This is a genomic window from Kaistella sp. PBT33-4 (assembly GCF_029194425.1).
Taxonomy (GTDB): Bacteria; Bacteroidota; Bacteroidia; order Flavobacteriales; family Weeksellaceae; genus Marnyiella.
This window is the reverse complement of the sequence record NZ_JARFYL010000003.1, coordinates 230,687-287,502: the sequence shown is the minus strand read 5'-3', so window position 1 is coordinate 287,502 and position 56,816 is coordinate 230,687. Positions and strand designations below refer to the sequence as shown.

Sequence of the window (56,816 nt, the reverse complement as noted above, 5' to 3'; positions counted from 1 at the left end):
ATTTATTGTGTGTTTCCGGTGTAGTAAAACCTTCAAAGCCCCTTTCAACAATAAGTCCCTGAACTTTTCCGTCTTCATTTTTAGCCCAAACCACTGCGAGGTCACAAAGTGGCGCGTTGGTAATCCACATTTTGGCACCGTTCAGCAAATAATGGTCACCGTTGTCTTTAAAATAGGTTTCCATGGAGCCCGGATCTGATCCGTGGTTAGGTTCTGTAAGTCCAAAAGCACCGATTAATTCTCCCTTGGCCAATCCGGGCAGGAATTTTTTCTTTTGCTCTTCGGAACCGAATTCATTAATCGGAAACATAACTAACGAACTCTGAACAGAAGCTGCGGAGCGTACCGCGGAGTCACCACGTTCCAGCTCCTGCATAATTATACCATAGGAAATCTGGTCCAGACCGGAACCGCCATATTCTTCCGGAATATAAGGCCCCAGTGCGCCAATGGCTCCCAATTCCTTCATCAGGTTGGGGATATCAGTATGGTTTTGTGCCGCATCATCAATTTTTGGCATTACGAAACTCTCCACCCAATCGCGAACCGACTGTCTTATCAGTTTATGCTCATCAGTGAGCATGCTGTCCATTAAGAAATAGTCCGGAATAGTGGTAAGCGGGTAGTATGACATAATTTTTTTTGATTTTGCTAAAATTAAGATTTTTCGTCTACGTGAGGAAATATTTCAGGTTGAATAATTTCTCTACGGCCTCGCCAAAGTTTTCGCCATTTTCAGGAATCCATTCAGCAGCTGTGCTAATTTTGTTTACTTTTATCAGATGCACCGTGCACCGGCATTTCTAAACACATGCTTATGAAAGGTATACTCATTACCTGTACAATCCTGGTGTCATTCACACTTAAATCCCAGAAAACCGGTACTGATCCCGAGGTTAATCTTCTTGTAAACTCAGTAAGCAGTGACTCCCTCAGATCATATGTAGAAAAACTTGTGCGTTTTGGTACACGCCATACCATGAGTTCCACATCCGATCCTGTAAAGGGTATTGGTGCTTCCAAATCCTGGGTGCTGTCCAAATTCAGGACCTATGCCGCAAATTCAGATGGACGTATGCATGTATATCTCCAAAATCAGGATGTGCGGCCGGACGGTAAACGCATCAGCAGAAGGACCAGTCTGGGGAATCCTGTGGCATTACTGAAAGGTACAGACCCATCCGACAAAAGAATCTTCGTTATTGGCGCACATCTGGACTCAAGAGCCTCGGATGTGATGGACTGGCAGACAGCGGCGCCCGGCGCCAATGATGACGGCAGTGGAGTAGCCGCAGTTATTGAGAGTGCCAGGATATATTTACCAGTGAAACATCGGCAACTATACCATTTTCCAAAGACAATTTCCTGTTTGCTGTTCAGAGCGTTTCTGAATCAGGCAATCTTAGCCTGCCGGTAATTCCGAAGGTTTCCAGATAAAAAAAATCCGTTCGGTGAGGAACGGATTCATTTCTGTATTCTGAATAATTATTCTGGAGCGTTCATGTCATATTTGTTGACTACCTTCTGCGATACTCCTGTATTGCTGAAGCCTCCGTCGTGGAAGAGGTTCTGCATCGTAACCATTTTTGTAAGGTCACTGAACATGGATACACAGTAGTTGGCACACTGTTCCGCTGATGCGTTGCCAAGCGGCGACATATCATCAGCATATCCAAAGAAGCCACCGAAACCTTTCACACCACTGCCGGCGGTAGTCATGGTAGGCGACTGTGAAATGGTATTTACCCGCACTTTTGCCTTTTCGCCCCAATAATAACCGAATGTTCTGGCGATACTTTCCAGATAGGCTTTGTTATCGGACATGTCATTATAGTCAGGGAAAGTTCTTTGCGCAGCGATATAGCTAAGGGCTAAAATGGAACCCCACTCGTTCATACAGTCTTTTTCCCAGGCCACGCGCATTACTTTGTGGAAGGAAACAGCGGAAATGTCCCAGCCTTTTTCCAGCCAGTCGTAGTTCATTTCCGTATAATGCTTGCCTTTTCTTACGTTCACGGACATACCAATGGAATGCAGAATAAAGTCGATCTTACCGAACTTTTCAACGGCTGCATCAAAGAGTTTTCCAAGGTCCTCTACTGAAGTTGCATCGGCACCAATTACTTCGGAACCGGTTTTTTCAGCAAGTTCGTTCAGCTCACCCATGCGCAGGGCTATAGGAGCGTTGGACAGAATAAATTCAGCACCTTCTTCATGACATTTTTCAGCAACCTTCCAGGCAATGGACTGGCTATTCAGTGCGCCGAAAATAATCCCCTTTTTTCCTTTTAATAATCCGTATGACATAATTTATTTTTTGAATAACAAAAGTAAGAAATTAATTGTTCGGGGCATAAAAAAGAGAGCCGAATTACTTCGACCCTCTGTTTAACTGATTATCTTGTTGTATCCCTCCAAGTATCTCTGGTAGTATCTGCAGCGTCATCGGCTGCATCTTTAGTGTCTTCCCAAGCCTCCTCTGTCCAGTCTTTTGTTTTCTCCCATGCGCTGGAAACTGCATCTTTAGTATCTTCCCAGGCATCCTGAACATTATCTTTGGCTCTCTCCATCCAGCCTTCAGCAGTAGCTTCCCTGTTGTTACGCTTTTGCTCGCGGATGTAGTCCTTAGCTCTGTCTGCATAATCATTTACGGTCCACTTTGCACTGTTTACTGCGTGTTCTGCTTTGTTGTAATCTTGATTGTCCATTTTTTGATTTTTTTAAATTAATAATTGTGATTTGGTAGTTCTGATACAACAATTAATATTCCGAATTTCGTTAATATTATGTTAAACCTATTTAACCTTAGCATTTCTTCATTTGCAGATTAAAATCATTTTGGGGGATCAGCATTTTAAATGGATATAATGCCTACATTTACCCTTACGGCCGAATTAATTTCTGCACGCCTGTTACTTAGTGAGTAAAAGAACAATATGGAGTTAAAAAGATGTCCCTGGTCTGAGAAGGATGAGCTTTACAGATCGTACCATGATGAGGAATGGGGAAAGCCGGTGTATGAAGACAATATTATTTTTGAGTTCCTGGTGCTCGAAAGTTTCCAGGCGGGACTTTCATGGTACACCATTCTGAAGAAGCGTGAAAATTTCCGTAAAGCTTTTGATGATTTTGATTATAGCAAAATCGCACTTTATGAAGAAACAAAAGTTGCCGCTCTCATGTCGGATGCCGGCATCGTACGTAACAGGCTAAAAATTCTGGCTACCGTCAATAATGCCCGGCGTTTTCTGGAAGTACAGCAGGAATTCGGAAGCTTTTCGGAATACATCTGGGATTTTGTAGACGGCACGCCGCTCATCAACAGGCCCGTTACAACGGGTGATGTGCCCGCTACGAGTGCCGTTTCAGATGCTCTTGCCAAAGATTTAATGAAACGTGGATTTAAGTTCTTAGGTTCCACAGTGATGTATGCACATATGCAGGCTACCGGAATGGTGGATGATCATCTGGTGGACTGTCATTGCAAAAAATAAGTTGCACCGTACCTTTTTATTGTTAGTTTTGTTGATATAACAAAAATATGAAGAGAATTTTACTGGGTTTCGTCCTTATCGGGACACAGTCGTCACTGTCTGCACAAGAAAGTGACAGGGAAATTTACTCGCGGGCCGTATTTACAATGAATGATGGATCTGAAAAACCGGTATTGTTCTATAGGTATACTTATCCCACGCAAAGCCTCTATACTTATATTGAAGGTTCGGATATTCATAATTTCGAATATAAGCTTGAAGCAGAAAGTAAAATACTGAAGATAAATGCTGAAGAAGTTAAGAAGGTGAGGTTCATGGATGAATACGAGGATGAAATACTGGGATTGGAGCGTTTGCAGCTGAAGGCGGTGAATATTAAAGGCGAAATTGTGGATAAGGCTTATGATTCCTGGCAGCCACTGCTGTATGACGGGAAAATAAAGATCTATGGCTCTACCTCATATAACTGTACCAACAATGCATGTTCCTATGCAAATACAAGAATTTACATCAGAAATGCTAAGGATGATTTTGCCATCATGCCTATAGATTATGATCGCCTGAACCTCTTCAATATGGGAAAAGTTGATGAAAAAATGGTTGAAGCCTTCCGAATGGTAGGTGGAGGCTGTGCCGACTTTAATATTTATCTGGACTCTTTACAAAATAAGCTTCGGGATCGCGAGTTTCGTAAACAGTACAGTCAGGAATGGCTGGCCATTTTTAGAAAGAGCATCAAGGAAGGCCGCGCAAGAAGGAAGGGGAAGGCCACAACAAATAACACCATTGCCGAAAATATGATGGAGTTTTATATGAAAATGTATACGGGAATCGTATTCGAGTATGAGAAAAACTGCAAGCATTAATTTAATTTAGAAAAATAACCAGATATCAGATAAAACATGAAGAAAATTTTACTCGTTAGTTCCATGCTTTTGGTTTCCTCCAACTTCTTTGCGCAATATGCGGACAAGAAGGATTATATTGCCGAGTTCGCCATGGAGGACGGAAGTACAGTACGCGGTCATTTTATAGCAGAAGTAACCCGCTCCACATCAATGGGAGGTTTTATTTTGAGCAACAGAATTGCTGCCTTTCAGTACGCCGACACGGAAACAAAAAAAAGGAACAGGCTGAATTCCCGTGATGTAAAGAGAATCGTTTATTACAACGGCGCAGATATCGCTAAAATTCAGGAAAAGATTCAGGTGAAGCAGGTTACCAATAACTTTAAACTAAGCGCTGAAACCGATGAAGAGTTTGAGTTCCTCCTGCGTGACGGCAAGATTCAGCTTTATGGTTCCAATGTCTTCCGGTGCGAAGGTATGTCTTGCTACTACACGCACAGTAACTTTTACCTAAAGAAAAGCGCTGATCCGTATGCTGTGCTCGCTGTAAAACCTAAAAGTCAGATCAGTTTCAAATTGGGTTCGTCCATTGAAAATACCGTTGATGCATTCAGAATGGTAGGAGGCAAGTGTGCTCCCTTCAATGACTACCTGGATTTCTTTGATAAGACAGTAATAAAAGAGCAGCAGCTGGATAAGAAACTTCAAAAGGACTATCAGGTGATATTCAAGGAAACGATGAAAGAATTGGCCGCCAGGAAACAAACCCGTAATCTGTTTGATGAAGTTGCAGCCAGGGTGCAGGCACGTCAGATGGAGGTGTTTCTCGGAATTTTAGGTGAATACGAAAAATCATGTCCCTAAATAGAAAGAGGATTTCAGTTTTGAAATCCTCTCTTTTTTATTTAATGATCCGTTCCAATACCCATTCTATCATATTTGCTTCCGATTTCTGGTGGTCAGCACTGAACTCTCCTCGGCGTCTGTTGGCAATAACACAGTTCACGGTGAGGGCTTTGTGTCCCAGAAGTTTTGCAAGTCCGTAAATTGCAGATGTTTCCATTTCAAAATTGCTTACTCCAAGTTCATTCAGGGTTTCCAGGAACTGATCGTCTAAGGCTTTAAGCCGGAGCTGCCTGCCCTGAGGCGCATAGAATCCCGGAAAAGTTGCGGTATTCCCGTGATATTTTGCATCGGCATAATAGCCCGAAATATCCTCTGCCCAGTCTGCGAAATAAAGCATCGGTTTTATCTGATCATAAGGGAATTTAGCCAGGAAATTCCGCGAAAATTCGTTTTCAAAGGAATAATCCTGATAGAAATGCAGCAAACCGTCCAGACCAACCACATTTTGGGTAACAAGCATATTGTCCACCTCAATGTCCGGATTTACGCTGCCGCAGGTTCCTAAACGGAAAAGCTCCAGTGACAGATGTTCACTGCGGAATTCTTTCGCCTTCAGGTCAATATTTACCAGGGCATCCAACTCGTTCATTACGATGTCTATGTTCTCCGTACCAATGCCGGTTGACATCACCGTGATCCGCTCGCCCCGCAGCGTTCCGGTATGGGTGTAGAACTCACGTTTGTTTTTCCTGACCTCAATGTTGTCGAAATACTTTGAAACTTTAGGCACTCTGTTCGGGTCTCCCACCAGGATCACCTTTGGCGCCAGATCTTTCGGCAAAAGATTCAGATGGTATACACTGCCGTCCTCATTAAGTACAAGTTCCGAAGCTGCAAGTTTATTGATCATGATTTTTCGTTTTAAATTAAAGAGATAACAGAAGATGTGATAGTTTCTGCATCAGCCGCCCACACGTTTTGTTTTATATCCCATGTCCTGCAGCATCTTCATAATTTTGTCACGGTTGTCGCCCTGGATCACTATGGTGCCGTCTTTTTCGGAGCCGCCAATACCCAAAGTGGTCTTAATTTTTTTTGATATTGTCTTAAGGTCCGAATCTGAACCTTCAAATCCCTCTATAACCGTCACCGGCTTTCCGTTGCGGCCTTTTTTTTCGAATTTGCAGAGCAAAGGCTCGCGCTGTACAAATTTCTCTTCAGGCATTGTAAAATCCTGTTCTACGTGTTCCGGAAAAAGATTTTTCAGTTGATCCCGTATGTCCATCTTTATTTATGTTTTTACGTCTGGAAGCAACAATTCGCTCCCGTTTCAATGTCAAATCTACATAAAATAAGTAGATTTGTAGGATATTAAAAATCAAATAATGTCAAAAAAAGCATTGTTAGCCATACTTGACGGCTGGGGTCTGGGCACAGATCCGGCAGTATCGGCATTGGCTCAGGCAAATACTCCTTTCATTGACCGCTGCCTGCGCGAATTTCCAAATACCACCCTTGAAGCCAGCGGAATCGCCGTGGGACTGCCTTTTGGTCAAATGGGCAACTCAGAAGTGGGACACATGAACCTGGGTGCGGGCCGGGTTGTTTATCAGAATCTGGTGCGCCTTAATATGGCCGTTGAAAATGCCACGCTGGGTAAGGAAAATGTGATAACTGAAGCATTCCAGTATGCCAATGATAATAATAAGAACGTTCATTTTATCGGACTCTGTTCAGACGGTGGGGTGCATTCTCATATCAACCATCTGAAAGGACTGCTTACTGCCGCATTTGAAAATGGAATCGCAGACAAGACCTTTGTCCACGCTTTTACAGACGGACGGGACTGTGATCCTTATTCAGGTGTTGGATTTATAGAAGAACTGCTGGCTCATATGAAGGTTACCGGCGGGCACCTGGCGTCGGTCACAGGCAGATATTACGCCATGGACCGCGACCGCAGATGGGAGCGTGTTAAACAGGCCTATGACGCACTGGTGAAAGGTGTGGGCATCCGGACGCGTGACGTACTGCAAACAATGAAAGAGTCCTACGCGGCGGGCATTACAGATGAATTTATGAAACCCATCATTTGCCTGAAGGAGAGCCATCTGCCGATGACTAAGATTGAGAATGGAGATGTGGTGATCTGCTTCAACTTCCGTACAGACCGTGGCAGGGAAATTACTGAAGCGCTGTCTCAGAAGGATTTCCCGGACTTTGGGATGCATAAACAGAACCTTTATTATGTAACCCTTACCAACTATGATAAGGATTTCAAGGATGTAAAGGTGGTGTTCAACGAAGAGGTACTTCAGGATACAATGGGCGAAGTGCTGGAAAAACACGGTAAAACACAGATCCGCGTGGCCGAGACCGAGAAATATCCGCATGTTACCTTTTTCTTCTCGGGTGGACGCGAAGAGCCGTTTGAAAATGAGAAACGAATCCTGTGTCCCAGCCCGAAGGATGTCCCTACTTATGATTTCAAACCCGAAATGTCGGCGTATGATATTGTGGAAAACATACTGCCGGAAATAAATGATACAACTGCCGATTTCATCTGTCTGAATTTTGCAAATGCGGATATGGTGGGTCATACAGGCGTTTTCGAAGCAGCCGTGAAAGCGGCGGAGACCGTAGACCGGTGCATTGAAAAAGTAGCGACGGCAGCCTACGAAAAGGGATATGCCGTTTTCATCCTGGCAGATCACGGTAATTCAGATTATATGATCAATCCGGATGGCTCGCCCAATACACAGCATTCTACCAACCTGGTACCCCTGATTGTAATGGATCCGGATAAAACATGGCAGCTAACCCCGGGAAAACTGGGCGATATAGCACCCACCATCCTGAAAGTGATGGGTATTCAGCCGCCGCCGGCAATGACGGGTGAAATCCTGGTGGAATAGTAATTGCTGAAATGACACGCTGGACTGGTCGCATATACTGAAAACGTCCGGAGCGAAACATGGTTTTTTGTACATAGTAAGCGCTATAATCAAAGGACTTATGCATAAAATAAGAGTATTTTGACCTATATTTGCACTCTATAAAAAAGTTAAGATGTACAACAAACTGGTAAGACTGGAGGTGATGAAGAATTTGGGTAAGGAGGTAGACGATTTTATTGCCTCGTACCTTACTCCTGTTGAAAAAATATGGCAGCCTACCGACTTTCTGCCGGACCCTTCTGCGGAAAGCTTCAGATATGATGTGGAAGAACTGCAGACTTACGCTCAGGAAATGGGCTATGACCTTTTCGTAACACTGATCGGCGACTGTATCACCGAAGAAGCACTTCCAAGTTATGAATCCTGGATTATGGGGATTGACGGCGTAGATCAGGAGCAGAAGAGTGGCTGGTCTCAGTGGGTAAGGAGCTGGACGGCCGAAGAGAACCGTCATGGAGATTTGCTGAACAAGTACCTTTACCTTTGTGGCCGTGTGAATATGCGTGAAGTGGAGATTACTACTCAATATTTAATTCAGGATGGATTTGATCTGGGAACCTCCATGGACCCATACAGAAACTTCGTCTATACGAGTTTTCAGGAAACTGCAACCAATATCTCCCACCGCAGGGTAGGATCACTGGCCAAGCAGTCCGGTAATACCAAACTTTCCAGGATGTGCGGCGTCATTGCTGCAGATGAGGCCCGGCATGCAAAAGCCTATAAGCATTTTGTAACCCGGATCTTTGAATTGGATCCTTCAGAAATGATGCTGGCCTTTGAAGATATGATGCGCAAAAAAATTGTGATGCCGGCGCATCTGATGCGTGAATCGGGTCAGAAAGCAGGTGAACTTTGGGAACATTTTTCAGATGCTGCGCAGCGTGCTATGGTGTACACCGGACAGGATTATATTAACATCCTTAGTGAACTGCTGAAGGACTGGAAAATTGAGCATATTGACGGCCTGAATGAACAGGCACAGAAAGCCCAGGAGTACCTGATGAAACTACCTGCCAGACTGCAGAGAATTACCGACAGACTGGCTACTCCCGACCAGGAGTATCAGTTTAAATGGGTAAAGAGCTGATGCAGGTCTGACTGTATATATGAGCTGGAGATTCTCCGGCTCTTTTTGTATCTTTGCGCACTTTAATATTGAATGTTTTAGAATGCTTAACAATAAAAAACTTGCAATAGATTTTGACGGCACCGTCGTAGATGATGCTTATCCCGGAATAGGAAAACCAAAAACTTTTGCTTTCGAAACGCTTAAAAAACTGCAGTCTGAAGGCTACCGACTGATCCTATGGACTTACAGGCACGGCAAATCTCTGGAGGAAGCCGTGGAGTTCTGCAAAAAGAACGGCGTGGAGTTCTACGCTGTGAATTCCAGCTTTGAGGGAGAGATTTATGACAGTGAGAATGCCTCACGTAAAATTGACGCAGACCTCTTTATAGACGACCGTAACCTGGGCGGATTTCCGGGTTGGGGCGAGATTTACAATATCATCAACCAGCGGATTGAATTCCGTGTGGACGGTGGTGAGGTGCTGGCCTATTCAAAAATAAAAAAAGACAAAAAAAAGGGACTTTTCTGGTAAGCTTATGATTCATCTGAAAACACTGCCCGAACTTAGATTGATGCGTGATAGCGCCCAACTGGTTTCTAAAACCCTCGGTTTGCTGGCAAAAGAAATACAACCCGGTGTAACGACCAATCATCTTGATAAACTGGGTGGGGAATATATACGTGACCATGGTGGTGAACCCGCTTTCCTGGGAATGTACGGCTTCCCTAAAAACCTGTGTATCTCGCCAAATGCTGAGGTCGTACACGGAATCCCTAACGATACGCCACTGAAGGAGGGCGATATCCTGTCCGTGGACTGTGGTGTCTATATGAACGGTTTCTACGGCGATCATGCCTATAGCTTTGAGGTAGGTGAGGTAGCTCCCGAAACCAAAAAACTCCTTGAAGTTACAAAGCAATCGCTGTACAAAGGCATTGAGCAGTGTGTTCGCGGTAAAAGAATAGGCGATATTTCCTATGCCATACAGCAGCACTGTGAGAAGCATGGTTACGGTGTGGTGCGTGAACTCGTAGGTCATGGACTCGGACGGAAGATGCATGAAGATCCCCAGGTGCCGAATTATGGCCGGAAAGGTAGCGGCAAGGTCATTAAGGACGGCATTGCGCTCGCCATTGAACCCATGGTGAATATGGGAACTGAAAAGGTGAAATTTCACGATGACGGCTGGACGGTTACTTCACTGGATATGTCGCCTTCAGCTCATTTCGAGCATGATGTATGTGTCATTGGCGGTAAACCTGTATTGCTTTCTACTTACAGATACATTTACGAGGCGCTGGGCATTGTAAGTGATGAAGAGGACCCTTTTACGCTGGATTTTTAATGAAGAAACTTTTTAAATTTCTTCTGAACCGAATTCCCCGGCCGGTGCTTATTAATTTAAGCATTTTTTTCCGCCCGTTCATTTATCTCTTTTTCAAAGGTTCCCGCTTTACCGATCCCATAGACGGAAGGTCCTACCGGAAGTTCCTGCCTTATGGCTACGGTACCCAGCGCGAAAATGCCCTGTCGCCGGGTACCCTGAGTCTGGAACGCCACCGTCAGATGTGGCTTTATCTACAGAATGAGACCGATTTTTTCAGCAAAAAATATAAAGTGCTTCACATTGCTCCCGAACAGGAATTTCTTAGAAGGTTCAGAAAAATGAAAAACCTGGACTATACTTCCGCAGACCTTTTTTCGCCGATTGTGGATGTGAAGGCCGATATTCTGGATTTGCCGTTTGATGATGAAAGCTTTGATGTGGTTTTCTGTAACCATGTGCTGGAACATATTCAGGACGACCGAAAGGCCATGAGTGAACTTTACCGTGTGCTGAAGAGGGGTGGCTGGGGAATACTGCAGGTACCGATGAAGAACTCGCTTCCGGAAACCTATGAGGATTTTTCGGTAACTGACCCTAAAGAAAGACAGAGGCTTTTCGGACAGTACGACCATGTACGCTGGTATGGGATGGACTATTTTGCCCGCCTGGAAAGCGTAGGTTTCCAGGTTGATGTTAATTTCTACTCCAGGACATTTTCAGAAGCCGAGCGTAAGAAATACGGACTTATGGAAAATGAAATCCTGCCCGTAGTATATAAAAAGTAGTCAATTGTTATCATTACCTTTGTAGTCGGGACATTCCGTTCCGGTTAATTTTTAATTTTTGTTTGAATGCATAAAGCAGGATTTGTAAATATTGTTGGCAAGCCTAATGCCGGAAAGTCTACGCTGCTCAATCAATTGATGGGCGAAAAGCTGGCCATTGTGACCCAGAAAGCGCAGACTACACGTCACCGGATATTTGGAATTTATAATGAAGAGGATCTTCAGATAGTATTTTCAGATACGCCCGGTGTACTGGATCCCAAATATGGTCTTCAGGAGAAGATGATGGATTTTGTGAAAGATTCCCTGCAGGATGCGGATGTTTTCCTCTTCATCGTGGATATTCTGGATAAATCGGAGCCCTTTGAATTTCTGGTAGAGAAACTCAATAAGATTCCTGTGCCGGTACTTATTCTCATCAATAAGATAGACCAGTCCAATCAGGAGGATCTGGAACGAATCATGGAGGAGTGGCATGAACGTATTCCCAAGGCGGAAATTCTGCCGATCTCCGCACTCAAGGCTTTCAACACCGATGTAATTCTGCCGAAACTTAAATCGATGTTGCCGGAAAATCCACCTTATTATGACAAGGACCAGTATACCGACAAGTCTGAACGCTTTTTCGTGAATGAAGCTATCCGCGAGAAAATCCTGTTGAACTACGAAAAGGAAATCCCATATTCGGTGGAGGTGGTTACTGAAATGTTTAAGGAGAAGGAAGGTATTATCTTCATTGATTCCATTATTTATGTGGAACGTGATACGCAGAAGGGCATCATTATCGGTCACAAAGGCGAAGCCATCAAAAAAGTGGGTACAGAGGCCAGGCTGGACCTGGAAAAGTTCTTCGGCAAGAAGATTCATCTTAATCTCTTCGTGAAAGTGAAGAAGGACTGGCGTAAGAACGACCGTGACCTGAAGAACTTTGGTTACCGCTAGGCGGGGTAAGGTTTAACGGGTTTTTTTCGTTACATTTGAACGTAAATTTATTTTATATGAATTATTTCGGTTCAGTAAAAGTAAACCCGCTTATTGCAGATATCGTACTTTTGGTGGTACGAATATTTATTGGTTTTGCCATGATTTCGCATGGTTTTCCTAAACTCATGCAGCTTACCTCCGGTGAGGAGGTTCAGTTTTTCAATTTTCTGGGCCTGGGCGAAAGGTTCTCACTGATCCTCGCTGTCATTGCGGAGTTTGTAGGTTCTATATTCATCATTCTGGGGCTCTTCAGCCGTCCTGCGGTTTTTCTCCTCATCATTACCATGGCCGTGGCAGGTCTTATTGTACACAGTTCCGATTCTTTTCCCAAGCGTGAAGCCAGCCTGATCTATCTCTCGGTTCACCTGATGCTTTTTGCTTTCGGCCCCGGTAGATATTCGATAGACAGTATGCTGGAAAAGCGCCGCGACAGTAGTTGGTAGCCCCAAGCTTATCTTTGAGTTTATAAGTGATTTTGCTTATATTGATGTTTATAAGCAAATGAATTTATATTTGTCCTCTTGTATAATTATGGTATCTTTGCACACATGAAAGCGGTTATCACCGGAGACATTATCAATTCTCAAAGTATCCCTTCCGAAACATGGCATCACGCACTGCGCGGTATTTTTGGGCCGGAAAACAGCGAAATTTGGGAAATCTACCGTGGTGATGAGTTCCAGCTTTTGCTGCCGCATGCCTCTGAATCCTTCAGCAAGGCCATTGAAATAAAATCCAGGATTAAATGCATTTCAGGATTGGATGTTCGTCTGTCTATCGGTATTGGTGACCAGGATTTCAAAGCGCCGAAAATTACACAGTCTACAGGAAGTGCCTTTGTGCATTCCGGACGTAACTTTGAGAAAATAAAAGCGGAGAAACTGACACTCAGCATCGCTTCAGACTTTCCCGATTTTGATGAAGTAATGAATATTACTTTCAAATGGATGAACACCAGCCTGGACAACTGGTCCTCTGTTTCGGCAGATATCGTTCAGATTTTCATAAAAGACAATAACCTGAACCAGGAGGAAGTTGCCCGCCAGCTTAATATATCCCAGTCTTCAGTAAGCCAGCGCCTGAAGCGCGCAAATTATGACCTTATAATGCAGACAGACAGGATTTTCCGCAAACGAATTTCGGAACTTAAGGCATGATTCTAACTAAACTCATACTGGCTCACCTCATCGGAGATTTTATTTTACAGCCTAACAAATGGGTTGCCCATAAAGAAGCAAAGAAAACCGCAAGTCCTTACCTCTATCTTCATACCCTGATCCATACAGCACTTTGCATGGTTTTCCTTTGGGATCTGGATCTCTGGTGGATCGCGGCACTTGTGGGTATAAGTCACTTCATCATTGATGCACTGAAACTCCACCTTCAAAAGACAAATAACAAAAAGACCTGGTTCATTACCGACCAGCTGTTGCACGCACTGGTAATCGCAGGTGTGGGATTCGCCACAGATCAGTTTGATTTGAAAGTCCTTCTAAGTCCTCAGACGCTGATATTCCTCACCGGTGCGGTATTTCTCACCACCCCCGTTTCTATCCTGATCAAGACGCTGCTCTCCGCCTGGACTCCCGTGGCAATAGAGCACAGCAAAGTACAGACGGAAAGTCTTACACACGCCGGAAAATATATAGGTATACTGGAGCGTTTATTGGTTTTCACCTTCATTATCGTAAATCACTGGGAAGGTGTAGGTTTTATGATTGCCGCCAAATCTGTGTTCCGCTTCAGTGATCTGGCGGAAGCCAAACAGCGTAAGCTCACCGAATATGTATTGGTAGGAACCCTGCTCAGTTTTGGTATTGCAGTTATGACCGGTATTCTGGTGCGAATGTAAAAAGAAAGATAAGTTGAATTAATAAAGAGTAAAAGAAAGATGACAAAAGGAGCAATGTTATACGAAGGAAAAGCCAAGCAGGTTTTTGCCACCGACCATCCGGAACAGGTAGTCGTGAGGTTTAAGGACGATGCTACAGCTTTTAATGCCCAGAAACGCGGAAATGTGGACCTGAAGGGCGAAATGAACAATGCCATTACAACCCTGATCTTTGAATATCTGAATGAAAAAGGGATTAAAACCCACTTCATAAAGAAACTGGATGAGCGCGAGCAACTTGTCGTGAAGGTTGATATTATTCCGCTGGAAATGGTGGTCAGAAACTATTCTGCGGGAAGCATGGCGCAGCGCCTGGGTGTGGAAGAAGGCATCAAGTCTCCGGTAACCATATTTGATATCTGCTATAAGAAAGATGAGTTGGGAGATCCGCTGATCAATGACCACCACGCTGTATTCCTGGGAGCGGCCACTTATGAGGAGCTTAAGGATATGTACAGTCTTACGGCACGCATCAATGAAATCCTTAAAGAACTTTTTGACAAAATGAACATCATTTTGGTAGACTTCAAGATTGAACTTGGGAAAACCTCCGACGGAACCATTATCCTGGCTGACGAAATTTCACCTGATACCTGCAGGCTGTGGGATAAGGACACCATGAAGAAACTGGACAAAGACCGTTTCCGCCGCGATTTGGGCGAAGTGACCGAAGCGTACGTAGAAATTTATGAACGACTGAAAAAAGTGCTGGATAAATAATCCGGCTTATAAAAATGACACAATTACAACAGTTTAAGGAAGATTACTTAGCGCAGTTTAAGGAAAGGACCTATGGCAGGAACCTTTTTAAGGCCGAAGATCCTTTTGATGCGCCATCAGAAGAGTGCGGCATTTTCGGCATCTATTCCGATACCGATCTCGATACTTTTTCCCTGTCGCAGTTCGGGCTTTTTGCCCTGCAGCACAGAGGACAGGAGGCCTGCGGTATCTCTGTAATGAAGGACGGGAAGATCGTAAACATCAAGGACGAAGGTCTTGTACTGGATGTGTACAAAGAAATCCGCGATCCGGAAATGTTTATGGGCAATGCGGCAATCGGTCATAACCGATATACAACAGCCGGCGACAAGAAAAAATACAATTACCAGCCGTTTTTCGCCAAGAATGAATACGACCAGATTGTACTGTCGATTGCTCATAACGGAAACCTTACCAATGCGATTACCCTCAAGAAGGAACTGGAGGCGGAAGGGGTGGTTTTCCGTGCTACATCGGATTCAGAAGTTATTTTGAGGCTTATTCAGAAGAACCTGGACTTGGGCCTTCGTGGAGCCATTAAGGCCACCATGGAAAAGATAGAAGGTGCCTACTCTGTAGTCGGGATGACACGTAATAAATTCTTCGCTTTCCGCGATTTCAATGGGATCCGTCCCCTGGTTTTGGGTGCGATAGACGAAAAAACTTTCGTGGCGGCCTCAGAATCAGTGGCTCTTGATGCTGTAGGTGCACAGTATGTACGCGATATCCTGCCAGGTGAGATTGTTTACACCAGCGAAAACGAAACCGGTTTGAAATCCTTTCTTGTGAAGGAAAACTGCGAGAACAGGATTTGTGCCTTTGAATATATTTATTTTGCCAGACCCGACTCCCTGCTGGAGAACATCAATGTTCATGAAATCCGTGAACGCTCCGGTGAGAAAATATGGGAGCAGGCACCTGTAGAGGCAGATATCGTTATTGGAGTGCCGGACTCCGGTGTACCGGCAGCTATTGGTTTTTCCAAAGCGTCCGGAATACCTTTCCGTCCTGTACTGATTAAGAACAGATATATTGGCCGCAGCTTTATTGTGCCTACACAGGAAATGCGCGAAAGGATCGTAAACCTGAAACTGAATCCGATCATTTCTGAAATCATGGGCAAGAGGGTAGTGATCATTGACGATTCCATCGTACGGGGCACTACTTCCAAGCGTCTGGTAAAGATTATGAAAGATGCCGGTGTAAAGGAAATCCACTTCAGAAGTGTTTCGCCACCGATTATTGCGCCCTGTTATCTGGGAATCGATACACCTTCTAAGGACGATCTTATTTCGGCGAACATGACTAAGGACGAATTGCGTGATTATCTGGGTGTGGATTCACTGGAGTTCCTGAGTATGGAAAATCTGAAAATACTTTTAGGCAGTACTAATCACTGTTTTGGCTGCTTTACAGAAGTATATCCCGTGCCGCCCGGACCAAGTTCCGATTACACTGACGAATAAAAAAAAGGTTGAGAATTTTCTCAACCTTTCTTTTTTTATGTGGTGTGCTTAGAATTTATAAGCTAAACCAGCCTGGAATACGTTGTTCTTAACAGCGTCACCTGAGTTCTGGCCATCTTTGTAGATGTCTGTAAAACCGGCTACATATCTTGCAGTAATTCCGATGTTTGGCGTAAAGAAGTAACCAGCTCCGATACCAGCTCCAAAGTTAAATCCGTTCAGACTGTCCTTATAGTTATCAGATTCTGCTAAAGTCTCACCAGTAGTTTCGTTCTTGGCTTTATCTTTTGCTGATACCAAAAGTCCGAATTCAGGTCCTGCTTCCAAGTAAAAAGACGGTGTAACGTTGTACTGCAGCATCACTGGAAGTGCTACATAATCAAGATGCGTAGCTCCTGAATATCTCATTTCATCACTTACTGGTGTTGAGGGAACCGTATAATCGTACTTCTCACCATACTGTGTATAGATAAGTTCCGGCTGGATAGAAAAATCAGCTGAAATTGGCGCATTCATAAAAAGACCTGCGTTAAATCCAATTTTTGATCCCTGATCGCTTAAGTTTGCATCTTTAGATAATGAAGATACGTTCATACCTGCTTTAACACCAAACTGCTGTGCAAATGTAAGTGTACTCACTGCTACGGCTGCACTTAAAAATAACTTTTTCATAACTTTTAATTTTAATTGTCTTAATTTTTCTTAATTTTTTGCCAAATTTATAATGGTGTTTGTTTCTGTTTGGGTTCACGTTATACAATTAACGCCATTTCTTATACAATTATCACAAACACCCATTATAACTGGACTTGTTGTTAGTTGTTCACGGTAACCAAGTACACAAACCGTGTGCCAAAACCGAAACAGTAACTGTTAAATTAAACAATAGTTTAAAAATTATAAAATATAAGTGCTTACAAATCAGGATATTACGCTCGATGCGCGCGCCGTATTTTTATAATATCACTCGGTTGTAAAATCTTATAAAATGGAGAAAAATCAGGACAAATTTTGATAATAATGCAACGCATTGTAAATATTTTCCTCACTAACATTGTGGTTAAATCCGCAGGCTCCGATTCCAGTGAGCAGGGAAAAATTAATCTGCCCGCTGGAGTTCTTCTTATCAGATTTCATCAGCTCCGGCAGCGTTTGTAAGGCAGACTGCTCAATCTCAATTTGCGGGAAGAACTTTTGTATATTACGGATGACGCTTTCGGCCTCATCGTGGGTAATCAATCCCTCAAGGGCCGAGAGGTAAGTTTCGCATATCATTCCCATCGCTACCGCTTCACCGTGGAGAATGGGTTTTCCGCCGGCAAGAAAACAGCTTTCCACCGCGTGACCTATCGTATGTCCGAAATTCAGGGTTTTTCTGATGTTTTTCTCGTGAAAATCGGCTTTTACGACCTCTCTCTTGATTTCATACGACCGTTTGATGTGGGGAAGGAGCATATCTGCGTTTAATTCTGGTAAAGAAGTCAAGTTACTCCAATGATGCCTGTCGGCAATAAGACCGTGTTTCAGCATCTCAGCAAATCCGCTTCTCAGCTGTTCGAAGGGTAAGGTCCTCAGGAAATCCGGGTTAATCAGTGTAAGTTTTGGTTCCGCGAAAGTCCCGATGATGTTTTTGATGAATCCGTGGTCTATGCCGGTCTTGCCTCCAATTGACGCGTCGCACATGCCAAGGAGGGTAGTGGGAATGTTGATGAAAGGGATCCCGCGTTTGTAGGTGGAAGCTATAAAGCCACCCAGATCTGTGATGACGCCGCCGCCCAGATTGATCAATACGGCATTCCGGTCGGCTTCAAATTCTGCCAGGATCTCCCAAAGCTGCGCTGCGGTGTTCAGTGTCTTCATTTCTTCGCCGGGTTCTATCTCCAGGATTTCGTAAGGAACTGAGGTTTCCAGACTACCCAGCAGGGTGGGCAGGCAGTACTCATGCGTATTTTCATCAACCAAAATAAATAGTTTAGAGGGCTGCAGTTCCTGGAGTGTAGAGTTGAGTTGTGAGAAGTCAGTATCAGCGAAGGTGAACATGTTTTTTTGGCAAATTTAGGGATTAGAGTCTAGATGTGAGATGTTAGATTTCAGATGTTAGATATCAGATGTTAGATATCAGATGTCAGATGTCAGATTTCAGATTTCAGATGTCAGACTTCAGATTGAAGATAAAGGCAAAAGTAAAAAGTAAAAAGTTTGGAAGAAAGAAGAAAGAGGAAAGAAAAAAGATAGCGCGGCGGAGATTTTCTGCGGCTTTCTTTGTGTTCCTTGAGAAAGACTTTGTGAACTTTGTGGTAAGATGAAAGTTGAAAGCAGGGAGCTTAAAGCATAGTGCGTATAGCCAGAACGAAAGCAAAATAAAAAGAAAAAATTAAAAAATTTGGAAGAAAGAGGAAAGAAAAAAGATAGCGCGGCGGAGATTTTCTTCGGCTTTCTTTGTGTTCCTTGAGAAAGACTTTGTGAACTTTGTGGTAAGATGAAAGTTGAAAGCAGGGAGCTTAAAGCATAGTGCGTATAGCCAGAACGAAAGCAAAATAAAAAGAAAAAAGTAAAAAATTTGGAAGAAGGAGGCAAGAAAAAAGATAGGACCCAGGAGATCTTCTGCGGCTTTCTTTGTGTTCCTTGAGAAAGACTTTGTGAACTTTGTGGTAAGTTGAAAGTTGAAAGATGAAAGATGAAAGATGAAAGCTGAGAGCAGAGAGCTGAATGCAGACCCATACCCGCTCCCATAACACCTGCCTCTCCATTAACCAATGACCAACCACCACCCACCAATCACCAGTCACCACCCACTAGCAATCACCTCAACCCAAAAAACCGTATCTTTGCCTAAATTTTTTAGTAATATGAGCCGCGAAAACAGCAAATCAGGAAAATCCCAAAGACCGGGAGCTTCCAAATCATCATCCGGTGCAGGTAAATCTCGCGCGCCCCAGTCCGATAAACCAAGAGCTTCAAGACCGTCTTCAGGTGCCGACAGACCCCGCAGCCCGAAGGCCGATATATTGGGAGCCAAATCCCAGCCGCGTGCCGGCAAATCCAGAACATCAAAACTGGAGCAGCCGCGCGAACCCCGACTTTACACCCAGGGCGAAATCCGCAGTTTTGAACGCATGCCGGCTGCCAAACGGGGTGGCAACACAGCAGGAAAAGAGTTGGGCCGTAAGATCATCAACAGAAATGATGATGCCGATAGAACGCGCAACTTTGTACAGAAAAGAAGACTTGAAAAGATAACCAAGGAAGTTCCGAAAGAGAGCATCCGTCTTAATAAATATATCGCCAACAGTGGGATCTGCAGCCGCAGGGAAGCTGATGAGCTGATTGAACAGGGTCTCGTGCAGGTGAATGGCCAGGTAGTGACCGAAATGGGCTACCAGGTGCAGAAAACCGATAAAGTAGTCTTCGACGGTCAGGGCATTACACCGGAAAAGCCGGTCTATGTACTGCTGAACAAACCTAAAGGATATATCTCCACCACCAAAGACGAGAAGGCCAGGAAAACCGTAATGGACCTTGTGGCCAATGCCTCGCCTTATAAAGTGCATCCTGTAGGCCGTCTGGACCGCTCAACAACAGGAGTGATCCTCCTGACCAACGACGGGCACATGACGAAGAAACTAACGCATCCTTCCTTCAATGCCAAAAAGATCTATCATGTAACACTGGACAGGAAGCTGGACCGTGCAGATATGAATGCAATCGCCGACGGTATCCGCCTGGAAGAAGGCATCGCCGAAATAGACAGTATATCCTATATTGAAGGCAAGCCGAAAAATGAAATCGGTATCGAGCTGCACACTGGCTGGAACCGTGTGGTGCGACGGATTTTCCACAAGCTCGGTTATGAGGTGGAAGCTTTGGACCGTGTGATGTTTGCCGGCCTGACTAAGAAAAACATTAAGCGTGGTCACTGGCGCATCCTTACAGACCTGGAGGTGAATAACCTGAAAATGCTGTAAAACACTTTTTGTAGAAATAATAAAATCCGTCCCTTCAGGCGGATTTTTTTGTGCACTGAAGGCCTGGACAGGATCAGTTTGTTTAATAATTTGCCAATGGATGACTCCTTACCCGACTCATCAATCTGTTGCAGGTATATTTTTTGTTTCCGACTATTCCTTAAGCAGTATCTACACGGTTTTCATTGTGACGCTCACCATGGTTTGGGGTGCCGCTGCACTTTATATTTTAGTGCGAAGATGGAAATCAATTTGAATTTAAAAAACGTATTATGAGCAGAGGTTTTGTAAAGGAAAGCGATCAGGAAGATTTGCCAATTGTACCGCCGCGTGCCGACTTACCCGCCGGGACGGTGAATTACGTTACTGAGGTAGGTTACGCGGAGTTACTTGCAGAACGCGATCAGCTAATTCATGAGCGCGACACACTTGCAGTTTCAGATGAAAACGAAAAGCGCATCGCTGTAAATTTCATCAATGCCAAGTTAGACTTGCTCAATGACCGCATCTCCAGCACGAAAATAGTACACCCTTCAAAACAGCCAAAAGACAAAGTCCGTTTTGGTGCTGAAGTATTTTTTATAGTAGATTCTGATCCAAAGATTCAGAACTATCAGATCGTGGGTGTTGACGAGGCCAATATCGCTAAAGGAAAAATTGCATTTACCTCACCCATTGCCAAAATATTTATGAACAGAAAAGTGGGCGAAACTGCAACCTTGAAGCTGGAAAGAGGTGAGAAGGAGTTTAAGATTGTGGAGGTGAGGTATTTAGATATAAATCGTGCGTGTCCTCACTCCTCCTTCGGATAATCTCAATCCGTGAGCTGCTGGCGAATCTTCGGATTAGTATCTTTCAGACAAAACGAGCAGAGGTGTAGCCGAACGGAGCGTAGCTTAAACTTGGTTTTATTACCAACAACTTTAAATAAGCTCATCTTTATAAAACTCTACCACTTTATCAATATATCGGGCCAAATTGTTCTTTTCTTCATCATTAGCCTTGGTTTTTGCGACTTCTGAAAAGTAAGTTTCAGCTATTTTTCTGACATCAGCACCTTCATCATAATATTGCTTTGCAAAGCTGTAAGCAAGATTTTTTACCAATTCCTCATATTCCTTTGCTCGTTCAAAAGCATTCTTATTTCCATTTATCAGTCGCCATCTTTCAATTGCTGATAAGTGACAATGTAGATAAGATAAACCTTCAGGAATTTGATTGATCACGGCTTCATAGGTTTTTCCCTTCCCATTACAGAATGCACATTTTCCAGGTTGCCAAAATAATTGCTTCCGTAGTCGTGCAATATCTTGATCGTCAACATTTCCCTTTCCTAAGCATCTAGGACATTGAATGTTTGGTTTCTGAAATATAAGTTCTAATAGAAGCATTTTATAAAATTGTTAATAATGACCGCCTACCAGTCATCGTTTCGGTGAAGAGCTCTTAGCTCAAAACGGCTATTTGGTATAGCCTTCTTAGTCAGCGCCATTTGTTTACGTGCTCTACTTTGTCCTCAAATTGAGTTGCTAATGATTTAACTCTTGATTTCAAAAGTAACTTTCTTCCGTCAATTGTCCTTGTAAAAATCAAGTCGCAAGATCCTACAAGTCTTTCCCATTGGCTTTGGAAATATTCTGCTGAATTCTTGTTTTTTCCCAGTAACTGTGGTACAGAATGATAGTCTTTTTGCTTAACGAATAGCATAAATCTATTTTTTCGTATAATAACATATCGTGGGTTGTCAATTGGAGCAATGATTTCCTGGAGTGCATTGATAAATGTTGATTTGTCGAAAGTCGTACCACCTTCCAAGTGGCAAAAAACAGCCCCCCAGTTATCAACTGATGTTTCAACCTTCAGTTTTGAAAAATCTGTCGTAATAACTCCTGCATTAATCAAGGAATGTAAAAGTGTATTTCCAATTTGTTGGATATCTTTTGAAATATCACGGTATTTTAAATAAAGTCTTAACGTTTTAAAGGTCAACCTTCCAAAAATTACCATTCCTACAACTCCGATAATTGCTAGGAAAAAATATAGATCTTCTATACTTTTTATATATCTAGCTGCTCTGGCAAGAATTTCTATACTTTCGAATCCAAAACCTACTAATCCAGAAGCTAAGGTGGCCAAAAGGTTACGGATAGTCTTATGTAAGTACATAGACTTCACCGCTTTATATTCTTTTTCTTCAGGGAATGGGATTTTGATTTCTTCTACAAGGTTTATTCCTGTTGCCAATGCCTCTTTCCAACGCAGTTTCAGGCTTTCTCTGTCTCCTGCGTGGGTAAACATTTCAAGGTTTTTCTTTTCAGCTTCTTCTTTATGGTGAATGTTTTCGGGTAAATTCAATCTGCCAATTCCGTTTTCAATTCCGGGTTCTTCTTTGAATGAAACACCTACAAAACTTCTGAAACGTCTTTTAAGTAAATCAAAATCGTCTCCGCCTGTGGGTGAAGTGGGATCAATACAGACCAGATGCCAAATGTTTCCTGTCTTGTCACTATTTCCGTTTTGTGTTCTAATGGCTCTGCCACGCATTTGATTTGAAAGAACAAACGAACCTACAAAGCTTGCCAGGATTAAAGAATTGATTGCTGGTGCGTCCCAACCTTCTCCAAGCAAAGATTTTGTACCTATCAGTACCTCAATTTCTCCTCCTTGAAAGATTTGAGTTACTATGTGAACAATGTTGTGTTTGAGTTGCTCGTTTTGGCTGATTAAAATGTAGTTACTGTCAAATGGAACTGGATAAGAACTGATTTGAGTAATACCATATTTTGCCGCTTTTGCTTCAAATGCGGGATAGGCACTAACAGGAATGATTATCATTGAACCTGTTAAAACAGCAATTTTCTTGTTCTCCTTATTTTCCCGTCTTAATTTTTCAAAGATTGGAATTACACCGATTTTATTTAGTTCAAGATTATTGTCGGGCGCGTTTATATAAAACTCTTTGCGGATAAAGTCGGAAAGAATTACCAAACGTAAATTGTTTCCTAAATTCTTGTACTCAAAATCAACAATATTTTTAATGCCGTTTAGTTTGCTGATGCTTGAAGTCAAAAATCCTGTTACTCTTTTGTTATGGGAAAAATTGATTTGTCGCCTTTCTATTGCCCCATATCTTCTTAACCTCTTTTCAAGTCTTTTTTGATGTTCTTCAAATGGTTTGAAGTGTTCTTTTTCTTTATAAAGATAAAAATCTAAAAGTATTTCAATCCATTCGTAATCAATTTTGGGGATTTCAAATTTCTTATCTCCAATTACTTCAAGATGTGTTTCGGGAATTTCCCTGTCGTTTGCATTTAGGAAAATTAAACAAGCGGAATAATAGGAGAGGTTGTTATAGATATAATCTAACTGCTCTGTTGGTTTTTGCCAAATTGGATGTTGTTCTATCGCTTTGACGATAGTTTCATCATTTTTTATTTCCTGATAAAGCTTTTCAATGTTTTGTCTGAAATCTACAATGCTTTGGTTTTCTTGCTCTGTTGGTAGTGTAAAATAAACGTAATCTTGATGTGGGCATAAATCGCCTTCTATTACCAATTCAGGAACTGAAATTTCTGTGTCAACTGGTCCGTTTAAGTCAATGTATCTTTGCCATTCCGCAGCTGTTACGTCATAGGGCGGTGTAGCTGTTAAACCAACAATAACCGGATCTAATTTTTCTTTCACCTTCGTCAGCGTTTGCCACCATTCATTTTTTAGATGGTGTGCTTCATCCACCACAATCGTTTTTATTTTTAGTGCTTTAAGTCCATTTACAATATTATCAAGATTTGGATTTGTCGCTTTTCCGTTTCCATTTGTTTCTTCGGATTCTTCTTCATTTTCCAGTTCTTCTTCGTCAATTCTCCAATTGTTGCACGGTGCGTGAAGGCCTTGATACGTTACAACGGTCATAAATTTAGGATTGCGTATGTCTCTCGAAATCCAATCAGGTGTCAAGTTAGTTTGAAGGAACAGTTCACAAAAACGTTGTATCCATTGGTTACGAATTGCAATTGTCGGAGCAAGGATTAACGTCGGATTATTAAGTCGAACAGCCACTTCAAGTCCTAAAACCGTCTTTCCGGAGCCAGGGGGAGCAATTACGTGCAAATGTTTGTCAGTTAAGTGGTTTTTTAACTCGTCAAGCACTCTTTGTTGGTATTTTCTCCAACTATACTTAAACTTAATGTCTATGGGATATTCTGTCAATGTCTAATGCTTTTTAACTTACGCCTAATGACCGTCTGGCACGTCATCGTTTCCGCGAAGACGGTTCAGCTGCGTAATTCGTCACTGGCGGCGTGTTTTAATTCTTTTAAAGATACTCAAAATTATAATTTACTGTTTTCTGAGAGCTGCAATTAGCCAGAAAGAACTTAAATTATGCTAACGAAAGTGTCTGTCTGGAGTCTTTCGTAAGTTAAAGGCCAATCCAGCGGCCGAATTGAGTGAATTATAAGGTGATTTCTAAGAGCAAGTGATTATTTGTTTCTTTCGCTTTTCCATTCATGTTCAATCTTTGTCATCAGTAACGCGTTGTCAAATGTCACCGAACCTTTTGGAAATAGTTCTTCGTTCTCAAAGAAACTTGATTTTACTTTTTGAATGGCTAATGGTCTAACTTCCCAATTGTACGCTTTGAGTCTGAGTCCCTCAAATTTGTTCTTGTTTGGTGAGTAACCTAGGTCACCATCTTCAAAAAAGGCAGATGCATTACTCAGAGTTTCAAAAACTGATTTGTCGTTAAACAACTTAGTCTCGGTGGCATTAATTAAAATTTCGGTGTAATCCGAGCTTTTAAAGTCAATATGGTAATTACCGTTATCTTCTTCCACGTTAAACTTTGCATAATAGTGCTTACCTGGAAAAATCCGTCCGCCAACAAGGGTGTTTAGTTTTAGGGACGTGTCCCTTCGGGGAATATAGACTCCTGATTTCGTCTCGCCGTTTTCGTCCCATTCCACCGCAATTCTGTGAGCACCATTTTCAGAGCTTACACCCATAAAGTCGGGAAGTCCCTTTGGTTTGATGTTTTTCAGTCTGATCAGGCAAATACCTACGATGGCTTTGTCCTTATAAATTTTTGGTCTGAATGGAAATGGAATAATTTTCTCCACCGCTTTCGGGTCAGCTGTAAAGTTGATTAATATCCGTCTGTCGATATATCCGTGGATTGTAGGAATTTTCATTGCGTGTTGGTTTTAGTACACCGGATGGGGGACAGTATACGCTTGGCATGCTCCGCATCTTAGGCAAGGTTCTCCTAACGCCGAATCGAAATTAGTGAAAGGAGGCAGTTGGAAAAACATCGTGTAAATGCAACGATCATTTCCCTACCGAGGGCGTGAATTTAAGGATGCTTTTTAGTGAGTTTTGAAAATTATTACAGAAAATTAGGATTGTGCTTATCACTTCTACGAAATAGATCCTGAACTGGCACTCCATGCTGTTTATGCCTTTTATCTAATTGAAATATTAAGATGCTTCCCTAATCCAAGTTCAATCAATTTATAATAAGTAGAAATTTGGATATCACTTAGTCCACGTTCTATTCTGGAAATATAACTTTTTTTTGTCCCTGTTTTTTCTGCAAGTTCTTCCTGAGTTAAGTTCGCTTCAATCCGCGCTTCTTTCAACATAACGCCTAATCTGAATGCAAGTGAATCCGCATCAAACTGATCTCTTTCATTGTTTCCTTTTTTGCCGTATTTCTCATCAAGGAGTTCATCAAAAGTTTTAACGTCTTTCATTTTTTTTCTGTTTTAAATATTCCGTTTTCAAATACTGTGCAAGATAGATCTCATTTTTAGGAGTTTTTTGGGTTTTCTTAACGAAAGCATTTGTCAAAATCACCAATGTTCCTTCATCCTGGAAGCATAGGATTCGAATGCTTTCTGTGATGTAATGACTCTCACTTCATAAATTCCATCGGTACTTTCCAGTTTCTTAAAGAACTTGATTGGAATCTGCCTTTCAAAGCGAACCAGATCCAAAACATATTCAATTTTTAACTGGACTTTTGAATCCTGAGATTTATAAAAGTCAATTACACTGTCCCCGAAGAAAATAATTTCTCTTGCCACAGAAGCAAAGTTAACTAATTAGTTTACTTTATTCCAAATATTTATGAGGCTTTTTAAGTTCTGACGAAGTGTATATTGGGCCGATATTATTTTGCTCCGAAACGGAATGCGTCAAAGCCGGTAGTTGGGAAAACCTGGTGCGAATGCAACGATGGTTTCCCAAATGTTAGCGTATATGACTTGTGGCGACTTTCGAAGCACTTTCCTGTCGGCTTGCAACAAATTTACTCAAAAGCACTAAGCTTGAATTTACCACTTTCCCCGACATTAGTTATTTACGCTGTTGTGCGGTCGGCTTTTTTTTATTCTTTCAATGTTGTATTCAAAATCGGGAATTCTTTTTCAATTGTTCTGTCATCCACTTTTCCGTCATTGTTATGGTCGCCATATTCAAGTCCTGCTCTGATTAAACTCCGAAGTCCTTTAATCTCATTGGTGTTAAGTCGAAGAACCATTTGATTAAAATTATTTTCTCCGATTAGGTAAATTATCTGAGTCAGCACAAAACCCAAGTCATAACAACCTGCTCCGCCACCACAAGGAAAACTAGTTAATTTCGGTATGGCTTTTTCATTTTGGTCTAACGCTTCTTTAATTAGTTTTCGCAATTCTTTATTGGTTTCGTAGTCCTGATGAACATAAAGTGTTTCGGCAATTTCGATTCCGTTTGTTTCTTTCTGTTTGCAGCTATTAAATGTCAAAAGGATAAGAAGAAGTGGTATTTTCAGAATTCGTGTCATTTGTTTGATTGTCGTCTATTTTAGCTGCCGCATATCGACCGTCCGGCTTTGTTGCGCGTCCTGGGATGATCTACTCTGAAATTCGTCACGCGGACGTTATAAAATAATTTCCTTTAAAGATATTCAAATTTTTAAACTGCAGACTGAGAAGTGATAATTGAATTTTGCGTGGCAACTGCTTGCAGGTAAACTTGATCTCCACTGTGGTGTTCGGGCGTCTCGGTCCGCCACCGGAATATCTTTTCGTTCTCCAGCCTTTGTCTGCAAAATAACCTTTGTGGGCAAGGGAACCTGTATTCTGCAGCAAAGAAAACCCCGCAGAAACCACTTCCAAAGGCGACCAAACTCCCAAAAAAAAGCAGTCCTTCTAAAAAACTGCTTTGGCAATCTAAATTTTTAAAACGACAACTCCTTAGACTGCCAAAAAAAATCCCGAAGGTGAGCCTGTCCAGAGCGCAGCGAAGGATCTGACGGGCTTTATCAATTGTTTATTTATATTTTTAATGGAATTGATGATTGTTAATTCATTTGCCTCCGGCGAAACTTCGGTTTACCTTCGGTGAATCTTCGATTTCGTGTCCTGCGGACAATACAATCATGGTTATTGGCGGTAGCTATTTTTCGTTAATTTTTTTTGCTTTATAATTGAAAAATGCTTGAGGATGCAAAAAAACTTTTTCTCCATCAATAAATACAGTCGTTCTAAGATCTGTTTTTTCTTTGGTGTTTTCGTTTTGTATAATATATTTGCAATCAATTATTTTGATTACTTTCCTTTGACTTTTCCTGCTATCAATACTTGCATCTAAAATTTTGTTGTAATATTGAAAACTATCAGAAACTGTTTTCATTTTATAATTAAAGTCTCTTTGAAAATTTTTTATCGCTTCAACCGTTTTAGCTGTGTCCATGTTCTTGATGTCAGAACCAATTCTATTTTGTTCCTTATTAATATGAATTAAAGCTTGGTATGCATTGTTTGCAATAAAATTGTCAATCTGACGAAGACTTATAGAATCACTTTTGATTTTTTCAAAATAAATTAATTTTTCGTTTTGCTTTAGATGTATTTTACTTTTTATTTCATTATCAAATTTTTCTGCATCTGATTCGCAACTAATAAGTGTAATTAGAACAAGGATAATAAATCTACATTTCTTCATAATTTCTTTTTGTGTCAAATTTTTTGGGTAGTTGCAGTAACGGTTTGGCAGATTGGCGATTGGCGGGCTTCTCAGCACAGAAGTTTGTTCGGAGAACTGAACTTTCTGTAACCACAAAACTGTCAAGCGGAGACGAAACCCCGCCTATTGCCAATGTGCTGTTATGGGCTGGGCTTCTTTTCAGTCCGCTTGTCCCCATAGTGTCCATTTATTATTTAATTTGTCGAAACGATATAATTGTTTTGTCAGAAGTCTTTCACCTTCCTTGAATATTTCTGTCACAAAGTTTTTAAGTGAATTTACTTTCACTTTGTCATTTTCTGGCACCATCATTATCAAGTCTTTTGCTGGAACTGCAACAATTAAATTGTCTTTAATTTGGTCGGCACACCACTCCCAAATCCCTGTCAATGTCAAGGAGCCAGTCTCGTGGTCTCCACCCGCAATTAAGCCGTGTCCGCCAAAACCGGTTTCGTTAAAAGTAAACTCAATATCTCTGTCTAGATTTGTTGTTGCAATTTCGTGAAGGTCTTCAATTGATATATTTTGAGGCAAGTCTCTTTTTAATATTAGGCTGAATTGTTCACCTTCGTCAACCGCATAAAAGATTGCCAAGTTTCCAAGCCAATTTTGCATAATAGGTTGTTCTTCGTCTTTAAGTTCTATTTCCTGGGTCGAATTAGGAACTTCTTCGTCAGGCTCGTAAACGACCTTTATCCAAGGGTATATTTTGTCTTTTATTTCGTCAAAATTCATATTGCTGCCATTGTCGTTTGTGTCGTATTAGCCTTGCCCATAACTTGTATATATGTATTACAAAATCATACATATACAACCACTGGGCGGGAGATATGTATGACTATCGTCATACTTTTTTTACCAAATATAAAATAATTTCTTCACCGCGCTGCATCTCCTGTTGCTTTCGCAAAACAAAAAAGCGGAAGAAGTAAAAACTTCCTCCGCCCAGAGCCCAAAAATCAAATAAACTATGAAAAAAAATTATTTGGGCTCCAATATGCTGAACGGTACAATACACTCCTCCAGTGAAATGCCGCCATGCTGGTACGTGTCTTTATAGTAGTTCACGTAATGGTTATAGTTCTTCGGATAAGCCAGAAACATATTGTTCTTCGCAAAAATATACTTGGAGCTCAGGTTTCCCTTCGGCAGGAAGAGTTTCTCCGGATTGCTGATGGCCCAAACGTCATTGTCCTCATACGTCAGGCTTTTCCCGGTCTTGTAGCGGATATTGGTCGAGGTTTCCCTGTCGCCAACTACTTTGCTCGGCTTTTTCACATAAATGGTGCCGTGGTCGGTTGTGATTACGAGTTTAAAGCCGCTCTCGGCCGCCAGTTTCACGATCTTAAGCAAGGAGGAGTTCTCAAACCAGTTGTAGGTAAGCGAACGGAAGGTCTTGTCGTCACGGATGAGCTGGTTGATGATGTGGTTGTCGGTTTTTGCGTGACTCAGGATATCGATGAAATTGTATACAATCACCAAAAGGTCGTTGTTCTTATGCTGATTGAATTCCTCCAGCACCTTCTTCTCAAAATCCGAGTTCAGGATCTTCAGGTATTTCATTGATTTTGACGAAAGGCCCAGACGTTTCATCTGGTCTTCCAGGAACTCGCGTTCGTATTCGTTCTTGTTGCCGTCCTCATTATCGTTGAACCACTTGTCCGGAAAGCGCTTTTCAATCTCGGAGGGCAGCTGGCCCGCAAAAAATGAATTCCGGGCGTACTGCGTAGCCGTGGGAAGGATGCTGTAATAATAATCCTCGGAGGTTTTGTTATAGAACTTGGTGAAGAGGGGTTCAATCATTTTCCACTGGTCGTAGCGCAGGTTATCGATCATCAGCAGCAGGACTTTGTCCTTTTCCAGCTCAGACTTCACTTTCTCCTTGAACACTGTGTGACTCATCATCGGCTTGTCGGCACCGTGCAGCCACTCTTCATAATTGTTCTCGATAAATTTGCCGAACTGGATATTGGCTTCCTCTTTCTGGCTCTGCAGCAGGTCGGCAAATTCATTATCGGCCACCTTGTCGAAGCGGATTTCCCAGTTCAGGATTTTCTTATAATATTCGGCCCATTCTTCGTAGGTTCTTACATAGGAAAGTTCCATTGAGAGCTGGCGGAAGTCCTGCTGATAGCTTTGGATCGTGCGCTGTTCCACCAGTTCATCTTCCTGGAGGTTTTTTTTAAGCGAGAGCAGGATCTGGCTGGGGTTTACAGGTTTCAGGATATAATCTGCAATCTGCGAGCCTATGGCTTCTTCCATAATATGCTCTTCTTCACTTTTGGTTACCATAACGATCTTAATCGCGTTGTCCCGCGCCTTGATCATGGGGATGGCTTCCAGCCCTGAAATTCCGGGCATGTTCTCATCTAAAAAAGTAAGGGCGAAATTATCGGCGTCTATAAGCTCTAAGGCGTCATTCACATTGTTCACAGGAGTCACGCTGTAACCCTTATTCTCTAAAAAGACAATATGGGGTTTCAGCAAGTCCACTTCATCATCAATCCATAGTATTTTTCCTGACATAAAATTGGGTAAGTTTATTTGAAGCCGGAAACCGGCATTAGTATTGAATTTATAGCGTCAAAAATACGACCAAAGCTTCATAAGTTTTGCCCAATTTTAAAGGCTAAAACGTTAAAGTTCAGTTAATGTGGTTCACAGTCAGAAATACGGCTCTGTATGGAAGCGCTCTGATTGTAAATCGCTAACTTTGAAGCTTTCATTTCCCGGCTTCATGCAGAACAAACTTAAAATCATCAACGATCCGGTACACGGATTTATAAAAATTCCTTACGAACTTCTGTTTGATATCATTGAACATCCTTACCTGCAGCGCCTGCGCCGGATTTCGCAGACCGGACTTCTGAACCTGATATTTCCCGGCGCCACCCACACGCGCTTTCATCACGCTATTGGTGCCATGCATTTAATGTTTACCGCTTTGGAAACCTTAAAGCTGAAGGGCGTGCAAATCTCAAAGGAAGAAGAACAGTCGGCCATGGCAGCTATCCTGATGCACGACATCGGGCACGGACCCTTTTCGCACGCCCTGGAAAGTATGCTTATGGACAACTGGCACCATGAGAAGCTCTCGCTTTTACTCATGGAAAAGCTGAATTCAGAATTAGGCGGACAGCTGGACACAGCCATTGAGATGTTTAAAGGCAATTATCACCGCCGGTTCTTTAACCAGCTGATTTCCTCGCAGCTTGATGTGGACAGGCTGGACTATCTGAAACGTGACAGTTTTTACACCGGCGTTTCTGAAGGTAATGTGAACACACAGAGAATCATATCAATGATGAATGTGGCAGATGATGAACTGGTGATTGACGACAAAGGGATTTATTCCATTGAAAATTACCTTACGGCCCGCATGTTTATGTACTGGCAGGTGTACTATCATAAAACCTCGGCGCTGGCCGAATTCCTGCTGGTGAAAATCATGCAGCGTGCAAAACAGCTGGTGCTGGAAGGAGTGAAGTTACCCGCCTCAGCCAATCTTGCTTACTTCCTCTATAAAAACGAATTTGAGAGCGCGACCGATGAAGATATTGCCCGTTTTACCGAGCTGGACGATACAGATCTGATTGCCGCCATGAAGCTTTGGCAGGATGCCGATGATTATGTGCTGTCCTATTATTGCACGGCACTTATGAAGCGTAAATTTCCTAAAACCATCATCTCTTCCACACCTTTTTCCCAGGATTTTATTGACGAAAAAGTTAAGGCTGCCAACAGCAGTCTGGGTATTGATTGCGGAGATAAAGTGGTGCATCAGATTTCAAGGAACCTTCTGCCTTACAATCCGGTGAAACAGCCCATCTATCTGCTAGGGAAGTCCGGCGGGAAAGTGCTCCTGAACGAATTTGAAGGACAGATCCTTTCTTCATTTATTGTAGAGCCCAGTACGCGTTACATCCTTTCCTTTCCGCGCGGACTGTAGTTAAATATTTAAGTTCGGAACAGCAGCCTTTTCGGGATTTTATTATCTTTGCACGATATGGAATTTACAGCCTCCCAGATTGCAGGTTTTATAGACGGAAAAATTATCGGCGACGAAAATGCACTGATTTCCGGTGTGTCTCCCATTGAGCGCGGTGAAAAAGGGCATCTGTCCTTTGTGGCGCAGGAGAGGTTTGCACCGTATCTGGAAAGCACTGCATGTTCGGTCCTGGTCGTTTCAGAACGGCTGCTTTCGGATAAGAAGTACAGTCCCACAATTATAGCGGTAGAGGATGCATACCTTTCTTTTCAGGTCCTGATGAACATCTATGATCAGATGCGCGCACGTAAAACCGGTATTGAACAGGGGTCCAACATACACGAAACTGCGGTGATCGGCGAGGATGTTTATGTAGGTTCCTTTACTTACATCTCAGAAAAAGCCCGGATCGGGAAGGGGTCTCAGATTCATCCTCAGGTGTATATAGGCAAGAATGTAAAGATCGGCGAAAACTGCCGGATAGACAGTGGTGTCCGCATTTACGATTATTCTGTTGTGGGCGATAACTGCACCATTCATGCTAATTCTGTAATTGGCAGCGATGGTTTTGGTTTTCAACCATCAGCTAAAGGCTATTCAAAAATTCCCCAACTCGGCAATGTGGTCATTGAAGACGATGTGGAAATAGGCTCCAACTGTTCCATAGACCGCGGCACCATCGGTTCTACCATCATCGGTCGCGGTACCAAGATCGATAACCTGATCCAGATTGCCCACAATGTGAATATCGGAAAAAACAACGTGATTGCCGCTCAGGCCGGTATCGCCGGATCCACCACCATTGGCGACTGGAACATGATTGGAGGCCAGGTAGGGATTGTTGGTCATATCAATATTGGAAATAAGGTGAAAGTGCAGGCGCAAAGCGGGGTGAACTCCAATGTAAAGGACGGTGAAGTTCTTTATGGCTCCCCGGCCATCAATGCCGGCGATTACCGCCGGAATTATGTACACTTCCGCAATTTTACCGATATTATAAAACGAATTAATAAACTTGAAAATAACTCAAAAGAACAGTCCAATGAGTGATATGCAAAAAACCCTTAAAGAGGAGGTTTCTCTGTCCGGAAAGGGATTACATACAGGCAAGGAAGTAACTCTTACCATTAAACCGGCAAAAGAAAACACCGGTTTTGTTTTTGTACGCACCGACCTGGAAGGGCACCCGCATGTGGAAGCCGATGTGAACCACGTTACTACTACAGACCGCGGTACAACACTGGAAAAGTTGGGTGTGCGTATCCATACCTGCGAACATGTACTTGCAGCTCTGGTAGGTTGCGACATAGATAATGCCATCCTGGAAATGGACAGTGCCGAGCCGCCCATCATGGACGGTTCGTCCAGGTTTTTTGTTGAAGCCATTGAAAAAGCAGGTGTTGAGGAGCAGACGGCAATACGTGAATACCTGGTGATAAAGGAGGTTATTTCCTATGTGGATCCTGCAACCGGTTCCGAAATTACCATGATTCCCGCCGACAATTATGAAGTAACAACCATGGTGGATTTCGGTACCAAGGTATTGGGAACCCAAAACGCGACACTAAAGGATATCTCCGATTTTAAAGATGAAATAGCCAGCAGCCGGACATTCAGTTTCCTGCATGAGCTGGAAATGCTGCTTGATGCCGGACTCATTAAAGGCGGCGACATCTCCAATGCCATTGTCTATGTGGACAAGGAACTTACTCCGGAAACAGCAGACAAACTGAAAAAAGCCTTTAATAAAGACGATATTTCCATCCGCCCGAACGGAATACTGGATAACCTGACCCTGAACCACCCCAATGAGGCGGCCAGACACAAGCTGCTGGACGTAATCGGTGATCTGGCTCTGGTAGGTGTAAAACTGAAAGGTAAAGTGATCGCCAATAAGCCCGGACATTTCGTTAATACGCAGTTTGCCAAGAAGCTGAACCGTCAGTGGAAGTTGCAGCGCAAGAAAAACGTGCCGGATTTCGATATCCATAAACCACCGGTTTTCGACATCAACGGTATTATGAAACTGATGCCTCACCGCTATCCGTTTCTGCTTATCGACAAGGTTCTGGAGCTTTCAGATACTCATGTTGTAGGTTTGAAGAATGTAACCTTCAACGAGCAGTTTTTCGTTGGACATTTCCCTAAGGAACCTGTAATGCCCGGTGTACTTCAGGTGGAAGCTCTGGCGCAGACCGGCGGTATCCTGGTACTTGCCAGCGTTCCCGATCCTGAGAACTATTCAACCTATTTCATCAAGATTGATAAGGTGAAATTCAAGAAGAAAGTAATTCCCGGCGATACCATTATCTTCAAGATTGAACTTATTTCTCCTATAAGACGTGGCATCGTGCATATGCAGGGCTTTGGCTATGTGGGCGACAGCATTGTGGTGGAAGCAGAACTAATGGCACAGGTCGCCAAAAATACTCCCGCATAGATGATTCACCAGTTAGCAGCCGTAGATAAGCGCGCAAGAATTAAGAAAAATGTGATTGTAGAACCGTTCACCACTATAGCCGCGGATGTGGAAATTGGTGAAGGCACCTGGATTGGACCCAATGTGACCATTATGGATGGCGCACGAATCGGCAAAAACTGCCGTATTTTCCCCGGAACGGTAATTGCCGCTGTGCCTCAGGATCTTAAATTTGATGGTGAGGATACTCAGGTAATCATCGGCGACGGTACTACCATCCGTGAATCGGTAACTATAAACCGTGGTACCAAGGCACTGGGCTATACCAAATTAGGTAATGACTGTCTGATTATGGCCACTTCTCATATCGCCCATGACTGCATTATCGGTAATAATGTGATCATCGTAAACGGCTGCGGTATTGCCGGGCATGTGGAAATCGGTGACCATACTGTTGTTGGAGGACTTTCGGCCATTCACCAGTTCGGGAAAGTAGGCAAGCATGTCATGATTTCCGGAGGTACTTTGGTGCGTAAGGATATTCCTTCGTACATCAAGGTGGCACGCGAGCCTATGTCTTATGCCGGTATCAACTCAGTAGGACTCAGAAGACGGGGATTTACCAATGAAAAGATATTTGAAATCCAGAAAATTTACCGTTATCTCTACCAGATGAAGATGAATGTCTCACAGGCTGTAAGTCTTATCGAAAAAGAAATGCTGCCCACCGTGGAGCGTGATGAGATTCTGGAGTTCATAAAAAATTCGCCACGCGGTATTGTGAAAGGATACGGCACCGGCAAGGAATAGCATTATACCAATGAAAACAGCAGCATTTATTTTATTCTTTTTACCGGTTATCGCTTTTTCGCAGCAGTTGTCTTTAGTGACTCAGGCGGCAAACGATTCGCTGGCGAAGAAAAATGTGAATTCTGTTTTACACTTTGCGAAAAAAAACTTTAGTGAAAGCAATTTCAGTTCATTTTATGTTTCCGAAATCAATTTAAATGTTTCTGAACTTAACCGCAATACCTACAACTTTAACACCCTGAACCGCGGTCTGTTTGTTGGCGAGCATATTGATAATTTTATGCCGGCTTTCCCTAACAGAGCAACAGTTGAACACGTGCCTGCCGCACGACAGCTTCTCCAAATACAGATTTTGGACAAATAATCAGTCCACACCACCAAGAAGTACAATAATTTACAAACTAAATAATTAATGGCAACAAGCAACGATATTAAAAAAGGAATGTGCATTGAATTCAGTAACGATATCTTTAAAATCATTGAATTTCTGCATGTTAAACCAGGTAAAGGTCCGGCCTTCGTTAGGACTAAAATGAAGTCCGTAACCAACGGTAAAGTTCTTGAAAACACTTTTTCCGCAGGACATAAGATTGACGAAGTGAAGGTGATTACCCGTAAATTCCAGTATCTGTATGAAGACGATAACGGCTACCACTTTATGAATAATGACGATTTTGCGCAGATTTACCTGGATAAGGAAATGATCGAGAACGCGCAGTTCATGAAAGCAGGAGAGGAGGTAACCATCATCCTTAAAGATGCTGATGAGACTCCACTTTCCGCCGAAATCCCTCCAACCGTTTTCCTGGATGTAGTGGAAGCTGATCCAGGTGTAAAAGGAAATACCGCCACCAACGCACTGAAAAACGCCATCGTGGAAACCGGTGCACGCGTTATGGTACCGCTTTTCATTGAAGCAGGCGACAAAATTAAAGTGAATACCGAAGATGGTACGTACCTGGAGCGCGTAAAGTAACTGTTTTAGCGTTTTAAGATTTGCCGGATTCAAAGTCAAAATTGATAAATGACATTTAACAAACCTCAGACTTTAGGAGATATTGCAAGGCTAACCGGCGCCCGAATGGTGGGCAATGCGGACTTTGCAGTGTACGGGACCAACGAGATTCACCGTGTGAAAAACGGTGAGATCGTTTTCGTGAACCATCCTAAATATTACGATGCGGCACTCAGTTCGCCTGCAACCGTTATCCTTATTGATAAAGAGGTAGAATGCCCACCGGGAAAGGTTCTGCTGATTTCAGACGATCCGTTTCGGGATTTCAATGTAATCAATACGCATTTTACGAAGATCTCTAATTTTCAGGAAGAACTTCACGATATTGAGGTAGGCGAGGGTACACGGATTCACCCTTCCGCAGTCCTTGGAAATGAGATCAGGATCGGCAAAAACTGCATAATATATCCAAATGTAGTCATTGGCGACCGCACTGTTATCGGCGATAATGTAATTATACAGGCCAACACAGTCCTGGGCGGGGACGCTTTTTATTACAGGAAGCTGAACGGTAATTACGACCGGCTGATATCGGTAGGTAATGTGATAATCGAAGACCGCGTTGAAATCGGTAACAACTGCAGTATTGACCGCGGAGTTACAGATTCTACCATCATAGGTGAAGGTTCGGTGCTTGACAATCAGATCCAGATCGGTCACGATACGGTGATTGGAAAAAGGGTCCTGATGGCCTCACAAACCGGGATTGCGGGTTGCTGCATCATCGAAGACGATGTCACTATTTGGGGTCAGGTAGGTATGGCCTCCGGCGTACGTGTGGCCTCCGGCACAGTGCTGCTCGCAAAATCCGGTGTGAACCGGGACCTGCCGAAAGGAACGTATTTCGGACCGCTGGCCGAGGAGTTCAGGCAGTATTTAAGGAAAGAGGTAAAGATTAAAAACTTAAAGTGATGATCAAGAATTTTACTGTTTTGTTTTTATTACTTTCATTTTTTGCTGCAGGACAAAAGAACGTTATCGATGCACAACTAATGACATTTAACAATCATACATCGCAAGTGAAAATAAAGGTTGTTACAAACATGTTTTCACCTAAGTTATTGAATGAATTAAGTGTTAATTCAAGACTATTAATAGTTCAGGAAAATGGTAAAAAATTTCCGATAACTGTTGTAAATGTTAAAGAACTTACTTTTGTTGACTTGCAAGGAGCTCAAAGAAAGTTTATAAATATATCAGGAGACAGGAGGTCTTTAACCGAATTGGTTTATGATGGAAAAATTAAATGGCATCGGCAATTTAGTCGGAATGCATATGATGGGTCAATAATAATAGATGATATCTTCATAAATGAAAGAAATGAGAAGGTAACACAGGGAGCTTTTACCGGTGTCAAGAAACAACTTGCTAAGTTAACCGAAAGTAAACCTGAACTTATTACTCAGATAGAGAGCACTTATCTTAATAAAGAGGGTATAATTCAGATATTAAAAAAATACGAAGAAGATTAAATAAAACTCAGTTAATTTTTTTTAACGACCTATTTAGTATTTCTTTTGTTGTTTGAGCAGATTTATGCAACCACAATTTATTGAGGCTGTTTGATTTTCAGTCTTAAAAGTTTTTATAAACAATGTACCTAAAACAAGGCAAGTTTTATATATTCGTCCTTAGAAAGGAGGGTTTTATTTAACTTCTGAGTTTTAGATGACTAAATTTTCATTAACACTTATCGTGTTTTTACTCACTATTTCACATGGATTTTCCCAAATAAATTCATGTGAAATATCTACATGTGCGGTCTCCCATCGCCACATTATCTGAAGATCTGTATATAAGAGATAATTCTGTAATTTCACTTCAGGACTCAATTATTAGTTTTAATACTATGGGGACGACGTCTACCATAAAGAAAAGTAATAAAGCCCCAAAGAAGAATTACTTCATATCGAAAATTGATGCAAAAGTTAACAGAGAATTTTTTCTGACGGGCCGAATTGATGATGACGAATATTTTATCTATGATGAAGTTCCTGCTGTAAAATGGCAGATTGATGAATCAAATACCAGGAAAATTGCAGGCTACAGATGCATTAAGGCTACCGCTACCATTAGAGGCAGTAAGTTTACAGCCTATTTTGCTGCGGATTTAAAGTACTCAGCCGGACCTTATAAATTCTACGGATTACCGGGATTAATTCTGGATATCAGGGAAGATAACAGCAACTCAAACATGTGGAAAGCAGAGAAGATTGAAATAAACTCATCAAAAGAAATCAACTACAATCCTGTTTTCAGCGAAATAACTAAAATTACAATGAGAAAATTTGTTGAGGCAAAAGAATCCAGAAATAATTTTGAATTGAAAAAGTTGAACAGCAACCTGCCTCCCGGCACCCGAATAGAAACAAATAACAGGTTAGGCACCGAAAAGAAATATGAATGGGAATAATATTAAAATCGGCACTTGCAAAGCTATGGTCGGAAAAAATTCCGGCCATTTTCATGTTTCGATGTTTGTTGAAAATCTTCCAGCCATTACAGTACCGGAAAGCCGTATTTTTTATATTAAATGAAACTAAATCGGTAAAAATTAATTAAATTTGTGCACCTATTATTAATTCAAAAATATTAAACAATATAACATGTCAGTATTAGTAAACAAAGATTCTAAAGTAATCGTACAGGGCTTTACAGGGAATGAAGGGACTTTCCATGCACAACAGATGATTGAGTACGGAACCAACGTGGTTGGCGGCGTTACTCCGGGTAAAGGTGGTTCTGAGCATTTGGGAAAACCGGTTTTTAATACCGTTGCCGAAACTGTAGAGAAAGCAGGTGCTGATGTATCCATCATCTTTGTACCGCCGGCGTTTGCTGCTGATGCGATTATGGAAGCTGCTGAGGCAGGTATTAAAGTGATCGTTTGTATTACTGAGGGTATTCCTGTTGCTGATATGGTGAAAGTAAAATCTTACCTTGCTGATAAAGACTGTCGTCTGATCGGGCCTAACTGCCCCGGAATCATCACTTCAGATGAAGCTAAGATCGGTATTATGCCAGGTTTCGTTTTCAAGAAAGGAAAAGTAGGAATCGTTTCCAAGTCCGGAACGCTTACTTATGAAGCTGCTGACCAGGTAGTGAAAGCCGGTTACGGTGTATCTACAGCTATCGGTATCGGTGGTGACCCCATCATCGGAACAACTACGCGAGAAGCGCTGGAACTTTTCATTAACGATCCTGAAACTGAAGCGGTGGTTATGATCGGTGAAATTGGCGGTAACCTGGAAGCTGAAGCTGCCAGATGGTACAAAGCAAGCGGCTCCACGAAGCCGGTTGTAGGTTTCATCGCAGGTCAAACTGCTCCTAAGGGTAGAACAATGGGCCACGCAGGTGCGATTGTTGGTGGTGACGAAGATACTGCACAGGCTAAAATGGCCATTATGCGTGAAAACGGAATTAATGTGGTAGATTCTCCTGCAGATATCGGTGTTACAGTAGCTAAAGTGTTGGGTTAATAAACTTCACTTATAAATATAAAGACTGTTCCTCTGGGAGCGGTCTTTTTTTTTAAGGAAATCAGTAAGGCTAAGTCATACGTTCAAAAAGATGCTTCTCGCTCCACTGCAGGATATTCTGGAGTACAGGAATTAGGTCAAGGCCTTTTTCTGTGATGCGGTAATGATAAATCAGCTTATTGGTCTCACTGTTTGTCTTGGTCAGAAGTTCCAGGTTTACCAGCTTCTCCAGCCGTTGTGCCAGAGTATTGGACGCAATTCCTTCTTCCATCTTGGAAAGTTCGCCAAAGGTTGTCTTACCGTAAAATGCAATGTCGCGCAGAATGAGCAGGGTCCATTTGTCTCCAAATACATCAAGGCCCCTGGCCAGCGGGCAAAGCGAACGGTAATTCTTCATAATCAGCGGTTAGTAAAGTAAAGCTAAGAAATTTTGCAGTCATTAGCTAAATTTATCTAACTGAAAATACAGAGTGGCGGTCAATATAGATCCACCCAAGTGCATAGTTCAATGGGAATGTTACGCTGATTAATGATATACACAGTAGAAACTTTTTATACTACAGTAGAATATTTTTATGAAAAAAGGTGCAGAAAATTCCGCACCTTACTTACTAGTTAATTCGGTTATTTTTAAACATTTACGTTTTCCAGTATTACAGCATACCCCTGTCCAACACCGATACACATGGTGGCCAGTGCGTATTTCTTGCCGGTTTTGTTTAGTTCCAGTGCCGCGGAGTAGGTGATCCGCGCTCCGCTCATGCCCAGGGGATGGCCCAGAGCGATGGCGCCTCCATTCACGTTCACTCTTGGATCATCATTTGCGATTCCCAGTTCCTTCAGGCAGGCAATGCTCTGTGCAGCGAAAGCTTCATTCAGTTCAATAAGGTCAATGTCTTCCAGGGTCAGGCCCGCTCTTTTCAATGCCAGTTTGGTAGCCTCCACGGGGCCAATTCCCATAATGCGCGGCTCCACACCTACCACGGCCGAACTTACAATTCTCGCCAGTGGGTTAAGGCCATAGTTGCGGGTAGCTTGGCCGGAAGCGATGAGTACCGCCGCAGCACCATCATTCAGGCCGGAGGCATTTCCGGCGGTCACAGAACCGTTTTCTTTCACAAAAGCAGGTTTCAGTTTGGCCAGAACTTCAAGGGTGGTATTTGGCTTGATGAATTCATCCGTATTTACAACTACAGGTTCGCCTTTGCGCTGCGGAATTATGATGTCTGTAATCTCTTCTGCCAACCTTCCGCTTTCGCGCGCTTTAGTGGCTTTCATCTGAGAATTCAGCGCAAACTGGTCCTGCTCTTCTCTGGAGATACCATACATTTCTGCCAGGTTTTCAGCAGTTTTACCCATAGCTTCTGTACCGAAAAGCTTAGCCATCTCCGGATTGATAAATCTCCAGCCGAAACTGGAATCGTACATTTTCTGGTCAGTGGCAAAAGAACCTTCAGCTTTTGAAAGTACAAAAGGGGCACGCGACATCCCTTCTACACCACCGGCGATGAATACATCACCCTCACCGGAACGTATGGCTCTCATCGCCTGTACCACGGCACTCATGCCGGATGCACACAGCCTGTTTACGGTTTCACCCGGAACTGTAACCGGTAGGCCTGCTAAAAGCAGTGACATCCTGGCGATATTCCGGTTGTCCTCACCGGCCTGATTGGCACAGCCTATAATAACATCGTCAATTTTATCCGCCGGCAACCCCGGATTTTTCGCCATTAAACCTTTAATTACGGATGCCATTAAATCATCAGTCCTAACAGGTGCAAGGCTGCCCTTGAAATTTCCGATCGCGCTTCGGGTACCGTCTATTATATATGCTTCTCTATTCATTTTACAGGTCTTTTTTTGAGGTTTAAAAGATACGGATTTTTAAATTTTTCTTCTGGTGCACTTAATTGCCGCTATCTTAAGAGTTTATATTCAATGAGCAGCAGGCGTTTGTACGCCAACTTAATGATATAGGCTGTTATCAGCGTGATAAGAAGGCCAATAACGCAGCCTGCAAGTACGCTGAGGAATCGGTCTATTGGTGCCATGAAACCTTCATTCGGCTTCTCAATTAGGATGATGATTATAGCAACCACGGCAGTGCGGGCGACAGAAAGGAGATTGAAAATGCGGCACAGGAGGGCTAAACCTTGTAATAAGTGCCAAATGGAAGATAAACAGGCAAAAAACCTGAGAAGGCACCAATCAGGTTAGCTTTCACCCTCTCTAATGACAGCCTCGGTGTATCTTTACCTTCAGGCGATATAACCAGCACGATGGAAAGGAGTGCCCAAAACAGGTCGAAACGTGGAAAAGTAAGCATTAAAAAATATCCTGCGCTGAAGCCGGTGATGAACCGCAGGATATAGATTGAAGTAGGTGAAAACACCTCTTTTCTCACGTACCTGAAGCTGGTCATGCGGAAAGGTCTTCCTTAAATGTTGCGGCCGTCTTTTGCCGGACTTCCTCCAGCGAAGATCTGAAACAGGTTTCTGTGCGCATGAGCGGAGATAGAATAGCCGATCAGCGAAAACATTTCGTCCAGGGTCACTATGTTGATGATATCGCGGACCAGTTTAATGTCCTGCTGACCAAATATGCCGTTATAATAAACCTTCATCACATAAAATTACAGATTTATGTTGAATGGCTCTGCTCAAAATACTGTTTCTAATATTCAGCAAAACCTGTCCAACGTTATTTAGGCGCCATACCGGCTTTTCCTTGTGAACTGACGGTTAATGACAAGTGATTTCAGAAATGGCGGAACAAAACGGCTTGCATGTAAAAAGGACCTATTGAGCAATCCGGGGATTATTGTTGTATCGTTTCGGAACATGCGGTCAATCGTTAGCCTGGCCAGTTTCTCAGGATCAAAGGCGGATTTTCGCGCCAGGCCCTTCATCTCAGAAATAATCTGTGTGGAATTAGGATTACTTGTAACACCACCTGGACAAACCAGAACCACGTGTACACCCGAACCCTTCAGTTCGCACCGCAGGGAATTGCTGAAGGAATGGATAAAAGCCTTGGAAGCTACATAACTTACCTTCTCCGGAATGCAGAAGAAACCACCGAGACTGCCCATGTTTAAAATATAAGACTGCCCATTGGTTTTAAGATTGTTTAGAAGCAGCCGTGTGATTATTGTAGTGTTTACCACATTTACCATCAGTTGCTTCCTGTAAAATTCTGCCGGCAGGTTTTCAAATATTTCCTTTGAGCCTATGCCTGCATTATTAATGAGGATACTAATGCAGAAACCATTTGTCTGTACCCATTCTTCTACCATCGCAGGTGCACTTTCTTCGGAAAGGTCCACGCCCAAGGTGTAACAGTCTACGGCATAATGTTTCCGGATTTCCAGGCCGAAGGCATGAAGTGTTTCATCCGGAAGTGCCACAATCAGCAAATGATGTCCGCGGGATGCGAGTTCCCGGGCAAAGGCGGCACCAATACCTGAACTGCCTCCCGTTATCAGTGTGAATTTACGGTCTGTAGTCATCGTTCCTGATTGTTTCATAGGTTTGTTTTAATCCTTCTTCAAAGTTACGGTATGTGTAACCCAGTTCAGTCTGCGCTTTTGAAGCGTCAAGTGCGTAATTATAGCTGTATTTCCTGATCCATTTCGGTGTTATTGCCGGTGGTGTGCCTGTTAGTTTCTCACGTAATACCATCAGGTGTCCACCAAGTAACATGAGGGGAAGCGGTACCTTAAAAAGCCGGTGATCCTTGCCTGTTATTTTCTTCATAATTCTGAAAAAGTCGTTATATGTAAGGTTATCACCTGACAGCAGGTAGCGGTGCCCTTTCCGGCCGTGTTCCATGGCCAATAGGTGACCTCTGGCCACATCTTCCACGTGCACATAGCTGCCAATGCCTTCACCGTCGCCGGGAATGATCCTCCATTTTCCTGCAGCGAAAAGTTTCAGCATTCTGGTTATCGAATTACTTTCCTGATCGACACCCGGACCGTAAATCCTGGGCGGATTTACAATGATGATATCCATGTCTCTCTCTTCCACATAACGGAGGCACAATTCCTCTGCCTGCGTTTTGGAGTCTTCATACTCGTTCATCACTTCACCTATCCTGTCATCATTTTCCCGGACAGGCCGGTTGCCCGACGGACCCAGTACCCCTGCTGTGGAGGTAAAAACTATACGCCCAATACCCAGATTCTGTGCTGTGTCCAGAATATGGCGTACCGCTTCCAGATTTACTCTGTAATAAATTTCCGGGTCTTTTGCCCACGGTTTCGCGTAGGCGGCCAGATGGTAAACTCGGGTACAGCCTTGCATAGCCTCTGCTATAGCGGCAGGATCAGTAATGTCGCCTATAAATTTAACAAGGTTTGTGTGGTTTTCCAAATCATTTGGATTCCTGCAGAGTGCATGCACTGTGAAGCCTTTTTCCAACAGCATTGATTTTATGTACGAACCTATATAACCGGTAGCCCCGGTCATGAAAATTTTCATGTATTTATTTTTTGCTGGCTCAAAGTACGAAAAATTGCACCTTTTGTATCAGTAGACTGCTATTTATTATTTTTTGGTCATCCCATATTATGTCAGGATAAGAATTAGCTGAATGATCTGTTGAAAGCAGCTGGTACTTCATATGTGGGACTGTTTTATAAACCCTTTTTTTGCTTAAATTTGTGGGAACAATCATATCCATGGACGAAGAAAAAAAACCGCTGAACTTTATTGAGCAAATTATAGAAGAGGATCTGGCCAACGGTCTGCCGAAAGAAAAACTGAGGTTCCGCTTCCCGCCGGAACCCAACGGCTATCTGCACGTGGGACACACAAAAGCCATATGCATCAATTTCGGGTTGGGCGAAAAATACAATGCGCCCGTTAACCTTAGATTTGACGATACCAACCCGGAAAAAGAGGAACAGGAATTTGTAGATGCTATAAAGGCAGATATTGACTGGTTAGGATTTAAATACGATAAGGAACTTTATGCCTCAGATTATTTTGATCAGCTTTATGAGTGGGCTGTTCAGATGATTAGAGAGGGCAAGGCTTATGTGGATGAACAATCATCAGAGGATATTACTGCGCAGCGTAAAAATCCTTTTGAAGACGGAATAGAATCTCCGTTCCGCAACCGTCCGGCCGAAGAGAGCCTGGACCTTTTCGCGCGTATGAAAAACGGTGAGTTTGACGAAGGAGCCATGTCACTGCGCGCAAAGATCGATATGAAATCGCCCAATATGAATATGCGTGATCCCGTTATGTACCGCATCCTGAAGCGTCCGCACCACAGAACAGGTGATAAATGGAAAATTTATCCCATGTATGACTGGGCTCACGGTGAATCTGATTATATAGAACAGATCTCCCATTCACTGTGCTCACTGGAGTTCGAAAACCACCGGCCGCTTTATGATTGGTATCTGGATCAGGTTTATGAGAAAAATACGGTCCGGAACAAGCAGCGGGAGTTTGCACGTATGAATGTATCGTACATGATAACGTCAAAAAGGAAACTCCAGCGTTTGGTTGCGGAAAATGTGGTTACCGGTTGGGACGACGCACGGATGCCTACAATTTCGGGTATGCGCAGGCTGGGGTATACGCCGGCTTCCATCAGGAATTTCATTGAAAGGGTGGGTGTGGCCAAAAGAGAGAACCTGATAGATATCCAACTTCTGGAATTTTCCGTACGTGAAGACCTTAATAAAGTTGCTACCCGCGTGATGGCTGTTGTTGATCCGGTGAAACTTATAATTGAAAATTATCCGGAAGACGGTGAAGAATGGCTGGAAACAGAAAACAATCCTGAGCAGGAAGATGCCGGCACACGCCAGATACCTTTCGCCAGGGAATTATATATCGAACGCGAAGATTTTCAGGAAGAAGCCAATAAGAAATTCTTCAGACTCAAGCTTGGAGGTGAAGTACGCTTAAAATCCGCTTATATCATAAAAGCTGAGCGTGTGGATAAAGCTGAAAATCGTGAAATTACCACAATTTACGCTTCGTATGATCCACAAAGTAAGTCTGGCAGCGGCACTGAGGAAAGCCTTAGGAAAGTGAAGGGAACGCTTCACTGGGTGTCGGCGAAGCATGCTTTGCCAATTGAAGTCCGTATCTTCGACAGGCTGTTTACGGTGCCACAGCCGGATGCAGAAAAAGAATCGGATTTTATGGAATTCGTAAATCCTGACAGTCTTAAAATTGTAGAGGGTTTTGCGGAGCCGAGCCTCAAGGAGGCGCAGACGGGACAGCCATATCAGTTCCAGCGAATTGGATATTTCACCAAAGACAGAGATTCTTCGGCTGAACGACTGGTCTTCAACCGTACGGTTACCTTAAAGGACGGTTATAAACCTTCATAAAAAAAACTCCGGATTTTCCGGAGTTTTTTAGTATTAAACGGTGCCTCTTACGAAAAGCTGCTGCCGTAATTTTCTGAACATCAGCCTATAGCCAACGCGGATTTTTGTGTAAATTAAATTTTTCATAATCGTATGTTTTTGTGGTATAAAGATAGTAATTTCCTAATCAAGCCCAAATTGTATTACTTTAAATTTTTAAGAACGATATGTTAAGGATGTTATCCTGAATCTGTAACCTATTTTCATGAATAAAATTTTCACCTCTACCGTGGCTTTGTGTACGGCTTTTTCATCTGCCCTGGGCGCACAAAGCCGTGATTCTGCACAGTTGATATCTGAAGTAAGTATTGAGGCTTACCGTAAACCGGTTGCACTTCTCGCGTCCACAAAATCAGTTTCCGTCGCGGGGCAGAATTTCCTTAATCAAAATGCGCCCGACCGGCTGATGGAGGCTGTTAACCTGCTTCCCGGTGCCCGTATGGAGGAGCGCTCGCCCGGCAGTTACCGTCTTTCGGTTCGCGGCAGTTCATTACGGTCCCCCTTTGGTGTACGCAATGTAAAGGTATATCTGGAAGAATTCCTTCTCACCGATGTAAGTGGTAATACCTACCTGAACGTCCTTGATCCGGAAATGATAAGCAGAATTGAGGTATATAAAGGTCCGGAAGGCGGCGAATTTGGTTCTGTCACAGGTGGCACTGTACAGTTAAACACGCAGGGGAAAAGTGATAAAAGCGCTCGGATTTCCGGTGGCGAATTTAATAATTTTAAAGGAACTCTGCGGTTTGCCGGTGAATTCGGGAAACACACTTATCAGTTATTTAGCGCCTACCAGACCACCCAGTCCTACCGGGAACAGTCGGCTCTGGAAAGAAAGGTAATCTATCTTACAGACAGGTTCAGCTATTCAGGCAAAGGAAGCATTGGTCTTATGCTGCTGAGTTCAAACCTGCATTATGAAACCCCGGGGGGTCTTACACTGGAACAGATGACCACGGACAGCCGCCAGGCAAGACCCGGTACCGCAACCCTGCCGGGCGCTGTGGATCAGATGGCGGGTATATATAATAATATGGTCCTCACAGGAATTTCCCATCGCTACCGGATAACACCCAAGATCAGCCATTTCATGGCGGTTCAGGGTTCTTACAATGATTTTAAGAATCCATTCATTACCAATCATGAGCAACGTTACGAAAGGAATCTGGCTTTCCGGACGTATCTGAATTTTGAAACATCTGCTGGCGCGAACTTTTTTCAGACAAGGTTGGGTGCGGAAGGTGGTGGGAGTAAATCAGTGATCAGAAATTTTGACAATGAAGCGGGAGTTCCCGGCGCTGCTCAAAACTTTGATGATATTTTTGCGCGGAGCGGCTTTATCTACCTAAGTCAGAAAGCAGAGTTGTCCGACCGTTTTTTTATAGATGCTTCACTGAGCTTCAACATGACACAATACCGTTGGCAAGGGATTTTACCGGAAACGGTATCAGCCAGCAGACAATTGAAGAATGAATTTCTTCCGAGCCTCGGAATAGCTTATCTCATAATGCCGGATTGGACTGTTCGGGCCAAAGTCAGCAAGGGCAACTCGGCACCCACCATAGAAGAGCTGAGGTCTTCGGCCCAGCAGTATAATTCAGATCTGGCGGCGGAATATGGCTGGAACGTGGAGGTTGGAATGCGCAAACAGTTTGGAAACAGTCTTTATCTGGAAGCAGGCATCTTTGATTTTCGTCTGAAAGATGCCATTGTGCGGCGCCAGACCGGAGGTGGACAGGAATATTTCATCAATGCGGGTTCTACCTCGCAAAAGGGTCTGGAAGCGGTGCTTGAAACTAAGCCGTTTCAAATGAATACTCCGTTTTTAAAATCTGTTAAGTTTTGGCTGGCCGGCAGTTTTTATGATTTCCGTTTTATAGACTACAAACAGAATGAAAACGATTATTCCGGCAACAAACTCACCGGCGTACCCATGGAAACATTGCAAAGTCTGTTAACATTGAAGTTTGCCCGAAACCTTGGTATTGATTTGGCCCACTTCTACACTTCTGAAATCGCACTTAATGACAGCAATACCGTTTTTTCTGAACCTTCTCTTATTTCAAATATTACTGTAAGTTACCCATGGAGTAACACGGTTTTTAAGGCGGAGTTGAGTCTTTCAGTCATGAACCTTTACAATAAATCTTACAGTCTGGGCCATGATATCAATGCCTTTGGCAACCGTTTTTACAATCCGGCAGCTAAAAGGAATGTGTTGGCCGGCATACGTTTCCGTTTCTGATTGCCATGGTTTTTGCATGCTCAGCATTATGAAAAAACTCCTGCCCATAATTGCCTGCATCACTTTGCTCAGCTGCGGAAAAGACAGTACAGAATCTTCAACGGGCCATTCCGTTCATGACTCAGCCGTCGTAAAAACAGATACCCTTCAGTTCAGCTCAGAAAAAATAGTGGCGGTTTCGGAAAAACTTTCCGTTAGAAAGACAAACGAACGGTTTCTTGAATTACTTCAGCAGAAAAAATATTGGGAACTCAGCTCATTTATCCATCCTGAAAAAGGGGTGAGGTTTTCCATGTACGCCTATGTAAAGCCCGATAAAGACAAGATCTTCAGCTTGAGCGATTACCGAAGATATATAAACTCTGAAGTGAAGTTTACTTTCGGTGAAAAAGACGGTACAGGTGAACTGTATGTAACTTTGCTGAAATCTTACCTCGAAAAGTGGGTATATAAGCGTGATTTCGCCTCGGCAAAATTTTATGAAAATACTTTTCGCGGAACCGGTAACTCACTGAATAACCTGAAAGATATTTATCCTGAGCTTCCCTTTACTGAAAATTATATAGAGGGCTCAGAAAAGTACGGTGGCATGGACTGGAATTCCCTGCGGCTGGTCTTCGAGGAATTTAACGGCAGATATTATGTAGTTGCTGTTATTAATGACGAGTGGACTATCTAGAAAGTTGATCGCCAACACTACTGTCCAGCAGTTTCGCCAGTTGCTCAGTAAGTTTTTTCCTGGAGAATTTAGATACTTCGCGGCTTTCCGCAGGGACTTCATCACTATCTTTCCATTTATTAAATTCAGATAAAATAAACTGTTTTATTTCCGATGGAGTAACATGGTATGGAAAATGCCGGCCGGCGCCTGTGTCATTCAGGATACTCATTACATCGCTGTTTTCTGGTCCAAATGAAAGTATGCTGTTTCCTGTTGCCAGATATTCAAAAATCTTACCCGGAATTATACCGCGCGACTGCTCATCCGGAAAATTGGTGATGAGCAAGAGGTCGGATGACTGCATTTCATTCTGGGAGGCAGCATGGTTCAGATATCCAAGGTTACGTACATATTTATTAAGCTCCAGAGTGTCAATGTGGGAGAGTATCTTATCATCAATCCGGCCCACAAATTTGAGTTCAAATTTGCTTCGGAATTCCATATCATTTTTTATTAAATCCTCCAGCACATCCCACAGGATTTCAGGATTTCTCAACTGTTCCAAAACACCGATATAACTCAGTGTGAATTTCTGGTTGCGTACTCTGTTACTGGTTGCCATCCCATCAAAACCGTTTGTAATACAGAAGGAATTGGCTCCTTTTTTTCTGAAATTTTCGGCATCGGTATAACTCGTAGCCAAAATGATGTCAGCTCCTTCAAAAACCTGTTTTTCCAGTTTACGGTGTTTCCTGTCGGCTGCGGGGGTAAGTTTAAGATGTCTGTAATAGGAGATTTCGGTCCAGGGGTCGCGGAAATCGGCAATCCAGGTCAGTTTTGGAAATGTTTTTTTGAGCTCGAGTCCGATCAGGTGCAGTGAGTGCGGGGGACCGGTGGTCACTATTGCGTTAAAATCATTTTCCTCCAAATATTTCCTAAGGTATTTCACCGAAGGTTTCACCCAGAAAACGCGGGCATCCGGAATAAAGAAATTTCCCCTGACCCAGATGGAAAGTCTGGACTTCCAGTTTTGGTTTGTACCCACATCGAACTGGCCAGCTTTAAATTTTTTGTTCTCCTTACCGAAGATTTCAGCCAGTTGGTAAGGTTCCCAGATTTTAGTTTTTATAATCTGAAGATCCTTTGAAACTTCCTTTTCCAATGTATCATCAACAATTGGATAGCTGGGATTATCAGGCGTAAAAACAGTAGGTGTCCAGCCGTTTTCAGGTAAGTATTTTGCGAATTTCAGCCAGCGCTGCACACCCGGACCACCCGCGGGTGGCCAGTAGTAGGTGATGATAAGAATCTTTTTTAACGCCAAAGTTTACTGATTTACATTCTTAACGTAGTCTGCCGGATTGCCGTTGTTTTTATTTCTGAAAAGAAAGTAAATACCACCTATACTTAGCAGCAGGAATATTCCAAAACAAATCATTGAAAACAGTTTTCCGGTCTGTATTACTTCCGGTTCAAAAACCATACGAACTGTATGAACTCCGGCGGGAACGTAAACCGCCCTCAGCAGGTAATTGGCTTTGATGTATGGAACTTCTTTCTCGTCAATGAACATTTTCCAGCCTTTCGGGTAGTAGATCTCGGAGAAAACCGCCAGTTGTGGCGTCTTGCTTTCCGTGCGGAACTCCAGTGCATTCGCACGGTAGCCGGTCAGTTTCAGGATGCCGGTACTGTCGGCAGCTATTGGTTTCCCGTCAAAATACTCACGGTCTGCAGAGGAAACGATGGCAGTCTCTTTCGTATTTACCTCACCGATAAGCTTGATCTCCTCGTTGGGAGTATTCACGAATTTTACATCAGATACAAACCAGGCATTTCCGTTGGCCTGCGGGTTCGGAACTGCTTCAGGGTTTTGAGGATCACCAAAGATCATATATTTGGTGTTGAGCATATTCAGGATCCTTGGAATCTTTACCGTATCCATTTTGCTGAAATATTCGCCAATCAAATCGTCATAACGGCGCAGTTTTACGGCATGATAGCCACCAACTGAGGCTTTGAAATAGGAGGTGTTGGTTTCACCGAATGGATTGATGGTCTGGTTGTAAATTCTGTAATGTCCTTTGTCCCGTTCAGCGATGGTTTCCAGGGTTTTGTTTACGTTCGCATTCATCAGTAACGACTGTAGCTCACGGTTATCGCCCACTTTTTCAACCATAAGTTCAGAAACTTCGGTCTGGAAAGGATTTTCGGCGAAAGCCGCATCAACAAAATTCTCACCGTTCAGGTAGCGCGTATTCACGCTCCACAGATCCAGCATACTTACGGCCCCGATGATAATCAGTGCGATATTCTGGCCGATTTTTTTCTTTAAAGAAAGGAACAGCACTCCGGCGCAAATTCCAACGTATAGAAGTGCTTTCAGGGCATCGGTGCGGAACATCTTGAATCTTTCATCAACCAGATAATCCAGCAGATAGGGAGGGAGGTATGTTTTCTCGGTGGCTGTGTGGAAACCTAAGATGGATTTGCCGAACACCAACAGCAAAGCAAGAAGTCCCAGCACCACACCACTTACAGTGGTAAGGATTTTCTTTTTATAGTCTTCGTCCAGTTCTTCATCTTTGTAAAATCTGTACAAGCCGATAACCGCAACCAGGGGAAACAGAAGTTCCACCACTACCAGAATGGAAGAGGGTGCCCGGAATTTGTTATAAAAAGGTACAAAATCAATAAACAGGTCAGACAGGATCATAAAGTTACTGCCCCACGCCAGCATAATGGTAAGCGCAGAAGCGCCCAGTATCCAGTAACGGTATTTTTTCCACGCAAAGAAGAATCCAAGGATGGCCAGGAAAATTACGATAGCACCCTGATAGGCCGGGCCGGAAGTACCGGGTTGCTCGCCCCAGTAGGTGGCACTGGCCAAACCTTTAACAATATTATCTACTTCGGCCTGCGAGCGGGCATTTTCCTGCACAAGTTGCTGGATGTCGCCCATCATTTTTTCGCCTTCTTTTTCGTTGCTTCCGCCGCCCATAAGCCTTGGAATGAAAAGGTTAAAGGTTTCCAGTTTGCCGTAGCTCCACATCAGCATGCTTTCTTTGTCCATCCCGGACTTATCGGCCGTATGCGTTTCATTGGTCAGGATCTGTTTTCCCCTCACGGTTTCAGTTACGTATTCAGCATTCGCCATGATCCGCTGTGAATTCATTCCCACGCCCAGCGCGAATGCGAGCGCCAACACACCGGTGGAAATTCCAAAATGTCTCCAGTCGGTTTTCCCCATTGCTGCACGTAAAAGTTCAGAAAGGAAGAGGAAGCCTAAAGCGATAAACAGATAGTAGGTCATCTGGGGATGGTTTGCAGCCATCTGAAGACCCATAAACAGAGCTGTAACAATAAAGCCTAAAATGTATTTCCTCCGGATGTAAACGAGGAGGATACCCGCCAGCAATGGCGCAAAATAGGCAATGGTGTGAACTTTTCCGTTATGTCCGGCCGCAATAATAATGTAGAAATAGGTGGAAAGACCAAAAAACAGCGATCCCAGCAGCGCATATTTCCAGTTGCGGACCGTAACCATGCCCAAAAGGAAGAACCCTGAAAAAAGAAGGAAGAGATAATTAACCGGCTTGGGCAGGAACATCAAAATATTATCCACCTGCTTTATTAGGTCTCCGCGGAACTGCGAGCCCATCTGATAGGTAGGCATCCCGCCAAACATACTGTTGCTCCAGTAGGTTTCTTCGCCATGCTGTTCGCGGTGGTCCAGCAGTTCCTTGGCACCGCCTTTATACTGCACAATATCATGCTGGAACAGCTGTTTGCCTGAAATTACAGGATTGGCGTACAGAAAACCAAGTATGATGAAAAGTAACAGGCAGCCTGCAATGTAAATGAGGTTCTTATTCTTTGCCATTATCTCTATTTATCAATAAATCAGTTGTTTGATTCCTTATCTTTCACCTCTTCATAATCAACAGTTTCGGCATCCCATTTTACCTTCTGCTCAACTTTGCCGCTTTTTGCGTTATGAGTATCCGGGCGTGGCGGCAGGTTACCGTAAAATTTGGTGAAAAATATCTTTTTCATGATGTTCCACACAAAAAAGATAATAATGGTGCTTAGTATCGTTAAAAGAATGAATTTCATGAACTTTTATTTACCCGGATTTACAATTACATTGGAATTGGTCGTGTTTTTCATGGTTTCGGACTTTTTGCCATCGCTGAAGGTCTGGCTTTGAGCGGTCTTCACGTTGATGTTCTGACCCAGTATCCAACCGGAGTTAACGTCAAAGCGGTACGTTCCGTTCTGTGATAGTTCGGAGCTCAGCGATTGGGTGATACCGCCCTGTGTTTCCTTTTGCTGCTGCTTAGGTATTCCGCCGGAAACTGTGATTTCAGCCACACCGTCTTTCACACTTTTCAATGTGTAGTGGGACGCGATTTTAATTTTACCATCTGGTGACGCGTTTTCTGAAACTGTCCATTTTTCTCCGATTTTGGCGCCTTTTTTTGGCATGATGAAAATGTTTTTCGAAAACTGATCCCGAAGCACTTCCTCATTGAACGAAGCTTTAAGCTGTTCCAGGATGGCCTTTCTTTCATTGGCATCCTTTGTCAGTCCGTTCACAGTGGTGGAGAATTTTGCGTAGATAGGTTCAAAGCCGGTAATTGATAAGATCTTTCCGCTTTCTTCAATTTTCATGTTGAGTTTATTGCCAGTCATGGCCTTGTCTATTACCCATCTGTTTTTCAGTGCTTCATCTTTCGGTGCCGCCGCTTTGGTATCCACAGACTGCGTCTTGCCCTGTGCGGACTGCGAGGTTTTTTTGGAAACAAAATTTATGGTGAGGTCATACACCTTATCTTTGAAACTGTTTACAGTGAAGTTAATTTCATCCGTATTCTCACGCGTCATACTTTGCGATTTCCCATCGGGCAGAGTGGTGGTGGCAACATCTTTTTGCTGGGTGATGAAGGGATACGTTTTTCCCTGCTCCAGTTTCAGAGTCTGAGTAAATACACCCGCTGAGTCTTTTATCGCGGCCATAGCCGCCATTTCTTTTGCTACTTTTGCAGAATCCTCTGCATTAACCTCAATGCGAACAGTATCTCCGGTTGTGGGGTCTATTTTTGTGATGGTCTTACTTTCCTTTTTACAGGCAACCAGCGCTGCAGATATCAACGCAAGGGTTACGATGTTTTTCATATAATTGATAGTATTTAATTGTCTTTTTGTGTGAGTAGATACCTGCTCCAGGCTTCGTCAAAAGCCTTGCTGTCGCCCAGGTTCCAGATCTTTTCTGAAAAATAACTGATCAGTTTTTCACGCATTGGATGATCTTCGGCCAGGCAGTCCCTGTTTTCGGAATCAAATACATTGACTGCCGCATACATATACCGGAAACTTCGAACTCCGTTTGTAAAAACGGTGAATTTCTCTGCGGAACCAGGCAAAAGCTTTACGTCTCTCCAGACCAAAGTATAGTTATTGTCCGTGGATTCCATGGCACGGTGCCAGGGTCCAAATGCGTTGAACATTAAGATCTTGGTGTAATGCTGCGAATTAACGCTGTGGAAGCGCAGTTCGTTATAGCTTTTGGTTTCTGTTTCGGTCTTGGTTTCAATCTTAGTGACCGTATAATCTCGGAAACCGTTCTTATAAAGATAATGCGTAAAAGGATTGGCTGTTTTTGAAAACCCTTTACTCTTTATTTTTGTCGGATCCTCTCCAGACCTTATCTGCGCGGAACTGAGTGTGCAGGCCGTAAATAACGCCAATGCTGAGAGTGATTTGATATATTTTCCCATTTTTTATAATGTAGTTCCGGGCTTCCGGGTATATTCGGATTTAATTCCCGGAGATTATTTTCTGTCTTACTGCCTCATACAAAATTGCACCGCAGGCTACGGATACGTTCAGTGACTGGGTTTTACCTTCAATCGGCAGTTTTATTTTCTCATCTGAATGATGCAGGACTTCCTTGGAAATACCTGTTTCCTCATTACCCATTACAACGGCACAAGGCACAGAAAAGTCTGCGTCGTACACCAATTTTGACGCTTTTTCTGTTGCTGCGTACACCATGACGCCTGATTGCTGCAGGAAATCCACTGTATGTGCCAGGTTTTTTTCTTTACAGATTTTAATATTGTAAATGGCACCCGCTGAAGTTTTAATAGCGTCCGAGTTAATTGGCGCCGCGCCCTTTTCCGGTAAAATAATGGCGTCCACCCCTGTGCATTCCGCCGTGCGGCATATTGCACCAAAATTTCTTACATCGGTCAGACGGTCCAGTATCAGCAGAAAAGGGGTCTTTCCATCTTCAAAAAGTTGTGGCAGGACATCCTGTATAGTTTCAAAAGGAACGTCTGAAATAAATGCCACCACGCCCTGATGGTTCTTTCTTGTAAAACGGTTCAGTTTTTCTACGGGTACATAGTTAGGCCTGATTTTGTGCTTCGCAAGCAGCTGCTTCAGTTCATGATAGATTTCACCCTGTAGGGCATTCTGCATAAAAATCTTATCGATGGTTTTACCTGCTTCAACAGCTTCAATAACCGGCCTAAGGCCAAATATAAAATCGTCTTTCCTGTCTGTCATAACTAAAATTTTTCTCCTAAGATGGCGCGCTTCTGTGCCATCACATATCCGAAATGGAGACTTTCGTGCATATTGTTAAAGATAATTGCATCCTGAATGTTTTTCAGGTCCAGACCAAAACTGGTGGTATATGGTGTATATTCCGAAAAAAAATCGGCATCATAATCCTTCATCAATATCCTGGAAGTTTCTGTAAGCAGGAAAGCCAGGTCCTCCACCTCCGACTGCTGCACGTCCATATTGGGTAAAGTTCCTTTCTTATAATTCTCTATCCAGTATTTATCTATCCTGAATGGATTTCCGCTCAGATAATAACACAGCAACTGCTGGGTAGCCACGGTGTGGGCAATATTCCAGTAAATATTATTGTTGAATCCATCCGGAATCAGGGTGAGATCCTGGATTGAGGTTTCCTGCAGGATTTCAAGCAGGTTACTCCGTACCTGGCGGTGGGCCTGAAAGTGATAGTTCATCTGCGAATAACTTTAATTGTCAAAAATAGTGTATTAAACTGAAAACGCAATTGTAATGATGTTACAATAGAGATTTGTAGAGTTTATGCGTCTCTTATCTACAGAAAACAGTTCCTGTTGGGATCCGCAGTTCAAAGATTAACAAACTTTAACTTGTAGCTGGCACCGAATGTGTTGATTGGTGTGGTGAAATTATCAGAAATTTACCGTCAAATACGAAAAATCATATGTCAGAATTACATCAGGCAGAAGACATAAAGCAGTTAACAGAAAAAGTTAGGGAGCAGAACTACTTTTTTTCACTTTTAAAGCAGGAAATCAACAAAGCCATCATCGGTCAGGAATATATGATAGACC

62 protein-coding genes (2 of these 62 running past the window's edge) are annotated in these 56,816 nt (G+C 43.0%); 31 read left to right on the top strand and 31 right to left on the bottom strand.

Annotated features, from left to right (window positions below):
• Positions 1 to 634, bottom strand: the 5' portion of a protein-coding gene (locus P0M11_RS07385) for an acyl-CoA dehydrogenase family protein (RefSeq protein WP_275625101.1). It extends 548 nt beyond the left edge of the window; the window shows 634 of its 1,182 coding nt (coding positions 1-634); it begins with the start codon at positions 632 to 634; the stop codon falls past the left edge of the window.
• 183 nt (positions 635 to 817) lie between these two features.
• Between P0M11_RS07385 and P0M11_RS07380 the strand changes: the two genes are divergently transcribed.
• Positions 818 to 1,417 (top strand): M28 family peptidase, encoded by a 600-nt coding sequence (locus tag P0M11_RS07380; protein WP_275625100.1) that lies wholly within the window; start codon positions 818 to 820, stop codon positions 1,415 to 1,417.
• Positions 1,418 to 1,485: 68 nt separating this feature from the next.
• Here the strand turns inward: P0M11_RS07380 and P0M11_RS07375 are convergent, their stop codons facing one another.
• Together P0M11_RS07375 and P0M11_RS07370 are read right to left on the bottom strand one after the other, a co-directional pair.
• Entirely contained in the window at positions 1,486 to 2,307 is an 822-nt protein-coding gene (locus P0M11_RS07375) for an SDR family oxidoreductase (protein WP_275625099.1), read from the bottom strand.
• 89 nt (positions 2,308 to 2,396) lie between these two features.
• On the bottom strand, positions 2,397 to 2,708 hold the full coding sequence (locus P0M11_RS07370; RefSeq protein ID WP_158063613.1) for a hypothetical protein: 312 nt from the start codon (positions 2,706 to 2,708) through the stop codon (positions 2,397 to 2,399).
• Positions 2,709 to 2,936: 228 nt separating this feature from the next.
• On the opposite strand from P0M11_RS07370, the gene P0M11_RS07365 reads away from it, so the two are divergent.
• The 3 genes from P0M11_RS07365 to P0M11_RS07355 are packed head-to-tail and all read left to right on the top strand — an operon-like array spanning position 2,937 to position 5,206.
• Positions 2,937 to 3,494, top strand: a complete 558-nt coding sequence (locus P0M11_RS07365; protein WP_275625098.1) for a DNA-3-methyladenine glycosylase I — start codon at positions 2,937 to 2,939, stop codon at positions 3,492 to 3,494.
• A gap of 47 nt (positions 3,495 to 3,541) precedes the next feature.
• Positions 3,542 to 4,360, top strand: a complete 819-nt coding sequence (locus P0M11_RS07360) for a hypothetical protein (RefSeq protein WP_275625097.1) — start codon at positions 3,542 to 3,544, stop codon at positions 4,358 to 4,360.
• Positions 4,361 to 4,396: 36 nt separating this feature from the next.
• Positions 4,397 to 5,206, top strand: coding sequence for a hypothetical protein (locus P0M11_RS07355; protein ID WP_275625096.1), 810 nt, complete (start codon positions 4,397 to 4,399; stop codon positions 5,204 to 5,206).
• Between the two features lie 37 nt (positions 5,207 to 5,243).
• On the opposite strand, the gene P0M11_RS07350 is transcribed toward P0M11_RS07355, so the two are convergent.
• Together P0M11_RS07350 and P0M11_RS07345 are read right to left on the bottom strand one after the other, a co-directional pair.
• Entirely contained in the window at positions 5,244 to 6,098 is an 855-nt protein-coding gene (locus tag P0M11_RS07350; protein WP_275625095.1) for a nucleoside phosphorylase, read from the bottom strand.
• A 51-nt stretch (positions 6,099 to 6,149) separates the two neighbouring features.
• Entirely contained in the window at positions 6,150 to 6,473 is a 324-nt protein-coding gene (locus tag P0M11_RS07345) for a translation initiation factor (protein ID WP_158063618.1), read from the bottom strand.
• Positions 6,474 to 6,573: 100 nt separating this feature from the next.
• Here P0M11_RS07345 and gpmI point away from each other — a divergent pair, with 100 nt between their 5' ends.
• The 11 genes from gpmI to purF all read left to right on the top strand — a co-directional run bounded on the left by gpmI (position 6,574) and on the right by purF (position 16,430).
• The gene (gpmI, locus tag P0M11_RS07340) at positions 6,574 to 8,103 is read left to right on the top strand and encodes a 2,3-bisphosphoglycerate-independent phosphoglycerate mutase (protein ID WP_275625094.1); all 1,530 of its coding nucleotides are present in this window, start codon (positions 6,574 to 6,576) and stop codon (positions 8,101 to 8,103) included.
• Between the two features lie 154 nt (positions 8,104 to 8,257).
• Positions 8,258 to 9,235, top strand: coding sequence for an acyl-ACP desaturase (locus P0M11_RS07335; RefSeq protein WP_275625093.1), 978 nt, complete (start codon positions 8,258 to 8,260; stop codon positions 9,233 to 9,235).
• A gap of 82 nt (positions 9,236 to 9,317) precedes the next feature.
• Entirely contained in the window at positions 9,318 to 9,749 is a 432-nt protein-coding gene (locus P0M11_RS07330) for a hypothetical protein (RefSeq protein ID WP_158063621.1), read from the top strand.
• Positions 9,750 to 9,753: 4 nt separating this feature from the next.
• Positions 9,754 to 10,563, top strand: coding sequence for a type I methionyl aminopeptidase (map, locus tag P0M11_RS07325; protein WP_158063622.1), 810 nt, complete (start codon positions 9,754 to 9,756; stop codon positions 10,561 to 10,563).
• A complete protein-coding gene (locus tag P0M11_RS07320) occupies positions 10,563 to 11,330 on the top strand; it encodes a class I SAM-dependent methyltransferase (protein WP_275625092.1) in 768 nt (255 codons plus the stop codon). Before map ends, P0M11_RS07320 begins: the two co-directional genes overlap by 1 nt.
• A gap of 66 nt (positions 11,331 to 11,396) precedes the next feature.
• Positions 11,397 to 12,272, top strand: a complete 876-nt coding sequence (gene era / locus P0M11_RS07315; RefSeq protein WP_158063624.1) for a GTPase Era — start codon at positions 11,397 to 11,399, stop codon at positions 12,270 to 12,272.
• Positions 12,273 to 12,328: 56 nt separating this feature from the next.
• Complete coding sequence (locus P0M11_RS07310) at positions 12,329 to 12,757, top strand: DoxX family protein (protein WP_275625091.1); 429 nt, start codon at positions 12,329 to 12,331, stop codon at positions 12,755 to 12,757.
• 105 nt (positions 12,758 to 12,862) lie between these two features.
• Positions 12,863 to 13,471, top strand: coding sequence for a SatD family protein (locus tag P0M11_RS07305; RefSeq protein WP_275625090.1), 609 nt, complete (start codon positions 12,863 to 12,865; stop codon positions 13,469 to 13,471).
• Positions 13,468 to 14,166: a DUF3307 domain-containing protein gene (locus P0M11_RS07300; RefSeq protein ID WP_275625089.1), complete on the top strand. Its 699-nt coding sequence runs from the start codon at positions 13,468 to 13,470 to the stop codon at positions 14,164 to 14,166. Before P0M11_RS07305 ends, P0M11_RS07300 begins: the two co-directional genes overlap by 4 nt.
• A gap of 39 nt (positions 14,167 to 14,205) precedes the next feature.
• A complete protein-coding gene (gene purC, locus P0M11_RS07295) occupies positions 14,206 to 14,925 on the top strand; it encodes a phosphoribosylaminoimidazolesuccinocarboxamide synthase (RefSeq protein WP_275625088.1) in 720 nt (239 codons plus the stop codon).
• 14 nt (positions 14,926 to 14,939) lie between these two features.
• The gene (gene purF / locus P0M11_RS07290) at positions 14,940 to 16,430 is read left to right on the top strand and encodes an amidophosphoribosyltransferase (protein WP_275625087.1); all 1,491 of its coding nucleotides are present in this window, start codon (positions 14,940 to 14,942) and stop codon (positions 16,428 to 16,430) included.
• 48 nt (positions 16,431 to 16,478) lie between these two features.
• Here purF and P0M11_RS07285 read toward each other — a convergent pair whose 3' ends face one another.
• The 3 genes from P0M11_RS07285 to P0M11_RS07275 all read right to left on the bottom strand — a co-directional run bounded on the left by P0M11_RS07285 (position 16,479) and on the right by P0M11_RS07275 (position 19,205).
• A complete protein-coding gene (locus tag P0M11_RS07285; RefSeq protein ID WP_158063630.1) occupies positions 16,479 to 17,102 on the bottom strand; it encodes a porin family protein in 624 nt (207 codons plus the stop codon).
• A 327-nt stretch (positions 17,103 to 17,429) separates the two neighbouring features.
• On the bottom strand, positions 17,430 to 18,470 hold the full coding sequence (aroB, locus tag P0M11_RS07280; protein WP_275625086.1) for a 3-dehydroquinate synthase: 1,041 nt from the start codon (positions 18,468 to 18,470) through the stop codon (positions 17,430 to 17,432).
• A gap of 120 nt (positions 18,471 to 18,590) precedes the next feature.
• Entirely contained in the window at positions 18,591 to 19,205 is a 615-nt protein-coding gene (locus P0M11_RS07275; RefSeq protein WP_275625085.1) for a hypothetical protein, read from the bottom strand.
• Positions 19,206 to 19,279: 74 nt separating this feature from the next.
• Here P0M11_RS07275 and P0M11_RS07270 point away from each other — a divergent pair, with 74 nt between their 5' ends.
• Entirely contained in the window at positions 19,280 to 20,395 is a 1,116-nt protein-coding gene (locus tag P0M11_RS07270) for a pseudouridine synthase (RefSeq protein ID WP_275625084.1), read from the top strand.
• Positions 20,396 to 20,667: 272 nt separating this feature from the next.
• Positions 20,668 to 21,207 (top strand): GreA/GreB family elongation factor, encoded by a 540-nt coding sequence (locus P0M11_RS07265; protein ID WP_275625083.1) that lies wholly within the window; start codon positions 20,668 to 20,670, stop codon positions 21,205 to 21,207.
• 111 nt (positions 21,208 to 21,318) lie between these two features.
• Here the strand turns inward: P0M11_RS07265 and P0M11_RS07260 are convergent, their stop codons facing one another.
• The 10 genes from P0M11_RS07260 to P0M11_RS07215 form a co-directional block, all read right to left on the bottom strand.
• The gene (locus P0M11_RS07260; protein WP_275625082.1) at positions 21,319 to 21,786 is read right to left on the bottom strand and encodes a hypothetical protein; all 468 of its coding nucleotides are present in this window, start codon (positions 21,784 to 21,786) and stop codon (positions 21,319 to 21,321) included.
• A 91-nt stretch (positions 21,787 to 21,877) separates the two neighbouring features.
• Positions 21,878 to 24,604: a DEAD/DEAH box helicase family protein gene (locus P0M11_RS07255; RefSeq protein WP_275625081.1), complete on the bottom strand. Its 2,727-nt coding sequence runs from the start codon at positions 24,602 to 24,604 to the stop codon at positions 21,878 to 21,880.
• Between the two features lie 272 nt (positions 24,605 to 24,876).
• On the bottom strand, positions 24,877 to 25,584 hold the full coding sequence (locus P0M11_RS07250; protein WP_275625080.1) for a DUF2071 domain-containing protein: 708 nt from the start codon (positions 25,582 to 25,584) through the stop codon (positions 24,877 to 24,879).
• Positions 25,585 to 25,854: 270 nt separating this feature from the next.
• Positions 25,855 to 26,145: a helix-turn-helix transcriptional regulator gene (locus P0M11_RS07245; RefSeq protein WP_275625079.1), complete on the bottom strand. Its 291-nt coding sequence runs from the start codon at positions 26,143 to 26,145 to the stop codon at positions 25,855 to 25,857.
• Positions 26,132 to 26,248 (bottom strand): type II toxin-antitoxin system RelE/ParE family toxin, encoded by a 117-nt coding sequence (locus P0M11_RS07240; RefSeq protein WP_275625078.1) that lies wholly within the window; start codon positions 26,246 to 26,248, stop codon positions 26,132 to 26,134. Before P0M11_RS07240 ends, P0M11_RS07245 begins: the two co-directional genes overlap by 14 nt.
• The gene (locus P0M11_RS07235; protein ID WP_275625077.1) at positions 26,245 to 26,478 is read right to left on the bottom strand and encodes a hypothetical protein; all 234 of its coding nucleotides are present in this window, start codon (positions 26,476 to 26,478) and stop codon (positions 26,245 to 26,247) included. Before P0M11_RS07235 ends, P0M11_RS07240 begins: the two co-directional genes overlap by 4 nt.
• Before the next feature lie 302 nt (positions 26,479 to 26,780).
• Entirely contained in the window at positions 26,781 to 27,218 is a 438-nt protein-coding gene (locus P0M11_RS07230) for a hypothetical protein (RefSeq protein ID WP_275625076.1), read from the bottom strand.
• 614 nt (positions 27,219 to 27,832) lie between these two features.
• The gene (locus tag P0M11_RS07225; protein ID WP_275625075.1) at positions 27,833 to 28,399 is read right to left on the bottom strand and encodes a hypothetical protein; all 567 of its coding nucleotides are present in this window, start codon (positions 28,397 to 28,399) and stop codon (positions 27,833 to 27,835) included.
• Positions 28,400 to 28,561: 162 nt separating this feature from the next.
• Entirely contained in the window at positions 28,562 to 29,137 is a 576-nt protein-coding gene (locus P0M11_RS07220) for a DUF1444 family protein (RefSeq protein WP_275625074.1), read from the bottom strand.
• Between the two features lie 246 nt (positions 29,138 to 29,383).
• Positions 29,384 to 30,928 carry a PglZ domain-containing protein gene (locus P0M11_RS07215; RefSeq protein ID WP_275625073.1) on the bottom strand — a complete coding sequence of 515 codons (1,545 nt, stop codon included), beginning with the start codon at positions 30,926 to 30,928 and terminating at the stop codon, positions 29,384 to 29,386.
• 211 nt (positions 30,929 to 31,139) lie between these two features.
• On the opposite strand from P0M11_RS07215, the gene P0M11_RS07210 reads away from it, so the two are divergent.
• From P0M11_RS07210 to sucD, 10 genes are all read left to right on the top strand, one after another.
• Positions 31,140 to 32,351 carry an HD domain-containing protein gene (locus P0M11_RS07210; RefSeq protein WP_275625338.1) on the top strand — a complete coding sequence of 404 codons (1,212 nt, stop codon included), beginning with the start codon at positions 31,140 to 31,142 and terminating at the stop codon, positions 32,349 to 32,351.
• Between the two features lie 57 nt (positions 32,352 to 32,408).
• Positions 32,409 to 33,440 carry a UDP-3-O-(3-hydroxymyristoyl)glucosamine N-acyltransferase gene (gene lpxD / locus P0M11_RS07205; RefSeq protein ID WP_275625072.1) on the top strand — a complete coding sequence of 344 codons (1,032 nt, stop codon included), beginning with the start codon at positions 32,409 to 32,411 and terminating at the stop codon, positions 33,438 to 33,440.
• On the top strand, positions 33,433 to 34,830 hold the full coding sequence (locus P0M11_RS07200) for a bifunctional UDP-3-O-[3-hydroxymyristoyl] N-acetylglucosamine deacetylase/3-hydroxyacyl-ACP dehydratase (protein WP_275625071.1): 1,398 nt from the start codon (positions 33,433 to 33,435) through the stop codon (positions 34,828 to 34,830). Before lpxD ends, P0M11_RS07200 begins: the two co-directional genes overlap by 8 nt.
• A complete protein-coding gene (gene lpxA, locus P0M11_RS07195) occupies positions 34,831 to 35,619 on the top strand; it encodes an acyl-ACP--UDP-N-acetylglucosamine O-acyltransferase (protein ID WP_158063641.1) in 789 nt (262 codons plus the stop codon).
• A gap of 10 nt (positions 35,620 to 35,629) precedes the next feature.
• Entirely contained in the window at positions 35,630 to 35,983 is a 354-nt protein-coding gene (locus P0M11_RS07190; protein ID WP_275625070.1) for a hypothetical protein, read from the top strand.
• 48 nt (positions 35,984 to 36,031) lie between these two features.
• A complete protein-coding gene (gene efp, locus P0M11_RS07185) occupies positions 36,032 to 36,595 on the top strand; it encodes an elongation factor P (RefSeq protein WP_275625069.1) in 564 nt (187 codons plus the stop codon).
• Positions 36,596 to 36,643: 48 nt separating this feature from the next.
• Positions 36,644 to 37,546 carry an LpxD N-terminal domain-containing protein gene (locus tag P0M11_RS07180; protein WP_275625068.1) on the top strand — a complete coding sequence of 301 codons (903 nt, stop codon included), beginning with the start codon at positions 36,644 to 36,646 and terminating at the stop codon, positions 37,544 to 37,546.
• Positions 37,546 to 38,106: a hypothetical protein gene (locus P0M11_RS07175; protein ID WP_275625067.1), complete on the top strand. Its 561-nt coding sequence runs from the start codon at positions 37,546 to 37,548 to the stop codon at positions 38,104 to 38,106. The genes P0M11_RS07180 and P0M11_RS07175 overlap by 1 nt, the downstream gene beginning before the upstream one ends.
• Positions 38,107 to 38,375: 269 nt before the next feature.
• Entirely contained in the window at positions 38,376 to 39,047 is a 672-nt protein-coding gene (locus P0M11_RS07170) for a GLPGLI family protein (protein WP_275625066.1), read from the top strand.
• 193 nt (positions 39,048 to 39,240) lie between these two features.
• Positions 39,241 to 40,113 carry a succinate--CoA ligase subunit alpha gene (sucD, locus tag P0M11_RS07165; protein WP_181886479.1) on the top strand — a complete coding sequence of 291 codons (873 nt, stop codon included), beginning with the start codon at positions 39,241 to 39,243 and terminating at the stop codon, positions 40,111 to 40,113.
• 70 nt (positions 40,114 to 40,183) lie between these two features.
• Here the strand turns inward: sucD and P0M11_RS07160 are convergent, their stop codons facing one another.
• The 6 genes from P0M11_RS07160 to P0M11_RS07135 all read right to left on the bottom strand — a co-directional run bounded on the left by P0M11_RS07160 (position 40,184) and on the right by P0M11_RS07135 (position 44,597).
• Positions 40,184 to 40,510, bottom strand: a complete 327-nt coding sequence (locus P0M11_RS07160; protein ID WP_275625065.1) for a helix-turn-helix domain-containing protein — start codon at positions 40,508 to 40,510, stop codon at positions 40,184 to 40,186.
• 233 nt (positions 40,511 to 40,743) lie between these two features.
• The gene (gene pcaF, locus P0M11_RS07155; protein WP_275625064.1) at positions 40,744 to 41,961 is read right to left on the bottom strand and encodes a 3-oxoadipyl-CoA thiolase; all 1,218 of its coding nucleotides are present in this window, start codon (positions 41,959 to 41,961) and stop codon (positions 40,744 to 40,746) included.
• A 301-nt stretch (positions 41,962 to 42,262) separates the two neighbouring features.
• Positions 42,263 to 42,538 (bottom strand): FUSC family protein, encoded by a 276-nt coding sequence (locus P0M11_RS07150; protein ID WP_275625063.1) that lies wholly within the window; start codon positions 42,536 to 42,538, stop codon positions 42,263 to 42,265.
• Between the two features lie 15 nt (positions 42,539 to 42,553).
• Positions 42,554 to 42,739 (bottom strand): hypothetical protein, encoded by a 186-nt coding sequence (locus P0M11_RS07145; protein ID WP_158063649.1) that lies wholly within the window; start codon positions 42,737 to 42,739, stop codon positions 42,554 to 42,556.
• Between the two features lie 81 nt (positions 42,740 to 42,820).
• On the bottom strand, positions 42,821 to 43,642 hold the full coding sequence (locus P0M11_RS07140; RefSeq protein ID WP_275625062.1) for an SDR family NAD(P)-dependent oxidoreductase: 822 nt from the start codon (positions 43,640 to 43,642) through the stop codon (positions 42,821 to 42,823).
• Entirely contained in the window at positions 43,608 to 44,597 is a 990-nt protein-coding gene (locus P0M11_RS07135) for an SDR family oxidoreductase (protein ID WP_275625061.1), read from the bottom strand. The genes P0M11_RS07140 and P0M11_RS07135 overlap by 35 nt, the downstream gene beginning before the upstream one ends.
• A gap of 200 nt (positions 44,598 to 44,797) precedes the next feature.
• Here P0M11_RS07135 and P0M11_RS07130 point away from each other — a divergent pair, with 200 nt between their 5' ends.
• The 3 genes from P0M11_RS07130 (at position 44,798) to P0M11_RS07120 (ending at position 49,434) form a co-directional block, all read left to right on the top strand.
• Complete coding sequence (locus P0M11_RS07130) at positions 44,798 to 46,471, top strand: glutamine--tRNA ligase/YqeY domain fusion protein (protein ID WP_275625337.1); 1,674 nt, start codon at positions 44,798 to 44,800, stop codon at positions 46,469 to 46,471.
• A gap of 244 nt (positions 46,472 to 46,715) precedes the next feature.
• The gene (locus tag P0M11_RS07125; RefSeq protein ID WP_275625060.1) at positions 46,716 to 48,755 is read left to right on the top strand and encodes a TonB-dependent receptor; all 2,040 of its coding nucleotides are present in this window, start codon (positions 46,716 to 46,718) and stop codon (positions 48,753 to 48,755) included.
• Between the two features lie 28 nt (positions 48,756 to 48,783).
• Positions 48,784 to 49,434, top strand: coding sequence for a hypothetical protein (locus P0M11_RS07120; protein ID WP_275625059.1), 651 nt, complete (start codon positions 48,784 to 48,786; stop codon positions 49,432 to 49,434).
• Here P0M11_RS07120 and P0M11_RS07115 read toward each other — a convergent pair.
• From P0M11_RS07115 to P0M11_RS07085, 7 genes are read right to left on the bottom strand one after another with little or no spacing between them, the layout of a single operon-like run.
• Positions 49,427 to 50,740, bottom strand: a complete 1,314-nt coding sequence (locus P0M11_RS07115; protein WP_275625058.1) for a glycosyl transferase family 1 — start codon at positions 50,738 to 50,740, stop codon at positions 49,427 to 49,429. The two genes, P0M11_RS07120 and P0M11_RS07115, sit on opposite strands and share 8 nt — an antisense overlap.
• 3 nt (positions 50,741 to 50,743) lie before the next feature.
• Positions 50,744 to 53,296: a hypothetical protein gene (locus tag P0M11_RS07110; RefSeq protein WP_275625057.1), complete on the bottom strand. Its 2,553-nt coding sequence runs from the start codon at positions 53,294 to 53,296 to the stop codon at positions 50,744 to 50,746.
• A gap of 20 nt (positions 53,297 to 53,316) precedes the next feature.
• Positions 53,317 to 53,529 (bottom strand): hypothetical protein, encoded by a 213-nt coding sequence (locus tag P0M11_RS07105; protein WP_275625056.1) that lies wholly within the window; start codon positions 53,527 to 53,529, stop codon positions 53,317 to 53,319.
• A 6-nt stretch (positions 53,530 to 53,535) separates the two neighbouring features.
• On the bottom strand, positions 53,536 to 54,591 hold the full coding sequence (locus tag P0M11_RS07100; RefSeq protein ID WP_158063657.1) for a DUF6263 family protein: 1,056 nt from the start codon (positions 54,589 to 54,591) through the stop codon (positions 53,536 to 53,538).
• Between the two features lie 14 nt (positions 54,592 to 54,605).
• On the bottom strand, positions 54,606 to 55,193 hold the full coding sequence (locus P0M11_RS07095; protein ID WP_275625055.1) for a hypothetical protein: 588 nt from the start codon (positions 55,191 to 55,193) through the stop codon (positions 54,606 to 54,608).
• Between the two features lie 40 nt (positions 55,194 to 55,233).
• Entirely contained in the window at positions 55,234 to 55,986 is a 753-nt protein-coding gene (gene rlmB, locus P0M11_RS07090; RefSeq protein ID WP_275625054.1) for a 23S rRNA (guanosine(2251)-2'-O)-methyltransferase RlmB, read from the bottom strand.
• 2 nt (positions 55,987 to 55,988) lie between these two features.
• Entirely contained in the window at positions 55,989 to 56,459 is a 471-nt protein-coding gene (locus tag P0M11_RS07085; RefSeq protein ID WP_275625053.1) for a DinB family protein, read from the bottom strand.
• 227 nt (positions 56,460 to 56,686) lie between these two features.
• Here P0M11_RS07085 and P0M11_RS07080 point away from each other — a divergent pair, with 227 nt between their 5' ends.
• Positions 56,687 to 56,816, top strand: partial view of a MoxR family ATPase gene (locus P0M11_RS07080; RefSeq protein ID WP_275625052.1) — the 5' end (the start) only. Its footprint extends 875 nt past the window's final position; only the first 130 of its 1,005 coding nucleotides appear in the window; the start codon lies at positions 56,687 to 56,689; the stop codon falls past the right edge of the window.

Coding starts and splice junctions, on each gene's coding strand:
- P0M11_RS07380 (WP_275625100.1), top strand. CDS start 818: ATGAAAGGTATACTCATTACCTGTACAATCCTGGTGTCATTCACACTT.
- P0M11_RS07375 (WP_275625099.1), bottom strand. CDS start 2,307: ATGTCATACGGATTATTAAAAGGAAAAAAGGGGATTATTTTCGGCGCA.
- P0M11_RS07370 (WP_158063613.1), bottom strand. CDS start 2,708: ATGGACAATCAAGATTACAACAAAGCAGAACACGCAGTAAACAGTGCA.
- P0M11_RS07365 (WP_275625098.1), top strand. CDS start 2,937: ATGGAGTTAAAAAGATGTCCCTGGTCTGAGAAGGATGAGCTTTACAGA.
- P0M11_RS07360 (WP_275625097.1), top strand. CDS start 3,542: ATGAAGAGAATTTTACTGGGTTTCGTCCTTATCGGGACACAGTCGTCA.
- P0M11_RS07355 (WP_275625096.1), top strand. CDS start 4,397: ATGAAGAAAATTTTACTCGTTAGTTCCATGCTTTTGGTTTCCTCCAAC.
- P0M11_RS07350 (WP_275625095.1), bottom strand. CDS start 6,098: ATGATCAATAAACTTGCAGCTTCGGAACTTGTACTTAATGAGGACGGC.
- P0M11_RS07345 (WP_158063618.1), bottom strand. CDS start 6,473: ATGGACATACGGGATCAACTGAAAAATCTTTTTCCGGAACACGTAGAA.
- gpmI (WP_275625094.1), top strand. CDS start 6,574: ATGTCAAAAAAAGCATTGTTAGCCATACTTGACGGCTGGGGTCTGGGC.
- P0M11_RS07335 (WP_275625093.1), top strand. CDS start 8,258: ATGTACAACAAACTGGTAAGACTGGAGGTGATGAAGAATTTGGGTAAG.
- P0M11_RS07330 (WP_158063621.1), top strand. CDS start 9,318: ATGCTTAACAATAAAAAACTTGCAATAGATTTTGACGGCACCGTCGTA.
- map (WP_158063622.1), top strand. CDS start 9,754: ATGATTCATCTGAAAACACTGCCCGAACTTAGATTGATGCGTGATAGC.
- P0M11_RS07320 (WP_275625092.1), top strand. CDS start 10,563: ATGAAGAAACTTTTTAAATTTCTTCTGAACCGAATTCCCCGGCCGGTG.
- era (WP_158063624.1), top strand. CDS start 11,397: ATGCATAAAGCAGGATTTGTAAATATTGTTGGCAAGCCTAATGCCGGA.
- P0M11_RS07310 (WP_275625091.1), top strand. CDS start 12,329: ATGAATTATTTCGGTTCAGTAAAAGTAAACCCGCTTATTGCAGATATC.
- P0M11_RS07305 (WP_275625090.1), top strand. CDS start 12,863: ATGAAAGCGGTTATCACCGGAGACATTATCAATTCTCAAAGTATCCCT.
- P0M11_RS07300 (WP_275625089.1), top strand. CDS start 13,468: ATGATTCTAACTAAACTCATACTGGCTCACCTCATCGGAGATTTTATT.
- purC (WP_275625088.1), top strand. CDS start 14,206: ATGACAAAAGGAGCAATGTTATACGAAGGAAAAGCCAAGCAGGTTTTT.
- purF (WP_275625087.1), top strand. CDS start 14,940: ATGACACAATTACAACAGTTTAAGGAAGATTACTTAGCGCAGTTTAAG.
- P0M11_RS07285 (WP_158063630.1), bottom strand. CDS start 17,102: ATGAAAAAGTTATTTTTAAGTGCAGCCGTAGCAGTGAGTACACTTACA.
- aroB (WP_275625086.1), bottom strand. CDS start 18,470: ATGTTCACCTTCGCTGATACTGACTTCTCACAACTCAACTCTACACTC.
- P0M11_RS07270 (WP_275625084.1), top strand. CDS start 19,280: ATGAGCCGCGAAAACAGCAAATCAGGAAAATCCCAAAGACCGGGAGCT.
- P0M11_RS07265 (WP_275625083.1), top strand. CDS start 20,668: ATGAGCAGAGGTTTTGTAAAGGAAAGCGATCAGGAAGATTTGCCAATT.
- P0M11_RS07260 (WP_275625082.1), bottom strand. CDS start 21,786: ATGCTTCTATTAGAACTTATATTTCAGAAACCAAACATTCAATGTCCT.
- P0M11_RS07250 (WP_275625080.1), bottom strand. CDS start 25,584: ATGAAAATTCCTACAATCCACGGATATATCGACAGACGGATATTAATC.
- P0M11_RS07245 (WP_275625079.1), bottom strand. CDS start 26,145: ATGAAAGACGTTAAAACTTTTGATGAACTCCTTGATGAGAAATACGGC.
- P0M11_RS07230 (WP_275625076.1), bottom strand. CDS start 27,218: ATGACACGAATTCTGAAAATACCACTTCTTCTTATCCTTTTGACATTT.
- P0M11_RS07220 (WP_275625074.1), bottom strand. CDS start 29,137: ATGAATTTTGACGAAATAAAAGACAAAATATACCCTTGGATAAAGGTC.
- P0M11_RS07215 (WP_275625073.1), bottom strand. CDS start 30,928: ATGTCAGGAAAAATACTATGGATTGATGATGAAGTGGACTTGCTGAAA.
- P0M11_RS07210 (WP_275625338.1), top strand. CDS start 31,140: ATGCAGAACAAACTTAAAATCATCAACGATCCGGTACACGGATTTATA.
- lpxD (WP_275625072.1), top strand. CDS start 32,409: ATGGAATTTACAGCCTCCCAGATTGCAGGTTTTATAGACGGAAAAATT.
- P0M11_RS07200 (WP_275625071.1), top strand. CDS start 33,433: ATGAGTGATATGCAAAAAACCCTTAAAGAGGAGGTTTCTCTGTCCGGA.
- lpxA (WP_158063641.1), top strand. CDS start 34,831: ATGATTCACCAGTTAGCAGCCGTAGATAAGCGCGCAAGAATTAAGAAA.
- P0M11_RS07190 (WP_275625070.1), top strand. CDS start 35,630: ATGAAAACAGCAGCATTTATTTTATTCTTTTTACCGGTTATCGCTTTT.
- efp (WP_275625069.1), top strand. CDS start 36,032: ATGGCAACAAGCAACGATATTAAAAAAGGAATGTGCATTGAATTCAGT.
- P0M11_RS07180 (WP_275625068.1), top strand. CDS start 36,644: ATGACATTTAACAAACCTCAGACTTTAGGAGATATTGCAAGGCTAACC.
- P0M11_RS07175 (WP_275625067.1), top strand. CDS start 37,546: ATGATCAAGAATTTTACTGTTTTGTTTTTATTACTTTCATTTTTTGCT.
- sucD (WP_181886479.1), top strand. CDS start 39,241: ATGTCAGTATTAGTAAACAAAGATTCTAAAGTAATCGTACAGGGCTTT.
- P0M11_RS07160 (WP_275625065.1), bottom strand. CDS start 40,510: ATGAAGAATTACCGTTCGCTTTGCCCGCTGGCCAGGGGCCTTGATGTA.
- pcaF (WP_275625064.1), bottom strand. CDS start 41,961: ATGAATAGAGAAGCATATATAATAGACGGTACCCGAAGCGCGATCGGA.
- P0M11_RS07150 (WP_275625063.1), bottom strand. CDS start 42,538: ATGACCAGCTTCAGGTACGTGAGAAAAGAGGTGTTTTCACCTACTTCA.
- P0M11_RS07145 (WP_158063649.1), bottom strand. CDS start 42,739: ATGAAGGTTTATTATAACGGCATATTTGGTCAGCAGGACATTAAACTG.
- P0M11_RS07140 (WP_275625062.1), bottom strand. CDS start 43,642: ATGAAACAATCAGGAACGATGACTACAGACCGTAAATTCACACTGATA.
- P0M11_RS07135 (WP_275625061.1), bottom strand. CDS start 44,597: ATGAAAATTTTCATGACCGGGGCTACCGGTTATATAGGTTCGTACATA.
- P0M11_RS07130 (WP_275625337.1), top strand. CDS start 44,798: ATGGACGAAGAAAAAAAACCGCTGAACTTTATTGAGCAAATTATAGAA.
- P0M11_RS07125 (WP_275625060.1), top strand. CDS start 46,716: ATGAATAAAATTTTCACCTCTACCGTGGCTTTGTGTACGGCTTTTTCA.
- P0M11_RS07120 (WP_275625059.1), top strand. CDS start 48,784: ATGAAAAAACTCCTGCCCATAATTGCCTGCATCACTTTGCTCAGCTGC.
- P0M11_RS07110 (WP_275625057.1), bottom strand. CDS start 53,296: ATGGCAAAGAATAAGAACCTCATTTACATTGCAGGCTGCCTGTTACTT.
- P0M11_RS07105 (WP_275625056.1), bottom strand. CDS start 53,529: ATGAAATTCATTCTTTTAACGATACTAAGCACCATTATTATCTTTTTT.
- P0M11_RS07100 (WP_158063657.1), bottom strand. CDS start 54,591: ATGAAAAACATCGTAACCCTTGCGTTGATATCTGCAGCGCTGGTTGCC.
- P0M11_RS07095 (WP_275625055.1), bottom strand. CDS start 55,193: ATGGGAAAATATATCAAATCACTCTCAGCATTGGCGTTATTTACGGCC.
- rlmB (WP_275625054.1), bottom strand. CDS start 55,986: ATGACAGACAGGAAAGACGATTTTATATTTGGCCTTAGGCCGGTTATT.
- P0M11_RS07085 (WP_275625053.1), bottom strand. CDS start 56,459: ATGAACTATCACTTTCAGGCCCACCGCCAGGTACGGAGTAACCTGCTT.